The organism is Delftia deserti, from assembly GCF_042653485.1.
GTDB classification, from domain to species: domain Bacteria; phylum Pseudomonadota; class Gammaproteobacteria; order Burkholderiales; family Burkholderiaceae_C; genus Comamonas; species Comamonas acidovorans.
The window spans coordinates 3388449-3442371 of sequence record NZ_JBHSIH010000001.1 but is presented as its reverse complement, the minus strand read 5'-3'; the positions used below and the strand labels follow the sequence as shown (position 1 = coordinate 3442371).

55 protein-coding genes (2 of these 55 only partly in view) are annotated in these 53923 nt (G+C 67.8%); 26 read left to right on the top strand and 29 right to left on the bottom strand.

Features of this window, described 5'->3' with window-relative positions; genetic code table 11:
- A protein-coding gene (locus tag ACFPFG_RS16675) for a ferritin-like domain-containing protein (protein WP_034389809.1) crosses the window boundary here: on the bottom strand, positions 1–552 show its 5' portion. 18 nt of this gene lie to the left of the window's left edge; the window shows 552 of its 570 coding nt (coding positions 1–552); its start codon is at positions 550–552; its stop codon lies beyond the left edge, outside the window.
- Between the two features lie 241 nt (positions 553–793).
- On the opposite strand from ACFPFG_RS16675, the gene ACFPFG_RS16670 reads away from it, so the two are divergent.
- From ACFPFG_RS16670 to ACFPFG_RS16660, 3 genes are all read left to right on the top strand, one after another.
- Positions 794–1300, top strand: coding sequence for a glutathione peroxidase (locus ACFPFG_RS16670; protein WP_183020601.1), 507 nt, complete (start codon positions 794–796; stop codon positions 1298–1300).
- 129 nt (positions 1301–1429) lie between these two features.
- Complete coding sequence (locus ACFPFG_RS16665) at positions 1430–2494, top strand: asparaginase (RefSeq protein ID WP_380107470.1); 1065 nt, start codon at positions 1430–1432, stop codon at positions 2492–2494.
- A gap of 113 nt (positions 2495–2607) precedes the next feature.
- A complete protein-coding gene (locus tag ACFPFG_RS16660) occupies positions 2608–3066 on the top strand; it encodes an RDD family protein (RefSeq protein ID WP_012202823.1) in 459 nt (152 codons plus the stop codon).
- 37 nt (positions 3067–3103) lie between these two features.
- On the opposite strand, the gene ACFPFG_RS16655 is transcribed toward ACFPFG_RS16660, so the two are convergent.
- From ACFPFG_RS16655 to sbcD, 5 genes are all read right to left on the bottom strand, one after another.
- Positions 3104–3547 carry a lysozyme inhibitor LprI family protein gene (locus ACFPFG_RS16655; RefSeq protein ID WP_380107467.1) on the bottom strand — a complete coding sequence of 148 codons (444 nt, stop codon included), beginning with the start codon at positions 3545–3547 and terminating at the stop codon, positions 3104–3106.
- A gap of 192 nt (positions 3548–3739) precedes the next feature.
- Entirely contained in the window at positions 3740–4348 is a 609-nt protein-coding gene (locus tag ACFPFG_RS16650; protein ID WP_197953946.1) for a hypothetical protein, read from the bottom strand.
- A 206-nt stretch (positions 4349–4554) separates the two neighbouring features.
- Complete coding sequence (locus ACFPFG_RS16645) at positions 4555–5493, bottom strand: GSU2403 family nucleotidyltransferase fold protein (RefSeq protein ID WP_380107465.1); 939 nt, start codon at positions 5491–5493, stop codon at positions 4555–4557.
- 82 nt (positions 5494–5575) lie between these two features.
- A complete protein-coding gene (locus tag ACFPFG_RS16640) occupies positions 5576–9073 on the bottom strand; it encodes an AAA family ATPase (RefSeq protein ID WP_380107463.1) in 3498 nt (1165 codons plus the stop codon).
- The gene (sbcD, locus tag ACFPFG_RS16635; RefSeq protein ID WP_380107461.1) at positions 9070–10347 is read right to left on the bottom strand and encodes an exonuclease subunit SbcD; all 1278 of its coding nucleotides are present in this window, start codon (positions 10345–10347) and stop codon (positions 9070–9072) included. Before sbcD ends, ACFPFG_RS16640 begins: the two co-directional genes overlap by 4 nt.
- A gap of 139 nt (positions 10348–10486) precedes the next feature.
- On the opposite strand from sbcD, the gene ACFPFG_RS16630 reads away from it, so the two are divergent.
- Complete coding sequence (locus ACFPFG_RS16630; protein ID WP_012202828.1) at positions 10487–10873, top strand: VOC family protein; 387 nt, start codon at positions 10487–10489, stop codon at positions 10871–10873.
- Positions 10874–11012: 139 nt separating this feature from the next.
- Here the strand turns inward: ACFPFG_RS16630 and ACFPFG_RS16625 are convergent, their stop codons facing one another.
- Together ACFPFG_RS16625 and ACFPFG_RS16620 are read right to left on the bottom strand one after the other, a co-directional pair.
- Complete coding sequence (locus tag ACFPFG_RS16625; RefSeq protein WP_380107459.1) at positions 11013–11414, bottom strand: hypothetical protein; 402 nt, start codon at positions 11412–11414, stop codon at positions 11013–11015.
- 32 nt (positions 11415–11446) lie between these two features.
- Positions 11447–12088 carry a peptidoglycan recognition protein family protein gene (locus tag ACFPFG_RS16620; RefSeq protein WP_380107457.1) on the bottom strand — a complete coding sequence of 214 codons (642 nt, stop codon included), beginning with the start codon at positions 12086–12088 and terminating at the stop codon, positions 11447–11449.
- A gap of 367 nt (positions 12089–12455) precedes the next feature.
- Here ACFPFG_RS16620 and ACFPFG_RS16615 point away from each other — a divergent pair, with 367 nt between their 5' ends.
- The 3 genes from ACFPFG_RS16615 to ACFPFG_RS16605 all read left to right on the top strand — a co-directional run bounded on the left by ACFPFG_RS16615 (position 12456) and on the right by ACFPFG_RS16605 (position 15567).
- A complete protein-coding gene (locus tag ACFPFG_RS16615) occupies positions 12456–13067 on the top strand; it encodes a class I SAM-dependent DNA methyltransferase (RefSeq protein WP_183020608.1) in 612 nt (203 codons plus the stop codon).
- Between the two features lie 8 nt (positions 13068–13075).
- The gene (locus ACFPFG_RS16610) at positions 13076–13921 is read left to right on the top strand and encodes a tRNA-uridine aminocarboxypropyltransferase (protein WP_380107455.1); all 846 of its coding nucleotides are present in this window, start codon (positions 13076–13078) and stop codon (positions 13919–13921) included.
- Positions 13922–14418: 497 nt separating this feature from the next.
- Positions 14419–15567, top strand: a complete 1149-nt coding sequence (locus ACFPFG_RS16605) for an acyltransferase family protein (RefSeq protein ID WP_353178887.1) — start codon at positions 14419–14421, stop codon at positions 15565–15567.
- 81 nt (positions 15568–15648) lie between these two features.
- Here the strand turns inward: ACFPFG_RS16605 and ACFPFG_RS16600 are convergent, their stop codons facing one another.
- The 3 genes from ACFPFG_RS16600 to ACFPFG_RS16590 form a co-directional block, all read right to left on the bottom strand.
- Complete coding sequence (locus tag ACFPFG_RS16600) at positions 15649–16296, bottom strand: DUF924 family protein (protein WP_380107453.1); 648 nt, start codon at positions 16294–16296, stop codon at positions 15649–15651.
- A gap of 200 nt (positions 16297–16496) precedes the next feature.
- Positions 16497–17882 carry a type II toxin-antitoxin system HipA family toxin YjjJ gene (gene yjjJ, locus ACFPFG_RS16595; protein WP_183020611.1) on the bottom strand — a complete coding sequence of 462 codons (1386 nt, stop codon included), beginning with the start codon at positions 17880–17882 and terminating at the stop codon, positions 16497–16499.
- A 280-nt stretch (positions 17883–18162) separates the two neighbouring features.
- Complete coding sequence (locus ACFPFG_RS16590) at positions 18163–19236, bottom strand: porin (protein WP_380107450.1); 1074 nt, start codon at positions 19234–19236, stop codon at positions 18163–18165.
- 273 nt (positions 19237–19509) lie between these two features.
- Between ACFPFG_RS16590 and ACFPFG_RS16585 the strand changes: the two genes are divergently transcribed.
- Positions 19510–20079 (top strand): DUF1439 domain-containing protein, encoded by a 570-nt coding sequence (locus ACFPFG_RS16585; RefSeq protein ID WP_232245671.1) that lies wholly within the window; start codon positions 19510–19512, stop codon positions 20077–20079.
- A 27-nt stretch (positions 20080–20106) separates the two neighbouring features.
- Here the strand turns inward: ACFPFG_RS16585 and ACFPFG_RS16580 are convergent, their stop codons facing one another.
- Positions 20107–21093, bottom strand: a complete 987-nt coding sequence (locus ACFPFG_RS16580; RefSeq protein ID WP_197953930.1) for a Bug family tripartite tricarboxylate transporter substrate binding protein — start codon at positions 21091–21093, stop codon at positions 20107–20109.
- A 143-nt stretch (positions 21094–21236) separates the two neighbouring features.
- On the opposite strand from ACFPFG_RS16580, the gene ACFPFG_RS16575 reads away from it, so the two are divergent.
- Entirely contained in the window at positions 21237–21959 is a 723-nt protein-coding gene (locus tag ACFPFG_RS16575; RefSeq protein ID WP_183020614.1) for a glutathione binding-like protein, read from the top strand.
- A gap of 132 nt (positions 21960–22091) precedes the next feature.
- Positions 22092–23138 (top strand): pirin family protein, encoded by a 1047-nt coding sequence (locus tag ACFPFG_RS16570; protein WP_197953928.1) that lies wholly within the window; start codon positions 22092–22094, stop codon positions 23136–23138.
- 16 nt (positions 23139–23154) lie between these two features.
- On the opposite strand, the gene ACFPFG_RS16565 is transcribed toward ACFPFG_RS16570, so the two are convergent.
- The 3 genes from ACFPFG_RS16565 to ACFPFG_RS16555 are packed head-to-tail and all read right to left on the bottom strand — an operon-like array spanning position 23155 to position 26009.
- The gene (locus tag ACFPFG_RS16565) at positions 23155–23607 is read right to left on the bottom strand and encodes a carboxymuconolactone decarboxylase family protein (protein WP_183020616.1); all 453 of its coding nucleotides are present in this window, start codon (positions 23605–23607) and stop codon (positions 23155–23157) included.
- A gap of 16 nt (positions 23608–23623) precedes the next feature.
- The gene (locus ACFPFG_RS16560) at positions 23624–24982 is read right to left on the bottom strand and encodes a lyase family protein (RefSeq protein WP_380107447.1); all 1359 of its coding nucleotides are present in this window, start codon (positions 24980–24982) and stop codon (positions 23624–23626) included.
- A 16-nt stretch (positions 24983–24998) separates the two neighbouring features.
- Entirely contained in the window at positions 24999–26009 is a 1011-nt protein-coding gene (locus tag ACFPFG_RS16555; protein WP_380107445.1) for a Bug family tripartite tricarboxylate transporter substrate binding protein, read from the bottom strand.
- A gap of 99 nt (positions 26010–26108) precedes the next feature.
- Between ACFPFG_RS16555 and ACFPFG_RS16550 the strand changes: the two genes are divergently transcribed.
- Positions 26109–27011 carry a LysR family transcriptional regulator gene (locus tag ACFPFG_RS16550; RefSeq protein WP_380107443.1) on the top strand — a complete coding sequence of 301 codons (903 nt, stop codon included), beginning with the start codon at positions 26109–26111 and terminating at the stop codon, positions 27009–27011.
- Positions 27012–27016: 5 nt separating this feature from the next.
- Here ACFPFG_RS16550 and ACFPFG_RS16545 read toward each other — a convergent pair whose 3' ends face one another.
- Positions 27017–27904 (bottom strand): LysR family transcriptional regulator, encoded by an 888-nt coding sequence (locus ACFPFG_RS16545; protein WP_183020620.1) that lies wholly within the window; start codon positions 27902–27904, stop codon positions 27017–27019.
- A gap of 116 nt (positions 27905–28020) precedes the next feature.
- Here ACFPFG_RS16545 and ACFPFG_RS16540 point away from each other — a divergent pair, with 116 nt between their 5' ends.
- From ACFPFG_RS16540 to ACFPFG_RS16525, 4 genes are all read left to right on the top strand, one after another.
- On the top strand, positions 28021–29382 hold the full coding sequence (locus ACFPFG_RS16540) for an acyclic terpene utilization AtuA family protein (RefSeq protein WP_183020621.1): 1362 nt from the start codon (positions 28021–28023) through the stop codon (positions 29380–29382).
- 13 nt (positions 29383–29395) lie between these two features.
- A complete protein-coding gene (locus ACFPFG_RS16535) occupies positions 29396–29755 on the top strand; it encodes an AtuA-related protein (protein ID WP_183020622.1) in 360 nt (119 codons plus the stop codon).
- Between the two features lie 47 nt (positions 29756–29802).
- The gene (locus ACFPFG_RS16530) at positions 29803–30786 is read left to right on the top strand and encodes a Bug family tripartite tricarboxylate transporter substrate binding protein (protein ID WP_197953920.1); all 984 of its coding nucleotides are present in this window, start codon (positions 29803–29805) and stop codon (positions 30784–30786) included.
- Between the two features lie 69 nt (positions 30787–30855).
- Positions 30856–31326, top strand: a complete 471-nt coding sequence (locus tag ACFPFG_RS16525) for an FKBP-type peptidyl-prolyl cis-trans isomerase (protein WP_183020624.1) — start codon at positions 30856–30858, stop codon at positions 31324–31326.
- Between the two features lie 87 nt (positions 31327–31413).
- On the opposite strand, the gene ACFPFG_RS16520 is transcribed toward ACFPFG_RS16525, so the two are convergent.
- Positions 31414–32259 (bottom strand): class III extradiol dioxygenase family protein, encoded by an 846-nt coding sequence (locus tag ACFPFG_RS16520; protein ID WP_197953918.1) that lies wholly within the window; start codon positions 32257–32259, stop codon positions 31414–31416.
- Between the two features lie 45 nt (positions 32260–32304).
- Positions 32305–32646 carry a protocatechuate 4,5-dioxygenase subunit alpha gene (locus ACFPFG_RS16515; protein ID WP_012202847.1) on the bottom strand — a complete coding sequence of 114 codons (342 nt, stop codon included), beginning with the start codon at positions 32644–32646 and terminating at the stop codon, positions 32305–32307.
- A gap of 76 nt (positions 32647–32722) precedes the next feature.
- Between ACFPFG_RS16515 and ACFPFG_RS16510 the strand changes: the two genes are divergently transcribed.
- Positions 32723–33742, top strand: coding sequence for a LysR family transcriptional regulator (locus ACFPFG_RS16510; RefSeq protein WP_197953910.1), 1020 nt, complete (start codon positions 32723–32725; stop codon positions 33740–33742).
- Here the strand turns inward: ACFPFG_RS16510 and ACFPFG_RS16505 are convergent.
- Positions 33644–34525, bottom strand: a complete 882-nt coding sequence (locus ACFPFG_RS16505) for a gamma-glutamyl-gamma-aminobutyrate hydrolase family protein (protein WP_012202849.1) — start codon at positions 34523–34525, stop codon at positions 33644–33646. The two genes, ACFPFG_RS16510 and ACFPFG_RS16505, sit on opposite strands and share 99 nt — an antisense overlap.
- A gap of 373 nt (positions 34526–34898) precedes the next feature.
- On the opposite strand from ACFPFG_RS16505, the gene ACFPFG_RS16500 reads away from it, so the two are divergent.
- Positions 34899–35279 (top strand): HPF/RaiA family ribosome-associated protein, encoded by a 381-nt coding sequence (locus ACFPFG_RS16500; RefSeq protein ID WP_197953908.1) that lies wholly within the window; start codon positions 34899–34901, stop codon positions 35277–35279.
- Positions 35280–35380: 101 nt separating this feature from the next.
- Here ACFPFG_RS16500 and ACFPFG_RS16495 read toward each other — a convergent pair whose 3' ends face one another.
- Positions 35381–36340, bottom strand: a complete 960-nt coding sequence (locus tag ACFPFG_RS16495) for a pirin family protein (RefSeq protein WP_183020627.1) — start codon at positions 36338–36340, stop codon at positions 35381–35383.
- Positions 36341–36531: 191 nt separating this feature from the next.
- Here ACFPFG_RS16495 and ACFPFG_RS16490 point away from each other — a divergent pair, with 191 nt between their 5' ends.
- On the top strand, positions 36532–36828 hold the full coding sequence (locus ACFPFG_RS16490; RefSeq protein ID WP_012202852.1) for a hypothetical protein: 297 nt from the start codon (positions 36532–36534) through the stop codon (positions 36826–36828).
- A gap of 82 nt (positions 36829–36910) precedes the next feature.
- On the opposite strand, the gene ACFPFG_RS16485 is transcribed toward ACFPFG_RS16490, so the two are convergent.
- Both ACFPFG_RS16485 and ACFPFG_RS16480 read right to left on the bottom strand, forming a co-directional pair.
- Positions 36911–37321 carry an OsmC family protein gene (locus ACFPFG_RS16485; RefSeq protein WP_197953906.1) on the bottom strand — a complete coding sequence of 137 codons (411 nt, stop codon included), beginning with the start codon at positions 37319–37321 and terminating at the stop codon, positions 36911–36913.
- 60 nt (positions 37322–37381) lie between these two features.
- Positions 37382–38278, bottom strand: a complete 897-nt coding sequence (locus ACFPFG_RS16480) for an MBL fold metallo-hydrolase (protein WP_183020629.1) — start codon at positions 38276–38278, stop codon at positions 37382–37384.
- 85 nt (positions 38279–38363) lie between these two features.
- Here ACFPFG_RS16480 and ACFPFG_RS16475 point away from each other — a divergent pair, with 85 nt between their 5' ends.
- The 4 genes from ACFPFG_RS16475 (at position 38364) to ACFPFG_RS16460 (ending at position 41533) form a co-directional block, all read left to right on the top strand.
- Complete coding sequence (locus ACFPFG_RS16475) at positions 38364–38681, top strand: ArsR/SmtB family transcription factor (protein ID WP_183020630.1); 318 nt, start codon at positions 38364–38366, stop codon at positions 38679–38681.
- A 27-nt stretch (positions 38682–38708) separates the two neighbouring features.
- Entirely contained in the window at positions 38709–39239 is a 531-nt protein-coding gene (locus ACFPFG_RS16470; protein ID WP_043825412.1) for a rhodanese family protein, read from the top strand.
- 100 nt (positions 39240–39339) lie between these two features.
- On the top strand, positions 39340–40722 hold the full coding sequence (locus tag ACFPFG_RS16465) for an aminopeptidase P N-terminal domain-containing protein (RefSeq protein ID WP_380107435.1): 1383 nt from the start codon (positions 39340–39342) through the stop codon (positions 40720–40722).
- Positions 40715–41533 (top strand): abortive infection protein, encoded by an 819-nt coding sequence (locus tag ACFPFG_RS16460; RefSeq protein WP_183020631.1) that lies wholly within the window; start codon positions 40715–40717, stop codon positions 41531–41533. Before ACFPFG_RS16465 ends, ACFPFG_RS16460 begins: the two co-directional genes overlap by 8 nt.
- A 2-nt stretch (positions 41534–41535) precedes the next feature.
- Here the strand turns inward: ACFPFG_RS16460 and ACFPFG_RS16455 are convergent, their stop codons facing one another.
- The 3 genes from ACFPFG_RS16455 to ACFPFG_RS16445 all read right to left on the bottom strand — a co-directional run bounded on the left by ACFPFG_RS16455 (position 41536) and on the right by ACFPFG_RS16445 (position 45636).
- Positions 41536–42804, bottom strand: coding sequence for a TIGR03118 family protein (locus tag ACFPFG_RS16455; RefSeq protein ID WP_183020632.1), 1269 nt, complete (start codon positions 42802–42804; stop codon positions 41536–41538).
- A gap of 190 nt (positions 42805–42994) precedes the next feature.
- A complete protein-coding gene (locus ACFPFG_RS16450; RefSeq protein WP_374619142.1) occupies positions 42995–44656 on the bottom strand; it encodes an AMP-binding protein in 1662 nt (553 codons plus the stop codon).
- On the bottom strand, positions 44653–45636 hold the full coding sequence (locus ACFPFG_RS16445; RefSeq protein ID WP_183020634.1) for a cyclase family protein: 984 nt from the start codon (positions 45634–45636) through the stop codon (positions 44653–44655). Before ACFPFG_RS16445 ends, ACFPFG_RS16450 begins: the two co-directional genes overlap by 4 nt.
- Before the next feature lie 373 nt (positions 45637–46009).
- Here ACFPFG_RS16445 and pyk point away from each other — a divergent pair, with 373 nt between their 5' ends.
- A complete protein-coding gene (gene pyk, locus ACFPFG_RS16440; protein ID WP_183020635.1) occupies positions 46010–47446 on the top strand; it encodes a pyruvate kinase in 1437 nt (478 codons plus the stop codon).
- 139 nt (positions 47447–47585) lie between these two features.
- Here the strand turns inward: pyk and ACFPFG_RS16435 are convergent, their stop codons facing one another.
- Both ACFPFG_RS16435 and ACFPFG_RS16430 read right to left on the bottom strand, forming a co-directional pair.
- Positions 47586–48170, bottom strand: coding sequence for a phosphatase PAP2 family protein (locus ACFPFG_RS16435; RefSeq protein WP_380107432.1), 585 nt, complete (start codon positions 48168–48170; stop codon positions 47586–47588).
- A 12-nt stretch (positions 48171–48182) separates the two neighbouring features.
- Positions 48183–48959, bottom strand: coding sequence for a phosphatase PAP2 family protein (locus tag ACFPFG_RS16430; protein WP_380107430.1), 777 nt, complete (start codon positions 48957–48959; stop codon positions 48183–48185).
- A gap of 93 nt (positions 48960–49052) precedes the next feature.
- Here ACFPFG_RS16430 and ACFPFG_RS16425 point away from each other — a divergent pair, with 93 nt between their 5' ends.
- The 3 genes from ACFPFG_RS16425 (at position 49053) to fba (ending at position 52312) form a co-directional block, all read left to right on the top strand.
- Positions 49053–49751, top strand: a complete 699-nt coding sequence (locus ACFPFG_RS16425; protein ID WP_183020638.1) for a response regulator transcription factor — start codon at positions 49053–49055, stop codon at positions 49749–49751.
- A complete protein-coding gene (locus ACFPFG_RS16420; protein WP_380107428.1) occupies positions 49748–51118 on the top strand; it encodes a sensor histidine kinase in 1371 nt (456 codons plus the stop codon). The genes ACFPFG_RS16425 and ACFPFG_RS16420 overlap by 4 nt, the downstream gene beginning before the upstream one ends.
- A 129-nt stretch (positions 51119–51247) precedes the next feature.
- Positions 51248–52312 (top strand): class II fructose-bisphosphate aldolase, encoded by a 1065-nt coding sequence (gene fba, locus ACFPFG_RS16415; protein ID WP_183020640.1) that lies wholly within the window; start codon positions 51248–51250, stop codon positions 52310–52312.
- Positions 52313–52368: 56 nt separating this feature from the next.
- Here the strand turns inward: fba and ACFPFG_RS16410 are convergent, their stop codons facing one another.
- Both ACFPFG_RS16410 and ACFPFG_RS16405 read right to left on the bottom strand, forming a co-directional pair.
- Entirely contained in the window at positions 52369–53205 is an 837-nt protein-coding gene (locus tag ACFPFG_RS16410; protein ID WP_043825425.1) for a sulfite exporter TauE/SafE family protein, read from the bottom strand.
- Positions 53206–53337: 132 nt separating this feature from the next.
- Positions 53338–53923, bottom strand: the 3' portion of a protein-coding gene (locus tag ACFPFG_RS16405; protein ID WP_183020642.1) for a nucleotidyltransferase family protein. It continues 200 nt past the right edge of the window; 586 of the gene's 786 nt are visible here — the last part of the coding sequence; the start codon falls outside the window, past its right edge; it ends in the stop codon at positions 53338–53340.

Here is a 53923-nt window from a genome sequence, read left to right as displayed (position 1 = left end):
GGACAGCTCGTCCGCATGTTCCTGCTCCTGCTCGAGGATGGATTCGATCAGCCGGCGCGTGGTCGGGTCCTTGTCGCCGATCAGGTCGATCATCTGGCTGTAGGCCTCGATGGCCACGCGCTCGGCGATCAGATTGGTGCGGATCATGGCCTTCAGGTCCGTCTCGCCGTTGTAGTCGGCGTGGCTGCGCTGGGTCAGCGTCTGGGGGTTGAAGTCAGGCTCGCCGCCCAACTGCACGATGCGCTGGGCCAGCTTGTCGGCGTGGGCCATTTCCTCGTTGGCATGGACGAGGAACTCGTCGGCAATGGCGGGCGAAGCCAGGCCCACGGCCGTGAAGTGGTGGCGCTTGTAGCGCATCACGCACACCAGCTCGGTGGCCAGCGAGTCATTGAGCAGCTTGATGATGTCCTCGCGCCAGGGCCCGAAGTGCGGGGTCACGGCGCCATCGTCCAGGCTGTGCTTGGCGGCCTCCAGGGCCTTGGGGTCCAGCGCCAGGTGGCCGTTGCCGGCGTTGGATTTGGCTTGCTTCGTGGGGGTGCTGTTGGGGTTCATACGTGGTCTCTTCATCGTGGGACGGAAACTACGGCAGGCATGCGCCTATGCGGCTTGTAAACACCTGCCAGCGAAACGGGACCAGGCGGGCCGATGTGCCCGCCTGTTGCCTTCCAAGGTAAGTTTTTGGCCGCCTGCTGTCTGTGAGACAAGTCCGCATCCCCATGCCCGGCCAGCGCGCCCCTGGGTGTCCCTGGCTATCCCGGCGCTACCATGGACGCTCCACTCCAGGAGCACCCGCATGAATGACATCGCCGCCGCGCCCCGCTCGGCCTACGACTTCGAGGCTACCTCCATCACGGGCCAGGCCGTCCCCCTGTCGGACTACCGCGGCAAGGTGCTGCTCATCGTCAACACCGCCAGCGCCTGCGGCTTCACGCCGCAGTACGCGGGCCTGCAGGCGCTGCATGAGCAGTACGGCGAGCGCGGCCTGGTGGTGCTGGGCTTTCCCTGCAACCAGTTCGGTTCCCAGGAAAAGGGCAGCGAATCGGAAATCGCCAGCTTCTGCGACCTGAACTTTGGCGTGCGCTTTCCGCTCATGGGCAAGATCGACGTCAACGGCGCCAACGCCCACCCGCTGTACCGCTGGCTCACGGCCGAGGCGCCGGGCGTGCTCGGCACCAAGGCCATCAAGTGGAACTTCACCAAATTCCTCGTTGGCCGCGACGGCCAGGTCATCCGCCGCTATGCGCCCCAGGATGCGCCGGCCAAGCTGTCCACGGACATCGAGGCCGCGCTGGCGCCTTGACGCGTTGATGCGCGTTGAGGCGCGCTGATCGCGCCTGTCCATCAGGGTTTCACGCAGGGCCGGCAGCGTGGGCCGGCCGCACGCCATGGTTAGCATGCTCCTTGACATCGCAACAAGGAGACAACACCCGTGAAAGCCTTCCGCCGCACCGCCCTCGCCCTGCTCACCGCCTGCACCCTGCCCATGATTGCTACCAGCGCCGCCGCCCAGGACAAGCCCGTGGTCCAGTTCATTGCCACGGGCGGCACCATCGCCATGAAGATCGACCCGGTCAAGAACGCGCCCGTGCCCGCGATCTCGGGCGACGACCTGCTGGCCACCGTGCCCGATGTGGGCAAGTACGCGCGCATCCAGGTCAACAACCTGTCCAACGTGCCCTCCGACTACATGGACCCGGCCCGCTGGGTGCAGCTCACCCAGGCTGTGCAGGCCGCGCTGGCCCGTCCCGAAGTGGCCGGCGCCATCGTCTCGCACGGCACGGACACGCTGGAGGAAACCGCCTTCTGGCTGGACCTGACCGTGCAGTCGTCCAAGCCCGTCGTGCTCATAGGCGCGCAGCGCAATGCCTCGGTATCCGACTTCGACGGGCCGCGCAACCTGCTCAACGCCGTGCGCATCGCCGTGGACCCCAAGGCGCGCGACAAGGGCGCCATGCTGGCCATGAACAACCAGATCAATGCCGCGCGCTACGTCACCAAGACACACACGGCCAACGTGGAGACCTTCCGCTCGGGTGAATTCGGCTTTCTGGGCGAGGTCTACCCGGACCGCGTGAACTTCGCCTCCGCCCCCGCGCGCCGCCAGCACCTGCCCATCCAGGTGCAGACCATGCCCGAGGTGGAGATCTTCCCCATGTACGGCGGCGCCAACGGCCAGGCCGTGCGCCAGGCGGTGGACCGTGGCGTCAAGGGCATCGTCATCGACGCCCTGGGCATGGGCAACATGAACGTCGCCATGCTCGATGCCGCCAAGTACGCCATCGGCAAGAACGTGCCCGTGGTCGTCAGCACGCGCGTGCACAACGGCCGCGTCATGCCCAGCTACGGCTTCGAGGGCGGCGGCAAGACCTCGTTCGAGGCCGGCGCCGTCATGGCCGACGACCTGCGCGCACCCAAGGCGCGGATCCTGCTGATGCTGGCGCTGCAGTCCGGCGTGACGGGGCAGAAGGACCTGCAGGCAGTATTCGATCGATAGTTCGACCGACAGGCCGCCGCAGCCCTGCCGCGCAGGCCCTGGCCTTGCGCGGCATTTCTGGCGGGGCACCGAGGTGGCACACTGGCAGCCTCATATGCCAACCAGGGCGCACCATGCAGGATGACGATCTCGAATACGTGGGCTTCTGGGCCCGCACCGGCGCCGCGCTGATCGACACCGTGATCCTGCTCGTGCTCATGCTTCCGGCCCTGATCTCCATCTATGGCTGGGAATACCTGGAGTCCGAAAAACTGCTGCACGGCCCGGCCGATTTCGTCATCTCCTGGGTGCTGCCTGCCATTGCCGTCGTCATCTTCTGGATCAAGAAACAGGCCACGCCGGGCAAGATGCTCATCGCCGCCAGGATCGTGGACGCGCAGACCGGCGCGGACATGAGCACACGGCAGGCCATCATTCGCTACCTGGCCTATTTCGTGTCCATCATCCCGCTGTGCCTGGGGCTGATCTGGGTGGCCTTTGACCCGCGCAAGCAAGGCTGGCACGACAAGATTGCGGGCACCGTGGTGGTCAGGCCCAAGCACCGGGGGGTGCAGCCGGTGAAGTTCCGCTGACACGCACCTCAGGCGCGCCCGCATCGGGCGCTCCGTGCTATTTCAACGGCAGCTCGGATGTGACATCGCGCAGCTGCGCGGCCCGCCCGAAGTTCAGTGCTGCAGCACAGGACAGGCGCCTGATCTCCGTCGCGTTGCCGGCTGCGCCGCCAGCCAGAGAAGCAAGCCAGCTGCATTGGGCATCGCGGTACTGCGTGAATTCCTTGCCGGAGGCGGACAGCCTGGCCTTGGCCTGGGCGGCATATTTGGCATCCTCATCCCATTGCCCCAGTGCGCTGGCTGCCTGTTCCTCGGCCTGCTTCAAGGCCTTGTGGCTGTCTGCGAGCCTGCGCGCCAGGCAGTCTCGCATTCCGGCCTGGGAGTGGGCACTGCATTCCTCGCGCAAGGCGCGTTCATCGGGTTGAGGAATGATTTCCGTGGCGAGGCTCCACAGAGGAATGCAGGCTGCCAGTGCCAGGGTTGTCAGTTTTATTGCTCGCATGTAGTGGTCCTGAATTCGAAGGGGCCGGACTCCCTGATCCCGATGCAATGGCGATGGCCGCAAAGGCGCCGGGCATTCTGGCATGCCTGATGGGCCGGTTGCGGGCAACTGCACGCGAACGCCAAGCCAGCGGTCATGCCAATGCGCAGTGGTTTCCCTTGCGCACGAGCACCGGCCTCCCTGCCCCGTGGCTCAATCCTCTTGCAGCCCCGGCTCGTCCACCACGAAGCCCGAGCCGTCCTCGTCGCAGAACACGCATTGCTGCACGAAGCTGTCCATGCTGCTGGCGTGGAACCAGATCAGGCCCTGGTCTTCGTCGCAAAGCATGTCGGTCTGCTCGTCCACGCTGGCGGCGGCAAAGCTGCTCAGTTCCATTTCTTCGAGAAACTGCTCCAGGTCCTCGCAGCCTGCAAACAGCTCATGGTCCAGGCTGCCGATGCGGCCCTTGAAGGCGCCGTGCAGCACTTCCACGAAGGGGTTGCCGCCAGGGTCATGGCCAATGACCATGAAGTGCGCGGCAAACAGGTTCTCGCGCTGGTGGTCCTCCACGTCGCAGTGCTCCGAGCCTGCGCGGAAGTGGTGCAGGGTGCGCAGCCAGGCGTGGTTGTCGCCGGTCTCGTCGTCGGCCTGCAGGTAGTCCTCGCGGTCGGGCGCCGCTTCGAGCCGGTCGAAGTCCAGGCCGTTCTGCGTGATCAGGAACTGCGCGTAGGCGTCGGAGAAGCCTTGCGCGGCCTGGTACTCGCGCACTGCCTGGGCGTCGGGCAGGGCCAGGCCGAAGGGATTGGGAAAGCGCACTTGCATGGAGCGGTCCTTGAAAAGGAGTGAACGGCGGCCACGCAGGCCGTCCCCGCAGGATGGTGCAGGCGTTGGGCGGCAGTTTGGTGACAGTTCCGTATTGAGCTGCAGAGCAGAGCAAAGCAGTGGCACGCAATGACTTCCCATATGTGCGTTGAGCCCAGGCCTGCCCGCTCACACATTGCACAGGTCTCAGACGTATCCGAAAGCACTCATGGAGGCAAGTACCCGTCCACCAGCGCTTGCACCACGTCCGCTTGCAGTACATCCCGCCTGCGCTTGATGGCCTCTCGCTCGCGCAGGCCGGCCATCCATCGCTTGAACGCGACGAAGGTTGCCGGGTGGACGGTATGCATGCGCGCCATGGCTCCATTGCTGGCGACGATGACGGCTGAAAACGGTGGCGCATCCAGCAGCACGTTGGCACGCCTGGCCTGGGCCACCCAGAAGTCTTCCTCGGAGTCGCTGAGTTTGATGGGGTGGGGATCGTCTGCCACACGTTCGCGACGGATGATGTCCACTTCAAAACCGTCTTTGTTGACGGCCGTGTAGAGCTGGCTTTTGCGCAGGCGGAACGTGCTGTCCACCTTCTTCAGTACGCCGAGCATGGAGCTGTCTACGCGGGCGAGTTGCGTGGCAAATTGCAGCCGCTTGCGGGTATCCCACAACAGGTCCATGTCGCGCGTGGCCAGGGCATCTGCCTGTAGCCGCAAGCCGGCTGCTGCCTCGTACGCGTAAAGCGCATGCGTTCCTACCACGCGAAAGTGCGGACTCAGCCCGGTGATCGACAGACGGTTGAGCAGCTCCACCACCAGCGGGTCCACCCTGCCTACGCGCAGCGCACGATTCAGTCGCTGGTGCTGGGCCAATGCGGCCTTGAGCCCGGCCAAACGTTCGGCGCTTTCCTGTTTGCGCTGCATGAAGCGTTCATAGATGGCTTCGGTTTCCGGCGTGCGAAGACCGAGGCTGGTTTCGGCGCCCGCAGGCGTGGTGCGGATCAGGTAGCTGGATTGAGGAGACGACGCCGGACCCGCATGCCAATACATGCCACCGCGTACTTGAGCCCCTTCATCCCGGGCTTCTTCCAGGGCTTCGAAGGTGGATACGGCGTCTATGTACTGGCGGGCCGCTGATGGCTGGAGGTCTTGCATTTCGGTATTTTTTTGAGAATTTCTCTTTTATACCGAAATTCTTTTAAAAACAACAGCCTAAGAGATTTTGAAACGCTTCGGATCACGAAGAAACCACCAGCCTCGAATGCCCCACGCCACCGCCTTTCTCCACCCGCACCTGCACGGCGATGCGCTCCTTGAGCGCCTCCACGTGGCTGATGATGCCGATCATCTTGCCGCTGTCGTTGAGCCGGTCGAGTGCGTCGAGCGCGATCTCCAGCGTGTCGGCATCGAGCGTGCCGAAGCCTTCGTCGAGGAACAGGGAATCGATGGAGGTCTTGTGGCTGACCAGGTCCGACAGGGCCAGTGCCAGGGCCAGGCTGACGAGGAAGGCCTCGCCGCCCGATAGCGTGCGCGTGTCGCGCGGGGTGTCGCCCTGCCAGCTGTCGACGATGTCCAGTTCCAGCTCGCCCTCGGGCTTGCGGCGCAGCAGGTAGCGGCCGTGCAGGCGCGCCAGGTGGAGGTTGGCCAGGTGCAGCAGGTGGTCCAGGGTGAGGCCCTGGGCAAAGCGCCGGTATTTGTCCCCCTTGGCCGAGCCGATGAGGCCATCCAGGTGCTGCCACAGGTCGCTGTCGCTCGCCTGGGCGGCGATGTGCTCGAACAGGGCCTGCTGGCCCTGGCGGCGGCGCTGGTCGTCGGCCAGTTGCGTGCGTGCGCCGCCCAGTTGTTCGCTGAGTGCGTTGCGGCGATCCTCCAGCGTTTGCAGGCGGGCCTGGATTTCTTCGGGCGCAACCTCGGTCAGGGCCTGGGCTTGCAGTTGGGTGTGCTCGCGCTGTGCGGCTTCCAGCAGGGTGGCCGCGCGCTGTTGTGCCGCCTGCAGTTGCTGGCGCAGCGCAACCAGGCGCTGGCGTTCGGGGGCGGGCAGCAAGGCCTGCAGGTAGGCGTGCTCCCCGGCAAAGGGGCTGGCGGCCAGGGCGGCCTGCCATGCGGATTCGGCCTGGGCCGCCTCCTCGTGCTGGCGGGCCAGCGTGGCCTGGGCCTGCTGCTGCTGGCCTTGCAGGGCGTCGCGCTGCCGCGTGAGGGCGGCGATGTCGCTGGCGCATTCGGCCAGGGCCTGCGGCAGCTGTTCCACGGGCGGCAAGGGCAGGGAAGGCGGCTCTGCCACAGCCGTATCGGCGGGATGGCGCTGCGCCGTTCTCTGCGCCTGCCACCGTGTTTCCCACTGTGTTTCCGACTGTTTTTTCCAGCGCTGCGCATCGGCCTCGGCAGCCTCGCATTCCTTGCGCTGCAAGGCCAGGGATTGCGCCAGCTGCTGCAGGTCGTACCGGGCCTGTTGCCAGTGCTGCCATTCGGCTTCGCGCGCCTCAAGCCAGGGCTGGGCGTCGTCGGGCAGGGTGTGGCCGGCCTCGCCGAGTGAGGCCTGCAACTGCGCGTTCAGCGCCTGGGCTTCGGCCTGCAGGCCGGCGATGGATTGCTGCAGTTCTTCGCGGCGTGCGCTGTGGTCGGCCAGGGCCTGCTGCTGCAGCGCAAGCTGGCCTTGCGCGGTCTGCAGTGACTGGCGGCTGTGCTGGGCGGCATCCTTGGCCTGTTGCACGGCCTGCTCGCCTTGCTCGGCGGCCTGCACGGCGCGCTTGAGCGTGTCCAGCTGGCGGGCGCAGGCCTGGGCCGATGCGGCGAGGGTGTCGGCCTGTTGCCAACTGTCTGGCGCGAGTTGCAGGGGTTGCGTGAGGCCCTGCCATGTGTCGTTCCATGTGCCGTGCCAGCGTGCGATGTCCTGTACCAGCTCGTCGGCCTGGCGCTGGCGGGCAGCCTGCGCGGCCGTGGTGGCGGCCAGCGTGGCGCGGGCGGTTTCGCCCTGGGTTTGCAGGGCGTCGAGTTCATCCTGCTTGCGGCGCAGCGCGGCTTCGGTGGCTGAGGCGTCCAGCGCTTCGTAGGCGGCCACGGCCGGGTGCTCGTGCGCGCCGCACAGCGGGCAGGGCTGGCCGGGCTGCAGGGCGTGGCGGTGCTCGGACAGGCTTTGGATGCGCTGCTCCTGGAGGAGCAGGGTCTGCTTGTCCGCGACCTGTTCCTTGACGCTCTTGTACTGCTGCCGCAGGGCTTGCAGCGATGTGTCCTGCGCCCGCGCCTGTGCCTCTCCATCGCGCAATTCCTGCTCCAGCGCAGCTTGCTGGCGCGCAAGTTCGCGGCGCTGCGCGGCCTGGGTTTCTGCCTGGCGCCACAGGTGCAGGCGGTCCTGCTCTGCCTGCTCGCGGGCGCGCAGCTCGGCCATGCCGCCGCTGCCTTGAAGGCGCTGCGCCTGTTCGTCCTGCGCGTGCTGGAGTGCGGCGCTGGCGCGGGCCTGGGCGTCGGTGGCGGCCTGGACCTGGGCCGTGCCGGCTTCGGCGCTTTGCGCCATGCGGGCCTGTTCGGCATCCAGCTTGCGCAGGGCCTGCTGCTGGCTGGCCGCGTGCTGTTGCTGGCTGGCGCGCAGCTTGAACTGCTGGCGCCAGCTGCCCAGGCGCTCGCCCAGCAGGGCATGTGCGGCATGGTGGTTGCAGAACTGTTCCAGCGTTTGGTGCTCGGCCTGCTGTCGGGCCAGGGTGTCTTGCGCGGCCTGGGCCAGGCGGGCGGACAGGGCCTGGGCATGGCGGTGCTGCAGCAGCAGGCGGGCCTGGGTCTGCTGTTCGTGCTCGCGCAGTTGCTGCAGTTGCCGGCGGCTGTCATCGCAGGCGGCGGTGCTGCGCTGCCAGGTCTGGTGCAGCGGCTGCAGCACCTGCGCGGGCTCGTCGTGGGCCAGTTTTTCCAGTTCGGGCGCGGCCTGCTCCAGTGCCTGGGCGGCGTCTGCGCAGCCGGTGCTGGCGGCCTGCAGTGTCTGGTTGGCCTGGGCCAGTTGCTGCTGCCATTGGTGCTGGGCCTGGGTGCGCAGGTAGTCGGCCTGCAGCGTGGCCTGCTCCGTCACCAGGCTGTCGGCCTGGGCCTGCAGGGCATCGCGCGCCTCGGGCGTCAGCAACTCCACGCCATCGGCCTGGGCCTTGAGCTGGTCCAGGCGCTGGCGTGCGTCGCGGGCGCGTTCGAAGACTTTCTGCGAGATGAGGCCGTAGATCTCGGTGCCTGTCAGCTCTTCCAGCAGGCCGGCGCGCTCATTGGCATTGGCTTGCAGAAAAGCCGCAAAGCCGCCCTGGGCCAGCAGCATGGACTTGGTGAAGCGCTCGAAGTCCAGCCCCGTGATGGCGGCGGTCTGTTCCAGCTTGTCGCGCGTCTGGCTGCTGAGGATGCTGCCGTCGCCCCGGGCCAGTTCCACCTTGGGCGCCTGCAGCGCGCCATCGAGCCTGTCGCGTGCGCGGCGCTGGCTCCAGAAGGCGCGGTAGACCTGCCCCTTGACCTCGAACTCGACCTCGGCCAGGCAGTCTGCCGTGTGGCGCGTCATGAGGTCGTTGGCCGATGCCGAGATGTTGTTCAGCCTGGGAGTCTGGTGGTACAGCGCCAGGCAGATGGCATCGAGCAGGGTGGACTTGCCCGCGCCCGTGGCCCCGGTGATGGCGAACAGGCTGTTGCCCGCGAACGGTGCCTGCGTGAAGTCGATGCGCCATTCGCCCTTGAGCGAGTTGAGGTTCTTGAGCCGCAGCGTAAGGATCTTCATGCGCGGGCCTCCTCGCCGTGTTCGCCGGCGCCTGGCTGGGGCGCATCGAGCCCGGCCACCACCTCCTGGTAGCGCCGGGTGAGGGCCTGGGCCAGGCCGGGCTCCAGTGTTTCCAGCGCCAGGCGGCGCTCGAAGACGTCGGCGGGGCTGATCTCGTGCAGCGACTCGCCAGCGGCGGCGGCCATGCCGGCTACCGCCCGGCCGCGCTGGCGCCGCACGCGCAGCAGTTCCACGGGCAGCTCGTCGGCCAGGGTCTGCACGCGGTCGGTGAGCTGGGGCAGGTAGTCGTCCTGCTCCACCACCACTTCCAGCCACACGGGCTGTGCAGGGCGGCCGGCCTGGGCGGCGGCGCGCATCAGATCCGGCAAGGCGGTCAGGCTGCCTGCCACCGAGGCCATGGGCTGAAAGCAGGGAACGGGCAGCAGCGTGACTGCCTGCAGCCCTTCGGGGCCCAGGTCCACCAGCAGCATCTGCTTGGACTGGCGGGCCTCGTCAAAGCTCAGCGCAATGGGCGAGCCGCTGTAGCGGATGTGTTCCAGGCCGCCCACTTTCTGCGGCTGGTGGATGTGGCCCAGGGCCACGTAGTCGGCGGGCGGAAAGGCCGAGGTGGGGAAGGCATCCAGCGATCCCACGTAGATCTCGCGCACGGACTCGCTGCTGCTGGCGCCCACGGTGGTGAGATGGCCCGTGGCGATGATGGGCAGGCGCTGGCCGGATGCGGCAGCCAGCGCGTCACGGCGTGCCATGGCGGCGTCGTGCACGCTGCGGTAGCACGACTCGATGGCGGCTTGCAGCGCCTGCTGCTTTTGCTCGGCGCTTTGGCCGGGCTGGCTCAGCACCAGGTCGCGCGGGCGCATGAAGGGCAGGGCGCAGACGATGCAGCCGGGCGCGGCCGGCTGCCCCGGCCGGCGCCGCAGCGGCAGCTCGACCACGTGGCTGGCCGTCTCGCCCACGGCGGCAACCACGGTGGTGTCCAGGCAGGCCAGCAGTTCGCGGCTCTCTCCCAGCGTGGCCACGGAGTCGTGGTTGCCGCCCAGCAGCAACAGGGCCACGCCGGCCGCATGCAGGCGCACCACCAGCTGGCTGTACAGCTCGCGCGCATAGCTGGGCGGCGCGCCGGTGTCGAAGATATCGCCCGCGATGAGCACGGCGTCCACCGCCTGGGCATCGACCTGCTCCAGCAGCCAGTCGATGAGCGCAGCGTGCTCGGCCTGGCGGCTCTTGCCCATGAAGTGCTGGCCCAGGTGCCAGTCGGAAGTGTGAAGAAGGCGCATGGTTTCGGTATCGCGGTATCGGAGCAATGTCCGCCGGCTGTGGCGGGGGCGACAGTATGGTCGCTGGCGCGCATGGGTGACAGCAGGACGGCGTGCCGCAGCTAACATCCCGGTTCGCATCAACCAAGGAGACACAGGCATGTTCAGCCACGTCATGGTCGGGGTCAACGACCTCGAAAAATCCAAGCAGTTCTACGACGCATTCCTGGGCGCGCTGGGCATTGCGCCGGGCATGGCCAACAAGAACCGCTATTTCTACCGCAGCGCGGGCGGCACGTTTGCCATTTCCACACCGATCAACGGCGAGGCTGCCTGCCACGGCAATGGCGCGACCATCGGCTTTGCGACGCAGTCGCCCGAGCAGGCCGACGCGGCCCATGCCGCCGCCGTGGCAGCCGGGGGCGTGACCTGCGAGGATCCGCCCGGCTGGCGCGAGGCTTCGCCCGGTGGCCGGCTGTACCTGGCCTATGTGCGGGATCTGGATGGCAACAAGCTGTGCCTGTTGCATCGGCCGCCGAAGGCCTGAGTTTCTGACCGTGCCGGACGGTGTTTTTTCGGCGCTGGAGCCCTGACGTCGAAACGCCAAAATGCAAACAGCCGATGTGCCATCGCTGCACTCGGCTGTTTTTATTGCGGTTGGCCAAGGTGGTGCCACGCCAGAATAATCACCATTGAAATGGCTTGAACTTGCATTTTGGGCAGTGCAATACCGTCTTGTCCCGGCCCTCCAGGAACAGCGCACCGCCCCGGAACTGGTTGATGCTCCAACTTCCACGGCTGCCATCGCTGAATGCAATTTCGCCGCTTGCATAGCAGGGCGACCAGTCTAGCGTGTAGTGCGCGTCGTTTTCGTTGGTGGTTTTTGCCTGTTGAAAATAACGGCGCACCTGGGAGATGGTCAGGACAAAGTTGGCGCAACTCACCGCTGGGTCTTTTTCGATGGGCGATTTGGCCGCGTTTTCCTGGATGGTGATCTGGCTGATCTTGGGAAGTATCAGTGGGCACAGTGGCAGCTCGAACTCTGAGCCTTTTGTGCATTGATTGGCGGCGGAGGCGGTGCTAGCCATAACAACTAGCAGGGGTAAGGTTAATAGTGATCTCACCATTTTGCTGAAATCGCTTCCGTAGGATTTTTTCTAGAGACTTCTGGGTGCCTGAAAACTTCGCTCATAGATATTCTTGGTGTCAGCGTTAATTCCGCGATCAGCCACTGTTGTGCATTATTCTGCTCGCTTGTAACGGCTTGGTAAGTTTTCTTTTCGTCTGGTACGTTCCCGCCACGAGGAAGTGCTTCACCTGCCAATTCAATGCCAATGCTGTCTTGGTTGGCCGGAAATCGTGCTGGAACCTTTTTCAGCATCTCGCGCTTGTTCTCTTGGGTCGGATTGAAACGTTGTAACGATTTTAATTCAACTGGTGTGCATCGCTTTTCCAGTAAACAACGCGCTTTTATTTTGCCAATGTGCCATGTTTGTTTGTAGAGGGAAGCGGTTTGATATATTGTTCCATCGTTCTCTATCAGGAAATGTGCTCCATTTGCTGATGGGTTTTTGTAACTATCAATTGAAGACTGTGCTGTCGATCCTCCAGTTTGATGAACAATGATTCCATGAATTTCTTTCATTTCACCACGTTCAATGGTGGGTGCGATGGCTGGCTTTATGAGTGAGTGGATTGCTATTCCATTTCTTTCGATTATTAGCATTTGAGTACCAAAGGTGTGGGCCTGATGATGGCCCATAAGTTGTTAATCATTGATTTGCGAGATATCGTAATTGCCGTTGATATGTTAGCCATGATGGGTATTGAGTGGTTGGGTTGAATTTGTAAAATCATGCAATCCTGATCTTTTTGTCATATCTCGCAGTTTTTTAGATGTTTGGGCGGCTGTTGTTGTGATCTGATATGCGAATCAGTCTGCCTGGCGGAGTAGCAACTGTCTTGGCTTATGCGGGTGATCAAGAAATTGGTCGACAACTGGACAGGCTTGGCCTCGGAAAAAGCACCACCCGGCAGGGTCAAAAAATACGCAGGCCCATGCCCACTGCCCTGTACGCCATACTCCCGCCCCGATGCGCCTGCGGGCGCCCCACCCCCAAGGAGAATGCGTGCAATCAGCAAGTGACCAGTGGTTCGACGAGGCGTACTACCAGCGCTACTACTTCGACAAGAAGACCAGCGTGGTCGATACCGAGCATGTGAACCGGCTGGGCGCTTTCGTCTGTTCCTACCTGAGTTATGTGCGCGTGCCCGTGCGCCGCGTGCTGGATGTAGGCTGCGGCATCGGTCTTTGGCGCGATGCGGTGCAGCGCCACTTCCCCGGTGCCAGCTACCACGGCGTGGAGTTCAGCGAGTACCTGTGCGGGCGCTTCGGTTGGGAGCGCGGCTCGGTGGTGGACTATGCGGCGCATGATCCTGCAGAGCCCTTCGATCTGGTGATCTGCCAGGGCGTGCTGCCCTATCTGAGCCCGCCGGATCTCAAGCGCGCGCTGGCCAATCTGGGGCGGTTGAGCCGAGGCGGTCTGTATGTGGAGGCGGTTGCGCGCGAGGATTACGAACGCGGCGTGATCGATGAGGATCTGACCGATCCGCGCCTGTTCCGCCACCGGGCCGATCTGTACCGGCGCGGGCTGGCCGAGCATTTCAAGGAACTGGGAGGCGGCGTGTGGCTGAGCCGCCGCGCCGAGCTGCCGCTGTTCGAGCTGGAAAGCGTGGGATGAGCCTGGAAATGTCAGCTGTGCCTGCTGCGGCGCAGGATGCCTGCGTGCCTCTGTCCTATCTGCGCGGCGTGGACTCCGGCGTGGCGCCGCATGCGGTCTCGCGGCTGCGCACGCAGCGGCTGGCGCGCAGCACGCGGCCGTTTCTGTCACGCGGCGGGCCGCGCGGTGAGCGTTGCGAGGGATGCCGGCTGCGGCCTTCGCACTGCCTTTGCGCGCTGCGTCCCATGCTGCCGACGCGGGCGGGCTTTTGCCTGTTGATGCACGATGCCGAGCCGCTCAAGCCCAGCAACACGGGCTGGCTGATCGCCGATGTGGTGGAGCAGACGCATGCCTTCGGCTGGGCGCGCACCGAGGCCGATGCGGGCCTGCTGGCCTTGCTCGATGATCCGCAGTGGCAGCCCTATGTGGTGTTTCCCGGCGAGTTCGTGGAGCCGCCGCAGCGCGTGGTGCATGCGCTGTCGGCGCCCCGAGCCGGGGTCGAACCGAACCATGGCCGGCGTCCGCTGTTCATCCTGCTGGACGCGACCTGGCCCGAGGCGCGCAAGATGTTCCGCAAGAGCCCTTACCTGGACCGCTTTCCGGTGCTGAGCCTGCACCCGGACCAGGTGTCGCAGTACCGTCTGCGTCGCTCCCAGCGCGAAGACCATTTCTGCACCAGCGAGGTGGCGGCCCTGTGCCTGGAGCTGACGGGCGACGGAGGCGACCGGCGCGCAGGCCGCGCGCTGGAGAGCTACCTGGCGCTGTTCACCGAGCACTATCTGCGCGCCAAGAACCAGCAGCCGGTGCAGGCAGACAGTGACGCGCGCCGTGGTCTGCAGGACGCAGTCTCATCCCGCTGTACGCCTGAAGAATAAAAACGATAGCGGTGAACGCTTGTGTTCATTGGGATTGGCGTCGTTTTGTTCCAAATTGTTGACAGCGCATCCATCGCTCAGGCCCGGTGTGCGCCGGTGGCTTCACGGGGTGGAATGGGCCAGGGCGCAGCGGTGCCAGCACAAACCTCCTGTTACGTTCCGGCTGCAGGGCGCTGCCCATACTCGCGGCGTGCGAAGAAAGGCGGATGGACATCCGGACGGGGGCATCGGACCCCGGGCTGAATGCCCATCGAACCTCGTCCCCGGGCGGTGATGGCTAGAATCGGATTTCGCTGAAATTCATCGGCCTGGCCCCGCTCAAGCGGGGCTTGTTCGTGCACGCAGGGCCGCCCGTAGAGGCGGCCCGCATCCTCCAGGTGCGCCGCAGCCGCGGCTCGCGGATTGCTGGTCACAGCATCCGCCGGGAACCTTGGGGCGTGCCGTCTCTCTTATCGCGCTGGACCATGCGTTGCGACCCTCCCGGGGACGGCTGCGCCATGTCCGCGTGCTCCATTTTTCATGGGGTTTGTTCATGGCCCGGGGCGTATGCCCCGGCGTTGGAAAGGTGTCCGGTTTTGGTGGTCAAGGATTTCAAACTGCACTACAACCCCGCCCTTGACGGGCTGCGGGGCGTGGCGATCCTGTTGGTGATCTTGTCGCACTCCCATGCGCCTTTGTTCGATGGCGCATTCTTCGGGGTGGACCTGTTCTTCGTGCTCAGCGGCTATCTGATCACCTCGCTGCTGCTGATGGAGAACGAATCCGAGGGCCGCATCGGCTTCTGGCGCTTTTACCGCCGCCGCTTCTATCGCCTGATGCCGGCGCTGGCCTTGTTCCTGGGCGCGTACTGCATCTTCGCTCCCTTGCTGTGGCCGGACCTGAACGACATCTACACCGATGCGCTGGTCTCCATCCTCTATCTGGCCGACTACGGCATCGCCTTCTTCGACAGCCCGGACACGCTGCTGCACATGTGGTCGCTGTCGGTGGAGGAGCATTTCTACCTGATCTGGCCGCCGCTGCTGGTGCTGCTGCTGCGCTTTTCCAAGCCGGGCCGCCTGTGGCGCCCGATTGCCCTGCTGTGGGCGCTGAGCTGGCTGTGGCGCGTGTACTGGGTGGACCAGGGCCAGCATTTCTATGAGATCTTCTTTCGCTTCGACACCCGTGCCTCGGGCCTGTTCGCCGGTGCGCTGCTGGCGGCGGTGATGATCGAACGGCCCGACTTCATCGCTGCACTGAAGGCGCGTATGCACCACGCCATGTGGGTGCCGCTGGCCGTGCCGCTGTTGATGGCGCTGCAATGGGACAACCAGGACGCCATGGTCTGGGGCATCACCGTGGTGGAATGCGCCGCCGTGGTGCTGCTGGTGGCGGCAAGCCAGGGCTCGGGCCTGGTCTTCGACATGCTGTCGTCGCCCTCGCTGGTGAAGCTGGGCCGTCTGTCCTATGGCGTCTACCTCTGGCACTACCCGGTGGTGCGCTATCTGCGCGCCGACTTCTCGTGGCCCGTGGTGGTGGCGCTGGGCCTGGCGATCTCGGTGGCGCTGTCGGCGCTGTCGTTCTACACGATCGAGCGCTGGGCGCTGCGCATGCGCGATGGCGAGCGCAAGGGCGGCGAGCGCCAGCCGCAGGCGCAGCCGGCCTGAATGCCGGCGGCGCGCCGAAAGCAAAAAAGGGAACGTTGGCACGTTCCCTTTTTTTGTGGGTGAAGGAGATCCGCTTCGCTCTCAGAACCCTGAGCCGGGCTGGGACAGATACTGCAGTTCCTCGGGCGTGCTGGTGCGGCCCAGGATGGCATTGCGGTGCGGAAAGCGGCCGTAGCGCATGATGACGTCGCGGTGCCGGTGGGCGTAGTCCAGCGTGCCGGCGAGGAACTCGCGCACGCCCTCGCCGCCAGCGTCACCGGCCTGGTCGGCCAGGGCCTGGAAGGCAGCCACGCTGCGGTCCTGCAGGGCCATGTCCTCGGCATGCTCCAGCGGCAGGTAGCAGAAGATGCGCGCCACGGCTGGCAGGTCGGCATGGCGGTCATGGCCCAGGGCGATGCCGTCCAGCGCCAGTTGCAGCGCCTGCGGGTCGCCTGCAAAGCTGCGTGCCGTGCCCCGGAACAGGTTGCGCGTGAACTGGTCCAGCAACACGATCAGCGCCAGCCGCCCCAGCGCCGTGCCGGCCCAGCCGTCCAGTTGGCCGGCCAGCGCCTCTTCGACCAGGGCGCCGAAGCGCTCGCGGATCTGGTCATCAGTGGCATCGGACTTGATGAACCACAGGCTCTTGCAGGCCAGGGCGCCCGCGTTGTCGGGATGCGCGGAGCCCAGCCAGTAGCTGAGCACGTCGGCGATGCGCGGGTCTGCGGCGTGAGAAGGGGCAATGCTTGTCATCGGTGGCCAGGCTCTTGTCGGATGAGGAAGCCTTCGATTGTGCAGGCGCTGGCGTACTGCCCTTGTGGATGGCAGGTTTTGCGCAGTCAAAGAACAGCTTGTGCAGATGTTTTTCAAGAGAATATGCACAGGATTTTCAAGGGAAATTACCGGTGTTATCCACAAATCGGTATTCGGATTTCATTGCTGGTGCCTGTCAATCAGGCACTCATGAATTCAAGATTTTTCGTGGCAATGTTGCGAAAGTCCCCGGAGATGCGTGCATCCTGCGCCACGGTCTGCCAGAAGCGGCGTGCCAGCGCCTGGGCATGCGGCCATTCGGCCAGCGTGGCGGCCGTGGGTCGCTGGGGCTGGGCGCCGAAGTCGCGCTCCACGATCTCGCCGTTGATGGGCATGTAGAGCATGGGCAGCATGTCGTAGGTGGGCGACAGCGCCCAGTCGCCATGGGGCTGCGGCAGCACGAAGGAGATGTTGCCGTAGTGCCGGTCGGTGTTGGCGATGAGCTGGCCGTAGGCTTCGAGCAGCCGCAGGCTGCGCGCGTCGGCCTCGGTGATGAGGCCGCGTGCGGCCAGGCGGTTGGCCGTGGCTGCCCAGTTGTCCACCTCGCCCACGTACTGGGCATTGAGCACCTGCAGGGACACCATGCCGATGCGTCCAGGGTTGCTGCCCGGGTGGTCCTGTGAGACTGGCACATCGGGTACATCGCCTGGCACATCGCCCGGCGCCGGCTGGCTGCGGTCGAAGCGCTCCGATTCGAGGAAGGCGCGGCCGCCATCGAGGAACAGCCGCGTGCGCGCTGCGGGCAGGCCGTCTTCGGCCAGGGTCTGCAGTGCCAGGTGCTCGCAGACCAGCAGGTCGCGGATGCGCTGCTCGGCCGGCGCGTTGCCTGCCGGTGAGAACTTGACGATGACGCTGCGCCCGGCCGTGATGCAGCAGAACTTGGGCTGCTCGCCGCCCGCCGACGAGCCCGGATGCGTGCCCTGCATGGCCTGCATGGCCAGGCGCGGATAGTCGGCCGCAGAGGCGGCGCGCAGCGTGCGCGCGGGCAGGGAGTGGAAGCGCTCGAAGGCGGCTTCGCCCACGATGAGGTTGCCCGGCAGGTCTTCGCCAAAGCGGGCCAGGGCGCGCAGCACATCGTCCTCGCCCCACTGGCGCGGGTCGCCGCCCAGCTGCAGTTCGGGGTGGCTGTGCGCAAAGCTGCGGCCGATGAAGCCCTGGGGCCGCATGTCGTCCAGGAACCAGGGCAGGCCGTCGTGCTGCTCGCTGAGGCCGTCGGCCTCATCCACCCAGAAGCCGCCGCCGTGCAGGGCGATCATGCGGCCGAAGGGCGACGCATGGCCTTCGGTGTCCACGCGCATGATGGCCACCTCGGCGCCCACGCCCGCCACCTGGCGCGGCAGCACATAGCGCTGCGTGCGTGCCGCCCCCACCTTGCGCACCTGGCCGGACTGGATCAGGGGTGCCAGCGCGCGCGATACGGTGGGCTGGCTCACGCCCAGCATCTGCTGGAGCTCGCGCGCCGCCAGCGCACCGCCCTGGCGGCGCAGTGCTGCCAGCACCTGCAGGGAAAGGTCTTCAGTGGCCATGGGGAATCAATTCATGAATGGATGAAAAAAGGGGTTAATTTATTGAAAATCAAGGATTTATGCAAATACATGAATAGATATATGAATAGATAAAAAAACCGCGCCCAAGGGCGCGGCAAAGCTGGATTTCGCGGCGGCTTGCAGGTCTGCGAATCACGATCACAGCCTGTGAAACTGGCGTGCTCCAAGTCAGAGACGCCGAGCAAGAGCCGCCTCGCGGCGGGGGCGCCTAGCCGAGGGCATCGTCCCCTGGGGGAAGCGGCGCCAGCCGCTCAGGGGGTCAGAAACTGTGCGTGATACCCAGGCTGATGCCGTTGGCGCGTGTCTTGTTGCCTGCGCCCTGGTAACCGTTCTTCCACCTGGTCGTGTCCAGCTCCAGGAACAGGCTGGTGCGCTTGGACAGCTGGTAGTCCACGAAGCCGATCAGGCGCTGGAAGCCGTCGTCGCCCTGGCCCGTGCGCTCGCGGTCCACCTTGTAGTAGCCGCCGTTCAGGCCGATGACGGGCGTGACGGCGTAGCGCGCGCCCACGGCCAGGATCTTGTTCGTGGTTTTCGCGGTGTCGCTGGTCTCGGCCTTGTTGCGGCCGTAGTTGAGCATCAGGCGCAGGTCGCCACGGCTCCAGGCGCCACCGATGTTGGCGGCGTCCAGCGTGCGGCCGCTGGCGTCGTGGAACTGTGTGTAGGCGCTGGTCAGCACCAGGTCGTCCTGGCGCCAGTCCAGGCCCAGGCCGCGCGTGTCCAGGCGCGAGGCCGACACGCCGGTCTCCCCGAAGCTGTACATGGCGCGCGCCGTGAGGCCGCCAAAGCTGCCCGAGTACTTGATGGAGTTGTTGACGCGGTTGGAGCCCACCTTGGTGTTGGTGGCGCCCCATTCGTTGTTCAGGCCGTGGCCCGTGAGGCTGGTGACCTGGATGTTGGGGTTCAGGCCCGCAAAGCGCAGGGCGATCGGATCGACCAGGCCCACGGAGTCGGAGATCAGCGTGTTCTGCCGGCCAGCCGTGACCGCGCCCCAGTGGCCGGCCAGGCCCACGATGGCCGCCCGGTCGAAGGTGCCGGCCACGCCGCCGATGCCGCCCACGTCGGCGCCCAGCGTGGATTCGAGGTTGAAGATGGCGCGCAGGCCGCCGCCCAGGTCCTCGCTGCCGCGTATGCCCCAGCGGCTGGTGGGGCCCACGCCGCTGTTGACCGAGCCCATGCTGCCCGCAGCCGGCGCATTGGCGCCCGACAGGCCGCTTTGCGCGCGCACCGACACGTCGATGATGCCGTACAGGCTCACGCTGCTGGTGGACTGCGCCAGGGCGGGGCCGGCCGCGCAGCCTGTGGCCAGCAGGGCGAGGGCGATGTTCTTCTTCATGGTGTCTCCTTGATTTCTTCTGGAAGGCGGGAACTTTGCGAGCGGCCGAGTTTCCGTATGGGAGCCGGTACTGCCTATGTCCGGCGGGCACTAGCTGCTATGTCGTTTCGTTCTCGAAGTGGCTGCGCGCAGGTGCCGGGCAACACCCACTGCAGGGACAGGGAATAGCCCCTGGCGGGACAATGTCGCTCTCAAAAAACATAGCGCCATGCGTATGGCATGCATGGCGCTTCAGGGTTTCGTGTCGGGCTTTCTGAGGCTTGTGCTGTCGTGATGAATCGCCGCTTTTTGTTGATGGTCGTGGCAGCGGGCTGGAGCCTGGCTGCGACCGGGTGTTCGGGTAAGTCCGGGCCTGGGAATGTCTCGGTTTCGCGGCAAAGGCTGCAGGAGGTGGTGGCCCAGCGCTTTCCCCGGCAGTTCCCCGTGGCCGGCATGCTGCAGCTCAAGCTGCATTCGCCGGTGCTGGGACTGCTGCCCGAGCGCAACGCGCTCAATGCGGTGCTGCAGGCCGATCTGTCGGGGCCCGTGCTCAAGCAGGGCTATGGCGGCCACCTGAACCTGGACTTCGCGCTGCGCTACGAGCCCACGGACCGCACGCTGCGCGCCCACCAGATCAAGGTCAACAGCCTGGTCATCAACGACTTGGCGCCCGCCATGAGCGACATGCTCACCACCTATGCCAGCGCGCTGGCCGAGCAGGCGCTGGGCCAGCTCGTGCTCTACCAGCTGCAGGACAAGGAACTGGCCCTGATGGACTCGCTGAACATGGAGCCCGGCGCCATCACGGTGACGCCGGACGGCCTGAGCGTGGCCCTGGTCCAGAAGCCCGTCGCGTCGCGCTGAGCGCAGCGGCGCACCTTCGCCCGCGCCTCAGTCTGCGCGGATATTCGCAGCGCGAATCACCTCGCCCAGCTCGGCGCTCTCGGCCTGAATGAAGGCGCCGAACTCGGCCGGCGTGCCGCCCATGGGCGATGCGCCGATGTCGGCCAGCTTCTGCAGCACGGCCGGCTGCGCCAGGCTCTTGTTCAGCGCCTGGTTCAGCGCCTGCACCACGGCCGGCGGCGTGCCGGCCGGTGCCACCAGGCCCCACCACACGGTGGCCTGCACGTTCACGCCCATCGAGCGCGCCGTGGGCACGCCCGGCAACAGGCGCGAACCATTGTGGTTGAGCACCGCCAGGGCGCGCAGCGCGCCGCTGCCCACATGGCCTGCCACCTCCAGCGGGTTGATGGCCATGAAGTCCAGCCGCCCGCCCAGCAGGTCGGTCACGGCGGCCGAGCCGCCCTTGTAGGGGATGTGCACGGCCTGGAAGCCGCCTGCGCGCTCCAGCAGGGCGCTGGCCATGTGGCCCGAGCTGCCCACGCCAGCCGTGCCATAGGACAGCGCGCCGGCCTTGGCCTTGCCGGCGGCGATCAGTTCGGCCAGGTTCTTGTGGGGCGACTTGGCGTTGACCACCACGACCAGCGGCGCCTCGCCGATGCGGCCCACCGGGATGAGGTCCTTGAGCGGATCGAAATTGAGCTTGGCGTACAGCGCCTTGTTGGTGGTCAGCGTGTTGGATGCCGTCAGCAGCAGATAGCCGTCGGCCGCGCCGCGTGCCACCGCGCCCATGCCGATGTTGGTGCCGCCGCCGGGCTTGTTGTCCACCACCAGGGACTGGCCCAGCAGCTCGGCCATGGGCGGCGTGACCAGGCGCGTGATGATGTCCACGCCGCCGCCGGGCGAGTAGGGCACGACCACGGTCACGGGGCGCTCGGGGTAGCCGGCCGCTGTGGCGACCAGGGGCAGGGCCGCCCAGGCGGCGGCGGTGGTGCCGAGCAGGGCCAGTGCGTGGCGGCGGGTGGAATGTCTTGTCATGCATGTCTCCGTTGGTTTTTATGGCCAGGCGACAGGAGCCTGGTCCGCCATTATTTAGCGTGCCAGGCATGGCTGGGCGTCGAACGTTACGATGCAGCGGCCATCGATTTCTTGGCGAACCCGTCCAGCCTTCAAGGTGCCCCATGACTCCACAGAATCCGCTTTCCGCCTTTTCCGTCACGCGCAAGTGGCCGGCCACGCAGCCGGACCGCATCCAGCTGTATTCCCTGCCCACGCCCAACGGCGTCAAGGTGTCGATCGCTCTGGAGGAGATGGGCCTGCCGTATGAGGCGCACCGCGTGGGCTTCGAGAGCAATGACCAGCTCTCGCCCGAGTTCGTGGACACCTTTCCCAACAACAAGATCCCGGCCATCCTGGACCCGCAAGGCCCGGGCGGGAAGCCGCTGGCGCTGTTCGAGTCGGGCGCCATCCTGGTCTACCTGGCCGAGAAGTCCGGCAGCCCGCTGCTGCCCGCCGACCCGGCCGCGCGCTATGAAACGCTGCAGTGGCTGATGTTCCAGATGGGTGGCGTCGGCCCCATGTTCGGCCAGCTGGGGTTCTTCCACAAATTCGCGGGCAAGGACTTCGAGGACAAGCGCCCGCGCGACCGCTACGTGAACGAGTCCGTGCGCCTGCTGGGCGTGCTGGAGCGCCGCCTCACAGGCCGCGCCTGGGTGATGGGCGAGCAGTTCACCATTGCCGACATCGCCCTGTGGCCCTGGGTGCGCAACATGGTGGTGGAGCAGGGCTACAACGCGGCCGCGCTGCTGGGCTGGGAGCGCTTTCCCGAGCTGCAGCGCGTGCTGGCCGCCTTCGTGGCGCGCCCGGCCGTGCAAAAGGGCCTGGTGACGCCGCCGCGCAACTGACCCGGCGGGCGTTGCATTCCTGGGCCGCACTGTCCCAGCCATGGTGGCTTTCAAAACGGGCGCGGGGGCCGCATCTGTCCGAGAATGCAGCGCCCCCCTTTTTCTTGCGGGCGCAGCCTCACAGGAGCCACGATGACCGCAGCCACCACCCCCGTCCTCCAGAGCCAGCCGCTGGGCCCGCTGTGGCCCACCATGGACCCCTTCCTGTTCTGTGCCCACCATGACGATGCCTATCCGCCCAGCGATGGCCGCCTGGGCGTGCAGGCCGTGGACCTGGAAGGCCGCCAGATGGGCAGCGACTTCAGCCGCAAGGACGGCTTTTCCATGTACCACGGCGATGGCGTGCCGGGCTTTCCCGGCCATCCGCACCGCGGCTTCGAGACCGTGACCCTGGTGCGCAAGGGCCTGATCGACCATTCCGATTCGCTGGGTGCGGCCGCGCGCTTTGGCGGCGGCGACGTGCAGTGGCTCACGGCCGGCAAGGGAATCCAGCATTCGGAGATGTTCCCGCTGCTCAACAGCGACGCGCCCAATCCGCTGGAGCTGTTCCAGATCTGGCTGAACCTGCCTGCGCGCTCCAAGATGGTGGAGCCGCACTTCACCATGTTCTGGAACGAGCGCATCCCGCGCCTGGAGCACGCAGACGCCGCAGGCCGCAGGACCGTGGTCACCGTGGTCGCAGGCAGCCTGCCCGGCGCGGCGCCGGCCCTGCCGCCGCCGCCCGAATCCTGGGCCTCGCAACCCGAGGGCGACGTGGCCATCTGGACGCTGCGCCTGGAGCCCGGCGCACGCTGGACGCTGCCGCGCGCAGCCGGCGCGGACACGCAGCGCATGCTGTATTTCTTTGCTGGCCAGGCACTGCAGGTCGGGCCCACGGCGCTGGCCCAGCATGCGGCCCTGCATGTGGATGCCACGCAGGACTGGGAGCTGCACAACGGCGGCGCCGACGCCGTGGAATGCCTGGTGCTGCAAGGCCGCCCCATTGGCGAGAGCGTGGCGCAGTACGGCCCCTTCGTGATGAACACGCAGCAGGAAATCATGCAGGCCATGCAGGACTACCGGCGCACCCAGTTCGGCGGGTGGCCCTGGGCCGAGCAGGACCCGGTGCATGGCGCAGAGAACCGGCGCTTTGCGCGCTACCCGGGCGCTGCGGCCGAGGAGCAGCCTCCGGCTGCCTGAGTCCGGTCAGGCCGCGTCAGGCCGCGTTTGCGGGTGGATGAAAGCTGGCCGGCGCGGGCGTGCGCCCCAGCTCCTTGAGGATCTTCAGCGTGATGGCCATGCCGGTGTTGCCTGCGGGCACGCCGGCATAGACGGCGGTCTGCAGCAGCACTTCGCGGATGGTCTCCAGGTCCAGCGGCGCGGCCTCGGCATCGGCCGGGTCGGCCAGCAGGCCCGTGCGGATGTGCAGCTCGAACTCTTCCCAGCGGCCCATGGAAGCCGTGATGGCCAGCACCATGATGCGGCGCGTGCGGCGCTCCAGGCCGGGGCGGCTCCAGATGCCGTCCCAGGCATAGGCCGTGATCATGCGCTGGAACTCCACATTCAGTTCGTTGGCGCGCGCCACGGATTGGTCCACCCATTCATCGCCCAGCACGCGGCGGCGGTTGGCAAGGCCGCGCTGCAGGGCGTCGGCGGAAGATTCGGTCATGGCGGGGTTTCCTGTGTCAAGCAATGGCATGGATCTGCGGCGCTGCCAGCAGCGCCAGGCATGCATCATGCGATGCCTGCACGGCGCGTGCCGGGTCGCAGGCCCGCGCCAGCGCATCTTGCAGCGCCTGCAGGGCCGCTGCGTCCAGCCGGGGCGCGGCCCATTCGGCCAGCAGCAGGCGCAGCTCGCGCCCCTGCTCCAGCGCCTGCGGGGCCAGCAGCTCCACGGCGGCCAGGGCCCCGGGCTTGCCTGTCCAGGGCGCCAGCGCATGCACGCAGGCCTCTGAAAACACCAGTCCGTGCAGGCCCTGCACATGGCCCAGCATGCGCTGGGGATGCACCTGCAGCGACTGCGCGGCCTGGCGCAATGCGGCGGCGGCGCCATGCACATGGCGCCACAGGTCGGGCCAGTGCGCGACCTCGGCCTGCCACTCGCCCAGCGCGCGCTCATGGGCCTGGGCCATGCAGCCCAGCAGCAGGGCCGCGAGCTGGGGGATGGCCTGGGCCTGTGCCACCGCCTGCATCAGGTGCACGGGATTGCGCTTGTGCGGCATGGCGCTGGAGGTGCTGCCGCGCGGTGCCTCGCTGACCTCGCCCACCTCGTACTGCGACATCAGCGACCAGTCCTTGGCCAGCTTGGCCAGGCTGCCGCCGCATACGGCGGCCTCCATGGCCAGGCGCATCCAGTCGTCGCGCTGGGTATGCCAGCTGCGGCCGCAGGCCGACAGGCCCAGGCGCCGGGCCAGTGCCTGCTCCACCTCGGCACGGTGGCTTCCCAGCACGGCGCCATTGCCCACGGCGCCGCCCAATTGCACGCACAGCGCAGCGGTGGCAAGCTTTTCGAGCTGTTCGATGCTGCGCCCCACGGCGGCAGCCGACTGCGCGCACTTGAAGCCGAAGCTGGTGATCTGCGCGGGCTGCAGCAGGCTGCGCGCCAGCATGGGCGTGGCCGCATGCGTGCGGGCCAGGGCCTGCAGTGCGCACTGCAGCGCGTCCAGCTCGGCCAGCAGCGCCTGCAGGGCCTGCTGCGTGAGCAGGGCCTGCGCCGTGTCCACCGCGTCCTGCGTGGTCGCGCCCCAGTGCAGCCAGGGCAGGCCTTCGGGGGCATGGGCCTGCAGCCACTGCTGCAGCGGCCGCACCACGGCCAGGCCCAGCGCGCCGCTGGCACGCGCCTGCTCCACCACGCCTTCGCAGGTGAGCGGCGCCTGCGCGCAGGCGCGCGCAATGGCCTCGGCCGCCGGGCGCGGCACCAGGCAGCAGTCGGCCTGGGCTGCGGCCAGCGCGGATTCGAAGCGCAGCAGCGCCTGCAGCCAGCGCGCATCCGCAAACCAGTGGCCGCTGTCGGCCGGGCCCAGATAGTCCTTCACCAATGACATGCTGTCCTTGCCGGTCTCAGGCCGTGGCGCCCGAGGCCTTGATCACGGTCGCCCACTTGGCGCTCTCCACCTGGATGCGGGCCGCGTACTGCGCGCCATCGCCCAGCAGCGGCACGGCGCCCTCGATGCCCAGGCGCGACTGGAAGGACTCGGCAGACGCCACCTTGAGGATGTCGCGCCCCAGCGTGCGCACCGTCTCGGCAGGCGTGCCCCTGGGCGCGAGGATGCCGTAGGTCAGCGAGCTCTCGAAGTCGGCCAGCGCACGCACGCCGGACTCGGCCACCGTGGGCACGTCGGGCAGCTGGGGCTGGCGTTTGGCTCCGGTCACGGCCAGGGCGCGCAGCTTGCCGGCCTTCACCAGGGCCATGGCCGCGGGAATCACGCCAAAGCTGAAGTCCACATTGCCGCCCACCAGGTCGGTCAGCGACGGGGCCGTGCCCTTGTACGGCACGTGGATGGCCTTGGCGCCCAGCGCGTGGGCGAACATCTCGCCCGTCAGGTGGCCGCCCGTGCCCGAGCCGCTGGAGGCGTAGTTCATCTCGCCGCTGCGCCTGCGCATCTGCTCGGCCAGATCGGCCACGCTGCGCGCGGGCGAGGAAGCCGGCACCACCAGCAGCAGGGCCGACGAGGCGAACATGGCCACCGGCTGCAGGTCGGCGGCCGCATTGAACTTGAGGCCCGGATACAGCGAGGGATTGATGGATACCGTGCCCGTATGGCCCAGCAGCCAGGTGCTGCCGTCGCCGGCCGAGCGCACCACGGCTTCCGTGCCCAGGTTGCCGCCCGCGCCAGCCTTGTTCTCCACGATCATCCCGTAGCCGAAGGACTCGTTGAGGCCATGCGCCATCTGCCGCGCAAACACATCGTTGCCGCCGCCCGGCGCAAACGGCACCACCAGGCGGCTGCCGCGCCGCTGGGCCAGGGTCGGCAGGGCGGTGGCCGCCATGGCCGCGGCCGCCGCGGACAGCCAGAGGCGGCGCGACAACGGGGCGTGAGCCTGGGTGTGAGAGGGGTGCAGGCAATCCATGCGTGTCTCCTGAAAATAGTCGTTGTCACGCAGTGTGGTGCAGCGGCGCCGGGGAAAACAGCAGTTGCATCTGCGTTGTGATCCAAGAGAATGTGTGAAATGGACGTGAGATATATACACAATTTCTTGAGAGTGGTGGACACCGGCTCCATGTCCGAGGCCGCTCGCCAGCTGGACCTGAGCCCCTCGGCCATAGCCCAGCAGATGCGCGTGCTGGAGGGCGAGCTGGGCGCGCCGCTGCTGGTGCGCCATGGCCGCAGCGTGCGCGCCACCGAGGCGGGCGAGCGGCTGTTCGAGCGCGGCCGCCAGCTGCTGCAGGACTTCGAGGGCCTGCGCGAATGGGTGGCCTCGGATGCGGACGGCGGCGAGCTGCGGCTGGGTACGGTGAACACGGCGCTGCACGGCTTTGTGCCCGCCGTGATGCGGGCCTTCGTGGCGCGCCACGCCGAGGTGCGCATCAGCGTGCGCGCCGGCCTCACGCCCGAGTTGTACACGGCCCTGGTCCAGTCCGAGCTGGACGTGCTGATCTGCCTGCAACCCTCGTTCGACCTGCCCAAGACCGTGTGCTGGGCCGAGCTGCGCCAGGAGCCTTTGGTCGTGCTGTGCCGCACCCGGGATGCGCAGCAGGACCCGCTGGCCCTGCTGCGCACCCGGCCCCTGGTGCGCTACGACCGCTCCCTGGCCGGTGGCCGGCTGGCCGACCGCTACCTGCGTGCCCAGGGCATTGCGCCGCTGGAGCGCATGGAACTGAACTCGGTGCTGGCCGTGGCCATGATGGTGGACCAGGGCCTGGGCGTGGGCCTGGTGCCCGACATCGGCCCCGTGCTCTCCCAGGGCCGCGACGTGCGCGTGCTGGCCCTGCCCGAGCAGGGCGTCGCTGCGGACGGCGCCGGCTCGCGCCCTGCCGATGCGCGCAAGGTCGGCCTGCTGTGGCTGAACACCTCGGCCCGCGCGCGCTGGGCGCGCAGCCTGCTGGAATGCGCGCGCGAGTGCCTGGGCTGAGGGCTCTAGCTGAACTGCGCCGCCAGGAAGTCCACCACGGCGCGCACGCGCGGCGCCAGCGACCGGCCGCGCGGGTACAGCAGGTAGAAACGGTCGTCCTCGCTGCGCTCCTGGTAGGACTGCAGCAGGGGGACGAGGGCGCCGCGCTCCAGGTCGGCGGCGATGTGGAAATGCGCCAGCCGCACCACGCCCAGCCCCAGCAGCGCAAAGCTGTGCAGCAACTCGCCCTGGTTGGCGCCGATATGGCTGGGGATGTCGATGGTCCTCAGGCCTGCCTCGTCATGGAAGGTCCAGCGATTCCACTGCGTGCGGATGGTGAAATTCAGGCAGCGGTGGCGCAGCAGATCCTCGGGCCGCTCGGGGCGGCCGAATCGTTCCAGGTACTGCGGCGATGCCGCGATCACCCAGGGCCTGTGCATCAGCGGGCGGCCGATCAGCGTCTGCTCCGTGGGTCGGCCGCTGTGGATGGCCACATCCAGCCCCTGGCGGATGAAGTCCCCGCGTTCCGTGCCCAGCACGAAGTCCAGGTGCAGGCGCGGGTGCCTGTCCAGCAGCAGCGGCAGGCGTGGCGCCACCAGGTACTTGGCCGTGGTCAGCGCCGTGTGGATGCGCACCGTGCCCGAGATCTCGGCGTCGGCCACGCGGACCGAGGCCTCGGCGTCTTCCATGGCCTGCACCACCTGCTGGCTGGCCTCGCGAAAGCGCTCGCCCTCCTGCGTGAGGCGGATGGCGCCAGCGATGCGCTCGAACAGTCGCACGCCCAGGCGCATCTCCATGCGCGCGATGAGCTTGCTGACCGTGGAGGGCGCCAGTTGCAGGCGCCGTCCGGCGCCCGAGAAGCTGCCCTCCTCGACCACGCGCAGGAACACCGTCATCTGTCCGAACTGGTCCATGAGCGCCTCCGGTCTCCCTGTGAATTGCGTTCACATGCGCTATGGCCGCGCATGCGTTGTCTCGTGCAGGGCCACTGTACAGAATGGTTTCGACGACCAGAACGGAGACAACACCGATGAGCCAGAACCCGATCCTGCGCATAGGCGCGGGCGCCGCATGGTGGGGCGACCGCATCGAGCCCGCAGCCCTCAATGCAGAGCACGGCGCGCTCGACTACCTTTGCTTCGAAACCATGGCCGAGGCCACGGTTTCCGCCGCCCAGGTACGTGCGCGGCGCGACCCGTCCTTTCCCGGCTACGACACCTACCTGGACGAGCGCATGCGCGCCGTGCTGCCGGCCTGCATGCGGCAGGGCACGCGCATCATCTCCAACCAGGGCTGGATCAACCCGCAGGGCGCGGCACGGCGCATCGTCGAGTTGCTGGGCGAGATGGGCATCCACGGCGTCAAGGTGGCGGCCGTGGGCGGCAGCCTGATCACCGACCGGGTGCTTTCGCTGGCGCCCACCATCCTGGAAACCGGCGCATCCACGCAGACGCTGGCCGGCACGCTGATCTCGGCCGAGGCCTACCTGGGCGCCGAGCCCATCGTGCAGGCACTGAAGGCGGGTGCGCAGATCGTGGTGACGGGGCGCGTGGCCGATCCCTCGTTGTTCCTTGCCCCCATGGCGTACGAGTTCGGCTGGGACCCGCTGGACCACGAGCGCATGGGCGCGGGCAGCGGCATCGGCCATCTGCTGGAATGCGGCGCCCAGGTCACGGGTGGATATTTCGCCGATCCGGGCCTCAAGGATGTGCCCGAGCCCTGGAACCTGGCCTTTCCCATCGCCGAAGTCGATGCCGATGGCGGTGTCACCCTCACCAAGGTCAAAGGCACGGGCGGCATGGTCACGGTGCAGACCGTCAAGGAGCAGATGCTCTACGAGGTGCATGACCCCGCCCACTACATCACGCCGGACGTGGTGGTCGATTTCACCCAGGCGCGCATTGTCCAGGCGGGCCCGGACCGCGTGCGCGTGACGGGCCTCACCGGCAAGCCGCGCACGACCACGCTCAAGGTTTCCATGGGATGCACCGAGGGCTTCATCGGCGAGGACATGTTCTTCTACGCAGGCCCCGGCGCGCTGCGCCGCGCGCAGCTGGCGCGCCGCATTCTGCAGGAGCGCTTCGACATCGTGAAGCTGGAGGCCGAGGAGGTCCGCATCGACTTCCTGGGCCTGAACGCCGTGCACGGCGCGGCCACGCCGCAGCAGGCGCCCGAGCCCTACGAAGTGGCGGTGCGCGTGGCAGCGCGCACCCGCACGCGCGAGCAGGCGGCCAAGGTGGGCCGCGAGGTGGATGGCATGGCCGTCTCGGGCATTGCCCATACGGGCAAGCGCGTGCCCCACCAGGAGCGCACGCGCGAGGTGATCGGCGTGTGGTCGGCACTGGTTGCGCGCGAGCAGGTGCCCGCGCACATCGACTATTTCACGAGCTGAACGGGAGGCAGGCATGACCGCCAAGGTACGACTGGAACAGGTGGCGCATACGCGCTCGGGCGACAAGGGCAATACCTCGAACATCGCCGTGTTCGCCTACGAGCCCGCGCTGTATCCGCTGCTGTGCGAGCAGCTGACGGCCGAGCGCTTCAAGGCCTTCCATGGCACTGCCATCACGGGCGAGGTGCTGCGCTACGAGGCGCAGAACCTGCACGCACTGAACTTCGTCGCCCATGGCGCGCTGGGCGGCGGCGTATCGCGCAGCCTGTCGGTGGACAACTACGGCAAGGCGCTGTCGGCGGCCATCCTCGGCTTCGAGCTGGAAGTCCCTGTCGAACTGCAGCCACTGCTTCGCCAGCGGGCGCCGGGCTGAGCTTCGCCGCCTTGCATCACAGGCAAAGAAACAGAGGAGACAAAGACATGGCATTGCAACCCTTCCGAGCGCTTGCCGCGCTGGCACTGGCCGCGTGGACGGTGCTGGCCCCCGTGCAGGCCGGCGCCCAGGCCTACCCCTCCAAACCCGTGCGCATCGTCGTCCCCTATCCGGCGGGTGGTACGACGGACATCATTGCGCGGCTGGCGGCGGCCCAGCTGACGCAGCGGCTCCGGCAGCCCTTCGTGGTGGAGAACCGCGCGGGCGCCAGCGGCGCCATCGGCTCGGCGGCCGTGGCCCAGGCCGCGCCCGATGGCTACACCCTGGTCATGGGCACGGCCAGCTCGCACGGCATCAACTCGGCGCTGCAGAAAACCCTGCCCTATGACGCCGTGCGGGACTTCGCGCCCGTCACCGTGGTGGCCAGCACGCCCAACATCATCGTGGTCCATCCCGACGTTCCCGCGAAGACGCTGGCCGAACTGCTGGCCATGGCCAGGGCACGGCCCGGGCAGGTGAACTTCGGCTCCACCAGCCCCGGCGGCTCGCCGCACATGAGTGCCGAGCTGCTCAAGATGATGGCCGGCGTGGACATGGTCCATGTGCCCTACAAGGGTGCCTCGCCCATGCTCACCGACCTCATGGGCGGACAGATCCAGGTGGGGTTCGACAACCTGCCCTCGACCATCGCCTTCGTGCGAAGCGGAAAGCTGCGCGCGTTGGCCGTGACCACGGCGCAGCGCTGGCCTGGCGCGCCAGACATTCCCACGGTGGCCGAAAGCGGCGTGCCGGGCTACGAGGTCTCGGGCTGGTTCGGCCTGCTGGCGCCGGCGGGCACGCCGCGCGCCGTGCTCGATGCGCTGCAGTCGGCCGTCGCCCAGGCCGTGCGCGCCCCCGAGGTGGCCAGCCAACTGCGTGGCCTGGGCGCCGAGCCTGTGGCCAACAGGCCCGAGGCCTTTGCCCAGCAGATCCGTGCCGACGTGGAGAAGTGGCGCGGCGTGGCCAAGGCCACGGGCGTGACGCTGGAATAGCGCGCGTCGCCGACAATGGAGGTTTTGCGCGGCGCGCCTTCTGCGCTGCGGTTTTCCAAGGCCTTTGCCATGAACATCACCAAAGACACCGCCGTCACCATCAACTACAAGATCACCGACAAGCTGGGCAAGCTGCTCGACAAGGGCGACGTGGCCTATCTGCACGGCGGCTACGACAACATCTTCTCCAAGGTGGAAGCCGCCCTGGACGGCAAGGCCGTGGGCGACACGCTGACCGTGGACCTGGCCGTGGAAGACGCCTTCGGCGCGCGCGACGAGAGCCTGACCCGCACCATCCCCAAGGGCGAGTTCCCGCCCGGCGTGAAGGTCGGCGGCCAGCTGCGCGGCACGGATGACCAGGGCCAGCCCCAGATCTACCACGTGGTCAAGATCAAGGGCCCCGTGGTGCTGCTGGACGGCAACCACCCGCTGGCCGGCATGGCGCTGCACTTTGCCTGCAAGGTCACCGAAGTGCGCGCGGCCAAGCCCGAGGAAATCGAGCACCGCCACGTGCACGGCGGCCACGGCCACCACCATTGAGAGGCAGGGCCGGGATACACCCGGTCCGCACGGCCCCGCAAAGCACAAAGGCCGCCTGGCATGCCCGGCGGCCTTTGTGTTTTCCGACTAGACCGACTCCAGCGCCAGCACGGCCGTGGCGGTGTTGGAGATCGGTATGTGGTAGTTGCCGTGCACGCGCCGCACGCCGGGCGCAGCCGCGGACAGGGCACCGCGCATGGCCAGCCACATCAGCAGTTCCACGCCCTGGGTGCCGGTCTTTTCCACCAGTTCATGCACGCTGAACTGCGTGGCCCATTCGGGATTGGTGGCCATGCTTTCAAGGAACTGCAGGTCGAAGGCCTTGTTGATGAAGCCGGCGCGCTCGCCATCGAGCTGGTGCGACAGGCCTCCTGAGGCGATGACGGCCACGCGCTGGTCGCTGTCCCAGCGCGCGATGGCCCGGCCCACGGCCTGGCCCAGCGCATAGCAGCGGCGCGCCGAGGGCAGCGGGAACTGCACGGTGTTGATGCACACCGGCACGACGGCCACCGGGCAGTCGCCCTCGGGCCAGAACAGCTTGAGCGGCAGCGTGCAGGCGTGGTCCACCAGCATCTCCTGGCAGCTGACCACGTCGAAATCCTCGCCCACCAGGGACTCGATCAGGTGCCATGACAGCTCCGTTTGGCCGCGCAGCGGTGCCAGCGTGGGAATGCCCCAGCCTTCGTCGGCGTTGCAGTAGCGCTCGGCCGCGCCCACGGCGAAGGTGGGCATCTTGTCGAGGAAGAAGTTCAGGCCGTGGTCGTTGTAGAACATCACCACCACGTCGGGGCGCTGCGCGGCCAGCCATTCGCGGATGGGCGGGAAGCCGTCGAAGAAGGGCTTCCAGTAGGGCTCGTTGTGCAGGCCCTTGTGGATGGCGTTGCCGATGGCGGGAATGTGCGAGGTGCCGAGGCCGCCGATGAGATGTGCCATGGGGTGTCTCCTGGGTTGCGTCTTGTGTGTTGTTTATGGCGAGGCTCAGGCGTGCGAGCGCAGCAGGGCCTGGAATTCGGCCTTGGTCATGCCGGTCTGCTGGGCGCCTATGTCCTGCATGTCCAGGTGAAAGATGCCGGCCAGCTTGGCCAGGTAGTAGGCGTTGCCACCGGCCGCGATCATCTGCAGCACGTTGCGCGCGCGCACGGCATCGGCCTGCTCCTGGTTCAGGCCGTAGCTGCGCATATAGGCCTCCTCATCGGCCAGGAATGCCTGGCGGTTGGCCAGTTCGTTGAAGGAAAAGCACATGCTGTTGAGCGCGTAGCCCTTGCGGGCCTGCCTGCCATCGAACAGGGTGGTGCCGGGAATCTGCGGCTGATCGGCCATGTTTTGTCTCCGGTATTTGCGTTGGATCAGCGGCAGTGTCCGGCCCGCGTTGCCAAAGATAAAGCGGCGGCCAATCATGGAACGCATGAGAGAAATCGATGGATCGCAGCTGGACGGCCGGCTGCTGCAATTGCTGCTGGCCGTGCTGGAGACCGGCAGTGTCACGGCGGCGGCGCAGCGCCTGGGCGTGACGCAGTCGGCCGTCAGCCATCTGCTGGACAAGCTGCGCGCCATCACGGGGGACCGGCTATTCGTGCGGCAGGGGCGCGGCATTGCGCCCACGGCCCATGCGCTGGCGCTGCAGGCCCCGGCGCGCGAGCTGCTGCGGCAGATGCAGCAGTTCGGCCGGGGGCCCAGCTTTGACCCCGCGCACTGGCGCGCCGAGATCACCATTGCCGCCAATGACCTGCAACGCGAACTGCTGCTGCCCTCGCTGGCCCGGCGCCTGCGCACGCTAGCGCCCGCAACCATGCTGCGCGTGATCGACAGCGGCGCGCCGGATGCCGAACTGCTGCGCTCGGACGCCTGCCTGCTGGCCATCAGCCCGCGCCCGCCCGATGCCACGGACATCGTGCAAAAGCGCCTGTTCAGCGATGAGTACGCGGTCTTCTATGACAGCGCCGTGCGGCAGCCGCCAGCCAGCCTGGCCGACTATCTGCAGGCCGACCACGCCACCGTGGCCTATGCCGACCGCCAGGCGCTGGACCTGGACCTGCAACTGCAGGCGCGCGGGCTGGAGCGTCGCTTTGCCGTGCGCGTGCCGGGCTTTGCGGCGCTGGCCGCCTTCGTGCGCGGCACGCCGCTGCTGGCGACGGCACCGTCGCTGCTGGGCCGCACGGCCCTGTCATCGCTGGCCAGCTCTCCCGTGCCCGTGGACTGCCCGCCGCTGCCCATGTTCATGATCTGGCACACGCGCCACCAGGCCGATCCCGCCCACGCGTGGCTGCGCAGGCAGTTGCAGCAGGTGGTGGCGCAGGCGCTTGGCGGCGCCGGGCCGTCAATGCCTGCGAAGCAAGGCACGGCGCAGCAGGCGCGCGGCGCGGTTGCGGATCTGGAAGGGGCTGTGGCTCACGGCCGGGCTCACGCGGGCGCGTGAGCACGCGGCCAGGAAGTCGCGCAGCAGCACGCTGTCATCCAGCGTGCTGGTGTCCGGGTTGCGGAACTGGAATTCAGGGTGCCACTGCGTGGCCGCGATGTAGCTCTTGAGCGTGCCGGGCTTGCGGAAGATGGCCTCGGGAATGCGGTCGGGCAGGCTCCAGGCCTCCACATCGAACTCGGGCGCCACGTCCTTGATGCCCTGGTGGTGGATGCTGTTCACGCGTGCGCGGTCCAGCGTGGGGTACAGCGCCTCCAGCCGGCTGCCGGGAACGATGGCGATGTCGTGGTAGTGGCGGTCGTACTCCGTGGGATTGCGGTGCAGCTGCGAGCCGGGAACCTGGGTCTCGATGTCCTGGTAGAGCGTTCCTCCGAAGGCCACGTTGATCAGCTGCAGCCCGCGGCAGACGCCGAAGATGGGCTTGCCGGCCTGGGAAAACGCCTCGACCACGGCCAGGTCGTAGAGGTCGCGCACGCGGTCGCCCAGCCATTCGGGGCGCATGGGTTCCTCACCATAGCTGCCGGGCCAGACATCGGCGCCGCCGTGCATGACCACGCCGTCCAGCCACTCGGCATAGTGCTCCAGCGTCACGTCGCCGCGCGCGGTCTCGCCCGTGGGGCAGGGCACCATCACCACCATGGCGCCGGCCGACATGATCCAGTGCGCTATCGATTGCTCCACGTACTGCAGCGTCTTGCCCGTGAACAGCGGACGCTGCGGGTCCGCATGGGAGAAACAGGCCGAAAGGCCGATCTTGAGGCGACGGGAAGCGAGTGGGCTCATGGAGGGGCGGGCCGTTTGGGGAGTCCTGATACCCAAGTTGTAAGCCCAATCGAGCAGGGGCGATGTAGGAAGGGGTTGAACGCCCGCGACCGGCGCAGGGCCATCACTGCAAATAGGTGTAGATGAATGCAAGAGTTGTCTTGAGGCATCTCAAGCTTTTTCGGTCCATTCGTGCAGGCGCCCCGCCTGCGGGTGTAGCCTGTAGGCAGGGGTTGGGGCTGCGGATGCTGCAGCGCGAAAAACCTGACGACGCAGGGTGCGACTTGCTGTGCAGGCGGCCCGCATGGCGTTACGATGGATTCGCCAGTTCATCCATGGCCCCGACAACCCCGCCGCGCCGGTGGTGCGGCTTTTGGCGACTAGGAGGATATGCATGCAAGTTCAGGTTCATGCCGACGATTCGATCCAGGGTGGCGAGTCCTTGGCGCAATGGGCGCAGGAAGAGATCAACGCCAAGCTGGCGCGATTCAAGGACTACGTGGTACGCGTGGAGGTTTTCCTCACCGGCGTCGATGCGCTCAAGACCTCCGGCGCTCCCGGCAAGCGCTGCGTTCTGGAGACCCGGGCCAATGGCCGCCCGCCGATCGCCGTGAACGCCGAGGCCGAAAAGGTCAAGGACGCCTTCAACGCGGCCATTGAAAAGCTGAAGCGGGCCGTGGAGACCGACCTGGGCAAGCTCAAGGACAAGAACGGCCGCGAGAGCGTTCGCGGCGTGGAAGACGGCACCGAGGTGGATGCGACCAGCCCGGCCTGACCCTCGAAATTCCCGCAACACAAACGGCAAGGCGCCCCATTCGGGGCGCCTTTTGGTTGGGCAGGACTCTGGCGGCAGGTCGATAGCCGCAGCAGGCGCGTTCAGCGCGAGGCGCGCAGCACCACGCCGTCCAGCGAAGGCGCATGCAGCGGCTTCAGGGGCGATGCCAGCGGCGGCCCGAAGCGGCGTGCCGCACCTGCGGGCAGGGCCTGCGCATCCTGACCGGCCTCCGCTTCCCATTGCGCGCGGGCCTCGGCGATCTCTTCGCTGGTGCGGGCCACGAAGTTCCACCACAGCAAGATGGCTTCATCCATGGGCTCGCCGCCAATGACCAGCAGGCGGCTGCCGGGCGTGGTCTCGATGTCGACCGAGGCCGTGCCCATGGGCAGGTAGAGCAGTTCCTCCACCGGCAGGGGCTGGCCATTCACGCTTACGCTGCCTTCCAGGCTGAGCACGGCATGCTCGAAATCGGCGCGCAGCGGCAGCGTGGCGACGGCATTGCCATTGCCTGCGCTGTCCGCGTGCAGGTCCACGCTCATCAGGGGCGTGTGCACCTCGGCCGGCGACGTCAGGCCCAGCGCCTCGCCGGCCAGCACCGTGGCCGTGAAGTCGCCCACCGTGGTCCTGGGCAGCTCGGGGTAGTGCTGGAAGCGAGGCGGACCGTTGCGGTGCGACTCGGGCAGCGCAATCCACAGCTGCGCGGCGTGGATGTGAGAAGGGGTCTGGCTTTCCTCGGAGTGGGCGATGCCGTGGCCGGCCGTCATCAGGTTGACCTGGCCGGGGCGGATGATCTGGGTGTGGCCCAGGCTGTCGCGGTGCAGCACTTCGCCGCGGATCATCCAGGTGAAGGTCTGCAGGCCGATGTGCGGATGCGGGCCGACCTGCATGCCCGGTGGCGCGGGGTCGGCAGGACCGGCGTGGTCGAGAAAGCACCAGGCGCCGACCTTGCGCAGGGCGCGCTGGGGAATGGCGCGCTGGATGGGAATGCCGCCCACATCGGCGGTGCGGGTGGGCAGGTGCTGGGGTTGGGTCTGGGGCTGGGGCTGGGACGTGTCGGACATGGTCGGATCGGCCTGTTTCGTGGGGGAAGCCACCAGTGTCGTGCAGCGCGGCGCAGCAGGCAAACGCGGCTCGCATCGATTGGGCCTGTTCGCTGACAGCGCATTCTCAGGAACATTGTTTACATTCGAGGAACGGACCGGCGCCCGCCATTTTGGCGGGCGCCGGCCTCACTCTTACAGGAGAAAACGCCATGAATACATCCGTACAGACGCAAGCCGAAGCCGCTGAAGAGGCGGTCCAGAGCGCCGTGGAAGTGCAGCGATTCCCCGAGAAGTTCGAAGCCACGGTCACCGGCAATGTGCAGCACCGGGTAGGCGACGGCCCCCTGGAAGACATTCCGCGCGGCACCCGTGTGCAGGTGGCCACGGCCATCGGGAGCTATGTGCTGTCCTGGACCCAGGACGAGCAGCCGATCACCGTGTCGCTGGCCAAGCGCGAGTTCGAGCTCTATGTCGATACCGGGGAGATCGAGGTCAGCCAAGCCTGACGCCGGCCATGTCCCCATCCACTCCCAAAAGCCCTGCGGCCTGACAGCTGCAGGGCTTTTTGCATGGTGGCCCGGCCCCCGCTCAGGCCGGCAGCTGCAGCGCGGTCTGGATGTGTACCTCGCCGGCCAGCAGCTTGTGCACGGGGCAGGCCTCGGCCACCTGCAGCAGGCGCTGGCGCTGCTCGTCGTCCAGCGCGCCTTGCAGCGTGATCTGGCGTTCGATCAGGTTGCCGCTGGCCGGCGTGCCTTCGGGGTTCAGGCGCAGTTGCACGTCCACCTGCTCCAGCTTCCACTGCTTGCGCGCCGCGTACATCTGCAGCGTGACCGTGGTGCAGGCGCCCAGGGCCGACAGCAGCAGCTGCAGCGGGTCGGGCGCCGTGTCGCCGCCGCCCTTGTCCGCAGGCTCGTCCACATGCCAGCGGTGGCCTTGGGGGTCGCCAAGCGTGACGCGATAGGGGGTGTCCGTGCTGGTGGCGTGGGCGCTGTGGATCATGGAAAGTCCTTTGTCCTGGAAGTTGCCGCAAGAGGCGCGGGGGAGGCGGAGCGAATGACTCTACGCCTGCTTCGCTTCCGCCGCCCGGGGCCGGTGCTTCATGCGCAGCGGGATTTTGAGGTAGTGCACGCCATTGGCCTCGGCCGCGGGCCAATGGCCTGCGTGCATGTTGACCTGGATGGCGGGCAGCAGCAGGGCGGGCGCGGACAGCGTGGCGTCTCGCCGGTTGCGCATGGCCACGAAGCTGGCCTCGTCCACGCCCGTGTGCACATGCACATTGCCGGCGCGTTGCGCGTCCACCGTGGTTTCCCAGGCATGGCGGTCGCGGCCCGGCGCCTTGTAGTCATGGCACATGAACAATCGCGTTGCGGGCGGCAGGGCCAGCAGGCGCTGGATGGAGCGGAACAGCGTGCCCGCGTCGCCGCCGGGGAAGTCGGCGCGCGCCGTGCCGTAGTCGGGCATGAACAGCGTATCGCCCACGAAGACCGCATCCGCGATGCGGTAGGACACGCAGGCCGGCGTATGGCCGGGCGTGTGCAGCACCTCGATGCGCAACCCGCCCAGCGGCAGGCTGTCGCCGTCGGCCAGCAGCCGGTCGAAGGGCTGGTCGCCGCCGGGCGCGGGCAGGTTGAAGACGGGGCGGAAGATGCGCTGCACCTCGCGGATGTGCTCGCCCACGGCAATCGGGGCGCCCGTGCGCTCGCGCAGGTAAGGGGCTGCGCTGAGGTGATCGGCATGGGCATGGGTTTCGAGGATCCAGCGCACTCGCAGGCCCTGGGCCTGCGCGGCGTCCAGCACGGCATCGGCCGAGCCGGTGTGGGCCTGGCCGCTGGCGTGGTCGTAGTCGAGCACGGGGTCGATGACGGCGGCCTCGGCCGTGTCCGCATCCCAGGCCAGGTAGGTCACGGTGTGGGTGTTGGCGTCGAAGAACGGTGCAATGCGCAGCGGTGATGTCATGAAGGCACTCCTGGTTCGATGGCTCATGTGCAGCCTGCCGGCAATTATATTAGAATTTGCTAAATTAGATTGTTCTTGATCAACCATGACCGGACCGACGCTCTCTCCCGAACAGGCCTTTTTGCAGCAGGGCGCTGCACGTGCCGCCGCGCTGCTGCGCGCCGTGGGCAACGAAAACCGCCTGCTGGTGCTGTGCCTGCTGATCGAGCATGGCGAGCTGTCCGTGGGCGAATTGCTGCAGCAGATCCCGCTGAGCCAGTCGGCCCTGTCCCAGCACCTGGCCCGCATGCGCGAAGAGGGTCTGGTCGCCTACCGCCGCGAGTCGCAGACGCTGTACTACCGCATCGCCAATCCCGATGTGCAAAAGCTGGTGGCCACGCTCAAGAGCATCTTCTGCGCCTGAAATCCTCTGTTCCCAAGGAGCTGATCCATGTCCCTTTCCTCCGTTTCCTCCCAAGCCGCCCGCCAGATGCAGGAGCAGGGTGCCTGGCTCATCGACATCCGCGCGCCGGACGAACATGCACGCGAACGCATAGGCGGCGCCCGCAGCATGCCCATGGACCGCCTGGCGGCGGGAGCCCTGGCCGGCGCGCCCGCCGCCGTGGTCTTTCACTGCCGCTCCGGCCACCGCACGCGCCTCAACGCCCAGGCCCTGGCGGCGGCCTTGCCGCCCGGCTGTGCCGGCCATGTGCTCGACGGCGGCCTGGACGCCTGGAAGGCACAAGGCCTGCCCGTGCTGCGCGACAGCCGCCAGCCGCTGGAGCTGCAGCGCCAGGTGCAACTGGGCGCGGGCGGGCTGGCGCTGCTGGGCGCCGTGCTCGGCGCCACGGTGTCCCCGTGGTGGCACCTGCTGTCGGCCTTCGTGGGCTGCGGCCTGATCGTGGCCGGGGCCACGGGCTTTTGCGGATTGGCGCGCGTTCTGATGAAGGCGCCCTGGAACCGGCGGGCCCTGGGGCAGTGACGGCGCCTGCACTGAATCCAGCCTGACACCTGCTGCCTGACCCCCAAGTTCCCCTGTTCAGGGGACTGTGGAGAACCCCGGACGGCAGTACGATAGCTGTATGACATCTGTTTACGCCCAACGCCGCGCACGCTTGGCCGCCCAGTTGGGCGCTGGCGGCATCGCCATCATTCCCACCGCTCCCGAGCGCCAGCGCAACCGGGACACCGGCTACCTGTACCGCCACGACAGCTACTTCTACTACCTGACCGGCTTTGCCGAGCCCAATGCCTGCCTGGTGCTGGCCGCCGATGGCACCAGCGTGCTGTTCTGCCAGCCCAAGGACCTGGAGCGTGAAATCTGGGACGGCATCCGCCTGGGCCCCGAGGCCGCCGTGGCCACGCTGGGCGTGAGCCAGGGGTTCTCCAGTGCCGAGATCGATACGCGCCTGCCCCGCCTGCTGGAGAACCGGGGCCGCCTCTGGTATCCGTTCGCCACGCATGAAGGCCTGGCCGTGCGCGTGGAAGGCTGGCTGGGCCAGGTGCGAGCGCGCGTGCGCTTCGGCGCGCTGTGCCCGGCCGAGCAGGGCGACCTGTGCACGCTGCTCGACGAGATGCGCCTGGTCAAGGACGCGCATGAGCAGGACATCATGCGCCGCGCCGCCGCCATCAGCGCCCAGGCCCATATCCGCGCCATGCAGCGCTCGGCACGGATGCTGCGCGCAGGCCAGGAGGTGCGCGAGTATCACCTCGACGCCGAACTGCTGCATGAATTCCGCCAGCAGGGCTCGCAGTACGTGGCCTACGGCTCCATCGTGGCGGCCGGCGCCAATGCCTGCGTGCTGCACTACCAGGCCGACAAGGCGCCCGTGCATGCGGGCGAGCTGGTGCTGATCGACGCGGGCTGCGAGCTCGACGGCTACGCCAGCGACATCACGCGCACCTTCCCCGCCGATGGCCGCTTCACCGGCCCGCAGCGCGCGCTCTACGAGCTGGTGCTGGACAGCCAGAAGGCCGCCGTGGCGGCCACGCGGGCCGGCGCGCGCTTCAACGATCCGCACGACGCCACCGTGGCCGTGCTGGCGCAGGGCATGCTGGACCTGGGCCTGCTGGACAGAAAGGTCTATGGCAATGCCCAGGACGTGATCGAGCAGCGCGCCTTCTTCCAGTTCTACATGCACCGCACGGGCCACTGGCTTGGCATGGACGTGCACGACTGCGGCAGCTATGTGGAGCCCTCGGAGCTGGGCCAGTCGCACGAGCGCAAGGACCCGCTGTCGGGCGAGACTATCACCAACCGCCCCAGCCGCATCCTGCGCCCGGGAATGTGCACCACCATCGAGCCGGGCATCTACGTGCGTCCTGCGGCCGGTGTGCCCGAGCAGTTCCACAACATCGGCATCCGCATCGAGGACGATGCCATCGTCACCGAGACGGGCTGCGAGCTGATCACGCGCGGCGTGCCCGTGGAACCCGACGAGATAGAAGCCTTGATGCGTGACTGACAACGCCAGCCTGCCCACCACCGGCCCCGTGTCCACCCTCATGCCAGCCCCACCGGCCTATGCCCCGCCCGCGCTGCCACGGCTGAGCTGGCGCATCTTCACGGTGCTCTGGCTGCTGGGCCTGCCCGGCGTGGCGGCCATGGCCTGGTTCGTGCTGCCCGACTGGATGCGCCTGCTGGGCCTGCCTGTGCAGCCGCTGGCCACGCCGCTCGCCGGCATTGGCGTGATGGCCGCGCTGCTGGCCCTGCCCGTGGGCATTGGAGTGTGGCTGGGGCCGAGGCTGGGCCTGTCCGCACCGCTGCTGACCACCTGGGTGGCCGGGCGGTCGCCCCAGCGCGCCGTGCGCTACCTCACGCTGCCGGGGCTGGCCGGCGGCGTGGTCGGCGCGGCCTGGCTGGTGACCCTGGCCCTGGCCTGGCCCGACGACCTGACCCTGATAGATCCCGTCTACGCCATGCCGCTGGGCGCCAAGATCCTGTACGCGGGCATCACGGCCGAGCTGGTGATGCGCCTGGGCGGCATGACGCTGGTGATGTGGCTGCTGTGGCGGTTGAGCGGGCGCACCGACCGCCGCCCGGGCTGGATGCTGGGCTGGTGGTCGGTGGTGCTGTCGGCCCTGCTCTGGGGCTTGTTGCAGCTGGCGCTTGCCTGGGGTACCTGGGGCGGCCTGTCGGACGCACTGGTGCTGCAGCTGCTGCTGTTCGAGATCGTCCACGGCGCCGTGGGCGGCTTTCTGTTCTGGCGCTATGGCCTGGAGGCGGCCATGGTGGCCCATGCGATCACCTACCTGCTCTCGCACGGGCTGGTTTGACACTAGCCAAACCTCAGCGAGCCGAACAAGCCTTCGGTCTCATCCTCGGGGCCGGCCGCGAAGTACAGGGCGTTGCTGTCGCCCAGGGCCACGCCGTTGCCGAACTGCAGCGCCCAGAGGCCGGGTATGGCGACCGGGCGATCCTGGCCATCGCGCAGCTCGTCCACGTAGCTGCCGTTGTCCAGATCGAAGGCGCAGATGCGGCCTGCGCCGCCGAAGTTGCCCACCAGCAACCGGCCCGATAGCGGCCCGAAGTCGGGCGGTGCGATGGCCACGCCCCAGGGCGCGTTGAGCCTGCCATCGTCTGAATAGATCCGCTGCAGGCGGCCGTCCAGGTCGAACTCGGCCAGCTTGCCGCGCGCGGGGCGGTTGCCGGTGGCGGCCTCGCGCTCTGCATCCATGGCATCCTCCTCACCCGCGAAGAAGGCGCTGGCGTCCTCGGGGTCGGGCTGGCTCATGGCGTAGAGCACGAAGACGCGGTCTCTTGAGCCGTCGTTGACGACCTGGATATTGAACGGCACGGGGTCGCCAGGTCTGGCAGCGCCGGCAGGGCCGCTGGCGAAGGGGTTGGCGAAGCCCTGGGTGGAGGTGAGCTGCCACTGTGCGTCCAGTGTGCGGATCTGTGGCTGGTCGCCGAAATCAGCCAGCCACAGGCGATCCCAGCGGCCCGTATGCAGGGCCGCGCCGAAGAAGGCCATGCCCCGGTCCGTGCCATCGAAGACCTCGACGGCTGGGCCGTCCACGCGCACGATGGCGCCCGTCTCGGCGTCGCGCTCGGTCCAGGCACTGACGCTGCCGCTGTCGGTCACGAAGACAAAGCGCGCCGCGCCGTCGAGCAGGCGCCCGCCTGCGGGCTGGCCACGTACGCGGAACAGGTTGGATTCCAGGGGCGCGCCGTGGTAGACCACGCCAGTGACCTTGCCTGCGCTGCCGTCGTCGGTCCGGGAGTCCGACCGGGGCACGGCCACCTTGCGAAGGCCGTCCTGTTGCAGGGTGCGCAGGCTGGGATCGGACGAGCGGGAGACGTCACCCAGGTATTGCCAGGAAGTGCCACCGCCGCCAATCCAGAAATGGCCGCCTGCGCCGGCCGGGCGGATGGCAATGCCCCAGCCGTTGACGAAGCCCGGTTCCGTGAAGCGCGCGCCGTAGCCGGCATGGCTGGCGAGCAGTGGTGTCTGCAGGTAGCGGTTGGCGGGCGCACCGCCGCCGCTGCAGGCGGTCAGCGCCGAGGAGGCGAGGGCGCTCAGAACAAAATGTCTCCGGTCAAGCATGTTGGATTCTCTGGTCGCATGGCAAAGCGGTGGATGGGTTGGCTGAGCATGCGAAACCAAGGGGCACCGGATGTTCTGGCTGCTGCCTGCGGACCGGGCGGACCGCAGATATGAACAGGCGATGCTAGAGAGGGGCAGCCTGCCGGGTCAATGCGGCCCCGTCTGATTGTGCAGAGCGATGCAGGAGGACTCAGCGCAGCTGCCTGCGCAGAATCTTTCCGGTCACGGTCTTGGGAAGTTCCTCGCGCAGCTCGACGATGCGCGGCACCTTGTAGGCGGCCATGTGCGCCTTGCAATGGGCGATGAGTTCCTCGGGCGCGGCCTGCCGGCCCGCCTTCAGCGAGACCACGGCCTTGACGGTCTCGCCCCGGTAGTCGTCTGGCACGCCGATGACGGCGGCCTCGCGCACGGCGGGGTGGGTGTAGAGCACGTCCTCGACCTCGCGCGGCCAGACCTTGTAGCCGGCGGCGTTGATCATGTCCTTCTTGCGGTCCACCAGGTAGAACCAGCCGCGCTCGTCCATGAAGCCCACGTCGCCCGTGCGCAGCCCGCCCTCGAACATGGCGGCGGCCGTGGCCTCGGGCAGGTTCCAGTAGCCGGACATGATCTGCGGGCCGGCCGAGACGATCTCGCCGATCTCGCCCGGCGCGGCCTCGCGGTGCTGGTCGTCGATGATGCGCACCACCGTGCCATAGACCGGCACGCCTATGGACAGCGCACCCGATGCCGGGTCCACCGGCGCCCGCGCGCCCAGCGGCACGAAGTGCGTGGGCGAGCAGGTCTCGGTCATGCCGAAGGCGTTGTGTATGGCCAGGCCCGACAGCTGCTCGAAGGCCTGGATCACGGCCGGCGCAATGGGCGCGCCTCCCGAGTACATGGCCTTGAAACTGCGGAAATCCTCGCGCGAGACGCCCGGGTGGTTCATCAGCGCCACGAAGGCGGTGATGGCGCCGATGGTGAAGCTGGGCCTGTGCTCGCGCATGGATTCGAGCATGGTCTCGGGATGGAAGCGGTGGCTGAGCACCAGCGGGCAGGGCACCAGCAGGGCCAGGGCCACATGGCCGACCAGGCCGGTGATGTGGAACAGCGGCGCCAGGCCCAGCACGCTGTCGTCCGCGGTGATGCCGATCCAGTCGCGGTAGGTCTGGGCGTTGAAGGCCAGGTTGCCATGCGTGTTCATGGCGCCCTTGGGCTGGCCCGTGGTGCCCGATGTGTAGGTGATCACGGCCGTATCGCCCGCCGTGGGCCGGCGCGCCAGCGGCGCGGGCTGGCCGCCGGCCTGCACCAGCGCAAGCAAGTCCAGCGTGCCATCGGCCACGGGCAGGCGCGGACCGTCGCCGAGCACGCGCGCATCGTTGCGCGTCTGCCAGTCCAGCGCCGATGTGGTGACCACGGTGGCCAGCGGCAGGCCGCCGGCCGCATGCACTTCGCGGGCCACGTCCAGGTACAGCTGGTCCAGGCACAGCAGGGCCTGGGCGCCTGCGTTGTGCAGGATGTAGTGCAGCTCGCGCTGCCGGTTCATGGGATTGACGGGCACGGCGATACCGCCCAGCTTCCAGGCCGCCACCAGGCCGATGACGAAGGCCGGATTGTTCTGCGTATAGAGGGCCAGCCGGTCGCCGGCCGCAAAGCCCCGCGCCTGCAGCGCACGGGCCAGAGCGCTGGCGGCATGGTCGAGTTCGCGCAGGTTCAGCCCGCCGTCGAAATAGCGCACGATGGCGCAGCCGGGTGCCGCAGCCAGCGAGGCGTCGAACAGGTCGAGCATGCTGCTGAACTGCGGCCGCATCTCGGCCGGCTGGCCCGGCGCGTAAAGGCCCAGCCAGGGCCTGCCGTGCGATGGGGCCGCGCTCATTTGATCACCACGGGATTGACGGGCGAGCCCGTGGCGCGGTGGATCTTCAGCGGCGCGGCCACGTACAGAAAGGTGTAGCGGCCGTCGCGCGCGCAGCTGTCGGCCAGGGCCTCCAGGTCGCAGATCTCGGTCAGCGTCACGCCCAGGTTGCGCATCAGCGCGCAGTGCAGCGGCAGGGCCACGCCGTGCACGGGGTCCATGGTGACTTCGTTGGCGATGGTGTCGGTGACCAGGTTGGGGATCTCCATCGCGTGGAACCAGTCCACCAGTTCGGGCGAGTAGGTCAGGCCGGGCTCGCAGAAATCGGTGTAGAAGTTCTCCGGGTCTTCGTAGAAGCCCGACAGGAAATTGGTGCGCACGATCAGGATGTCGTGCTTTTCTATGGTGTGTCCCTGGGCCTTGGCGCAGGCCATCAGGTCTTCGTGCGTGAAGGTCTCGGCACGCTCCAGCGCCACTTTGCCGCGGTGGCGCGCCATGTCCAGCAGCACGCCGCGCCCCACGATGCCGCGCGCGCCCAGCGCCTGCACGCTGGCCTTGTCCAGCCCGCCGATGGTGGTGCGCGCGTCATAGCCATTCCAGATGCGCCCTCCGTACCAGACATGGCCCAGCGCGTCGTACTGGGTCGATCCCTGCAGGAATGCGTCCAGCTTGTCATCGGCATAGTGCAGGCCGCCTGGGAACCGGGGCGCATCGGGGCCGTCCCAGCTGGACTCGTCAAACACCATGGTGCGCTCGGCCGGTGTGCGGCCAGGCCAGACCGGATCGCCGCGCGGGTCGCCGATCAGGCGCTGCAGCGTGAAGGTCTCGCCCGAGCGGATGTGGGACACGCCGCGCAGCACCTCGGCGGGCGTGAGGAAGTTCAGCGCCCCGACCTCGTCGTCGGGCCCCCAGCGGCCCCAGTTGCTGGGGGCGTTCCTGAGCAGATCCTCCATCAGCGGGGCGTCGTCGTGCGTGTGTCCATGGTCGTGAGCATGTCCCATGTCTGTCTCCTGTCGTTGGTTTGTCGAACAAGGCGCGCAGGGCATTCAAACGCCAGGATGGGCGCGAGGCTGTCGCCGGTTCGACACGAGGGCGGCGGGCATTGCGATCGTCCTGGGCAAAACTGCTTTCACAGGCGACAGGCATGGCGATGCGCCTGCACCGGCGATGCTGCGTTGCAGCATCAAAACCGATAGCGGCAAAGGCCAGGCGCCACGGTGCTTTGCGATGGGCCGCATGCTGCGCCTGCACGATCTGCGGGGTGCCTGGGGCCTGGCTTTCAGCCCCTTGCCGCAGGCCGGAATGTTCCCTTCATGTAACCGCATTCGTGTGAGAATTGAAACCCGATTACAAACCCTGAGCGAGAGACATTCCATGCAAGTGAGCCGTGCCACCAAGATCGTCGCCACCCTGGGCCCCGCTTCCAGCGACCCGCATCTGCTGGAACAGATGGTGCGCGAAGGCGTCAACGTGGTGCGCCTGAATTTCAGCCACGGCAAGGCCCAGGATCACATCGACCGCGCCACCATGGTGCGCGAGGCGGCCCAGCGCGCAGGCCGCGAGGTGGCCATCATGGCCGACCTGCAGGGCCCCAAGATCCGCGTCGGCAAGTTCGCCGAAGGCAAGGTGATGCTGGAGCCCGGCGCACGCTTCGTGCTCGACGCATCGCGCACCGAGCCCGGCGACCTGGGCGGCGTGGGCCTGGACTACAAGGAACTGCCGCGCGACGTGAAGCCCGGCGACGTGCTGCTGCTCAACGACGGCCTGATCGTGCTCACCGTGGACCATGTGCGCGGCGACGAGGTGCACACCACCGTCAAGCTGGGTGGCGAGCTGTCCAACAACAAGGGCATCAACAAGCAGGGCGGCGGCCTGACGGCGCCTGCGCTGACGGCCAAGGACATGGAGGACATCAAGACCGCCATGAGCTTTCAGGCCGACTACGTGGCCGTGAGCTTTCCCAAGAACGCCACCGACATGGAAATGGCGCGCCAGCTGTGCAACGTGGCGGCGGCCCAGTACGGCCACAAGCCCGGCCTGATCGCCAAGATCGAGCGCGCCGAGGCCATTCCGCGCCTGGAGGAAATCCTGCATGTCTCCGACGGCATCATGGTCGCGCGTGGCGATCTGGCCGTGGAAGTGGGCAACGCGGCCGTGCCCGCGCTGCAAAAGAAGATGATCCGCATGGCGCGCGACATGGACAAGTTCGTGATCACCGCCACGCAGATGATGGAGAGCATGATCACCAACCCCGTGCCCACGCGCGCCGAGGTCAGCGACGTGGCCAACGCCGTGCTGGACGGCACGGACGCCGTCATGCTCAGCGCCGAGACCGCCGCCGGCAAGTACCCGCTGGAGACCGTGCAGGAAATGGCCAAGATCTGCGCCGCCGCAGAAGCCGCCGAGGACCCGGACAGCGATGCCGAGTTCACCGGCCGCCAGTTCTCGCGCATCGACCAGTCGATCGCCATCGGCGCGCTGTTCACCGCCCACCACCTGGGCGCCAAGGCCATCGTCGCCATGACGGACAGCGGCTCCACCGCGCTGTGGATGAGCCGCCACCGCATCCACATCCCCATCTATGCGCTCACGCCCAAGATCTCCACGCAGCGCAAGATGGCCATGTACCGCAACGTGCGCCCCCTGCTCATGGACACCAGCGCCGACCGCGACACCGCGCTGGACCAGGCCGAAGGCCATCTGCGCGCGCGCAACATCGTGCAAAGCGGCGATGTCTACGCCATCACCTGCGGCGAGCCCATGGGCCAGCCCGGTGGCACCAACATGCTCAAGATATGTCGTGTGAACTAACCCCCTGAGGCGCTTCGCGCCTTCCCCCTCTCGCTACGCGGGGGGGACGACACCCTCGCGGCGGGGCGGCCCTTGCTCGGTGTCCCTCGTTTTGGGGAGCGCCAGTTTTATGTGCGGTGCGCTATGCCTTCGCCATGGTCTATTGGGGCCTGCCTGAGTGGGTTCGTGCGTTGTAGGGCAGCAGGTTAGGCATGACGGCAATGCGGCGCCACAGCGCGGCATGCCAGACCAGGGTGGCGCTGCAGATGCCCACGATGGCGCCGCCCAGAACGTCGGACGGGAAGTGCACGCCCAGGTGCACGCGGCTCCAGGCCATGCCCAGGGCCAGCGACCAGGCTGACACCATGACCCAGCGGCGGTGGCGCGTGCAGCCCAGGGTCAGAGCCTGGGCCAGGGCAAAGGCGCCCGTGGCGTGCATGCTCGGAAAGCTGGACCGCAGCGCGTGATCCACCCATTGCACGCCCATGCCCAGCTGGGCAGGACGCGGTGCCGGGAAGCCCCAGCGGATCAGCCGCGCCACGGCCCAGGCCACCAGCATGGACAGCAGGGCCAGCACCAGGGTGCGGCGCAGGGCAGGCGAGCCGCGCAGCAGCCCGGCCATCACGGGAAGGGCGCACAGAGAGGGAAGCCAGGAGGATATGGCGCGCGCCGCCTCGATCGAGATGGCAGGCGTTTGCGCATTGGCGTTCAGCAGCGTGAACAGGGCGGGGTCCAGGGGCAGCATGGCAAAGCTCGATCAGGGAGTGGAAGGCGGCAGGCTGGCGGCGGGCCACAGGGAGTCAGGTGTGCCGTCCCTGGCCTGCAGCAGGCGCGTGACCGCCAGGTCGAGGAGCCAGCCCGCCGTCCAGCACAGCCAGCCGGTCCACAGCGTGTGGCTCATGAAATGGGCGCCGCGCACCTGCTGGGCCAGGCCCATCGACAGGCCTGCGGTCAGCGCAACGGCCAGCCAGATCCAGGCTGCGCGCGGTGCATGGCGGCGCAGCGCGAAATAGCCGGCCACAAAGGCAAAGCCCGCCGAGGCATGGCCTGCGGGAAAGCAGCGGCCCGGCCCGCCATCGGCCAGGCCCAGCGACCAGTGCGAGACATGGCGCGCCACGCCGCCGAACTCGGCCAGGTCCCAGGGGCAGCTGGTTGCGCTGGTGTACTTGAGCAGCGAGATCAGGGCCAGCGACAGCAGGATGCCCGCCACCAGTTGCACGCGCCGCCCGTGAGGCAGCAGGCGCAGCGGGCCCACGGGCCGCCAGACGCACAGCGTCAGGCCCAGCACCACCAGCCAGGCCAGGCGGCGTGCACCTTCGTGGGCGACGTTCACGAAGAACCAGTCCGAACGCAGCGCAAAGCCATCGGCGTCGCCGAACCAGCGGGCCATGGCCAGGTCCAGGGCGCTGGCATCCCAGGCCAGGACCACGGCCAGGGCCACCAGGGTCCACAGCAGGGTGCGTTTGAAGGACGGGCCCTGCGCGGGGGCTGCGGAGAAATCTCGGGGTTCAGGTGTCGGCATGGCCGGCAGCATGAGAAGCGCGGCTTAAACCCGTCTTAACGCATGCCCCGGGCTGCGGCCATCGTCTGGCGCCGCAGCCGGCAGCGGTCATTGCACAATGCGCGCATGCGAATACTGGTCGTCGAAGACAACGCGGGCATTGCCGCAGGCCTGCAGGCCAATCTGCAACAGCGCCGCTACGCGGTCGATGTCTGCACCACCGTGGCCGAGGCCTGGCATGCGCTGGAGATGGAGCGCTTCGATGCCGTGCTGCTGGACCTGGGCCTGCCCGATGGCGACGGCAGCGAAATCCTGCGCCGTCTGCGCGGCCCGCGCCGCCCGGGTGGCGACAGCCAGGCCCTGCCGGACCCCAACACGCCCGTGCTCATCCTGACCGCGCGCGACCAGGTGCGCGAGCGCATCGCCGGGCTGGACCTGGGTGCCGACGACTACCTGGTCAAGCCCTTCGACATCGACGAGCTGGAGGCGCGGCTGCGCGCCATGCTGCGCCGCGCAGGCGGGCAGGCGGCACCTGTGATCCGCCATGGCGAGCTGGAGGTCGATCCGGCCGCGCGCACCGTGCGCCGCGAAGGCCGGCTGGTGGAGATGTCGCCGCGCGAGTTCTCCGTGCTCTGGGTGCTGCTGCAGGCGCGCGGGCGCGTGCTCTCGCGCCTGCAGATCGAAGAGCATCTCTACAGCTGGGGCACGGCCGTGGAAAGCAATGCCGTCGAAGTCCACATCCACCACCTGCGCAAGAAGCTGGGCAATGCCAGCATCGTCACCATGCGCGGCGTGGGCTACTTCATGCCCGTGGAGAACACATGAGCACCGCGCCGGACCGCCGCCCCTCGCTGATCTGGCATCTGATGGCCTGGATGCTGGGCGCGCTGGTCGTCGTCTGGGCCAGCTTCGTGGCGCTGGGCTACCAGACCGGCGTGCATGAGGCCGACGAGCTCACCGACGGCCATCTGGCCGGCGTCGCTGCGCTGGTGCTCAACCTGCATGTGGAAGGTGCCGTGGACCACGGCGAGGCCACGCCCGTGCACGAGCCGCCGGGCCTCATGGCCCACGACTACCAGCAGTCGCTGGGCGTGGCCCTGTGGGATGGCACGGGCCGGCTGATCTCGCGCACCGGCGATGCGCCCGAGCCCTCCTTCGACACCGAGCAGGGCTTTGCCACCCTGCGCCTGGGCCCGGAGCGCCGCGCCTGGCGCAGCTTCACCCAGTGGAGCCGCGACCGTGCGCGCAAGGTCAGCGTGATGATCGAGCTGCAGGAGCGCGACGAACTGGCCGACGACATTGCGGGCCAGATGGTCGAGCCCGGCCTGTGGCTGCTGCCCGTGGTGGCGCTGGCGCTGGGGCTGGCGATTCGCCGGGGCATGCGGCCGCTCAACGAACTCTCGCGCGAGGTGGAGCGCCTGGACCTGGCCCAGGCCGAGCGCGTCTCGCACCGCCACGCGCTGCGGGAATTCATGCCCGTGGTCAATTCCATCAACACCTTGCTGGACCGCCAGCAGGAGGCGCTGGAGCGCGAGCGCAGCCTGGCCAACGAAGTGGCCCATGAACTGCGCACGCCGCTGGCCTCCATCGCCTTGCAGGCGCGGGCCCTGGGCGATGCGCCGGCCGGCGCCATGGACGCCCCGGCCCAACGCCAGGCGCTGGCGCAGATAGGCCGGGACGCGCTGCATGCCGGCCATGTGCTCAGCCAGCTGCTGGCACTGGCTCGCGCAGGCCGCGCCATGCTGGCCGAGCCGCCCGTGCCCGTGGACCTGGCCGCGCTGGCCCGGCAGGTGGTGGCCGCCCATGCGCAGGCGGCCTGGCAGCGCGACTGCAGCCTGTCCGTGCAGGCGCCTGAGGCACTGGGGGTGATGGGCAATGCCGTGCTGCTGGAGCTGGCGCTGCGCAATCTGGTGGAAAACGCCCTCAAGCACACGCCGCACGGCACGCAGATCGAAGTCCAGGCCGGGCAGGGGCCGGATGGCGAGGTCTGGCTGCAGGTCTGCGACGATGGCCGACGCGACGGCGCCGAGCGCGCTGCGGCGCCCGTGGACAGCCTGCACCTGGGCCACGAGATCGTGGCGCGCGTGCTGCGTGCCCACCAGGGAAGCTTTGGCGAGGCCGCGCCGCCCGAAGGCTTCACGACCTGCTACCGCATGGGAATGCCCGGGACAGGGTTGGCGGCAGCTGGTTAAAATCGCCAGTTACCAAGCGGTTACTGCCGCGATCCCCCGGCCGTGGCCCCGCAGCGCACCCATGACGCAGCGGCGGCTGCCATGCGGCAGGGGCATCCCCCTCTCAACAACTTGATACGGACCCTACACATGCCTCTCGTTTCGATGCGCGAACTGCTGGACCACGCTGCCGAAAACGGCTACGGTCTTCCCGCCTTCAACGTCAACAACCTGGAGCAGGTGCAAGCCGTGATGTCGGCCGCCGACGAAGTGGGCGCGCCCGTCATCCTGCAGGCCAGCGCAGGCGCCCGCAAGTACGCCGGCGAGCCCTTCATCAAGCACCTGATCCAGGCCGCTGCCGAGCAGTATCCCCACATCCCCCTGGTGATGCACCAGGACCACGGCACCTCGCCCGCCATCTGCCAGGGCGCGCTGAACCTGGGCTTCGGCTCGGTGATGATGGACGGCTCGCTGATGGAAGACGGCAAGACGCCTTCCTCCTTCGAGTACAACGTGGACGTGACCCGCAAGGTCGTGGAAATGGCCCACAGGCTGGGCGCCACCGTCGAAGGTGAACTCGGCTGCCTGGGCTCGCTGGAAACCGGCATGGCCGGCGAGGAAGACGGCGTGGGCGCCGAAGGCGTGCTCGACCACTCGGCCCTGCTGACCGATCCCGAGGAAGCGGCCCAGTTCGTCAAGGCCACGCAGCTGGACGCGCTGGCCATTGCCATCGGCACCAGCCACGGCGCCTACAAGTTCACGCGCAAGCCCACAGGCGACATCCTGTCCATCCAGCGCGTCAAGGAAATCCACGCCCGCCTGCCCAACACCCACCTGGTCATGCACGGCTCCTCCTCCGTGCCCCAGGAACTGCTGGAAATCATCCGCCAGTACGGCGGCGCCATGAAGGAAACCTACGGCGTGCCCGTCGAGGAAATCCAGGAAGCCATCAAGCACGGCGTGCGCAAGATCAACATCGACACCGACATCCGCCTGGCGATGACCGGCGCCGTGCGCAAGTTCCTGGCCGAGAACCCCGAGAAGTTCGATGCCCGCGAATGGCTCAAGCCCGCCCGCGAAGCCGCCAAGCAGATCTGCAAGGCCCGCTACATCGAGTTCGGCTGCGAAGGCCAGGGCGCCAAGATCAAGGGCTACACGCTGGAGCAGATGGCCGCCAGGTACGCTGCCGGTTCGCTGCAGCAGGTCGTGAACTGATCGGTTCCTTCCCCTTCAAAAAAGCCCGCCGGTCCGCCCGGCGGGCTTTTTTGCTTTCAGCGCGGCGCGGGGGCCGCAGCCGGTGACCGCTGGGGTACGGCCATGGCCATCTCGTCATCGGGCACCACGGGCTGGGGGTGGCTGGCGTTCCAGCCCGACACCAGCAGGCTGGTGCCCGACAGCACCAGCAGCAGGCAGACCATCCATTCCACCAGCCGCTTGGGCAGGGCGGGCGGATGGCGCATGTGCAGCCAGGTCACCACCGTCACCACGGGAAAGGCCAGGGCCGCCGCCAGCAGCACGCTGGCGGTGATCTCGCCCTCCCAGGCCACCATCACCAGGCGCAGCAGCGCGCAGGTGAGGAACATGGCAAACAGGCACTGGCGCACCACCAGGCGGTCCAGCGGCTGGCGATACAGGTGGTAGACCATGGGCGGGCCCGGCGTGGCAAACAGTCCGCCCAGCACTCCCGATGCCACACCGGCCACCCACAGCGACACCGGCCCAGACACCTGCGCGTTGACCTGCTTTTGCAGCAACAGCAACAGCGCGCATGCCACGATGGCCAGGCCCAGCAGCATGCGCAGCCCGCTCAGCGCATTGCCGCTGAGCCACTGCAGCAGCAGCACGCCGCCGATCACGCCGATGACGCTGCTGATCAGCATGGGCTTGAGCAGCGTCCACTGCGGCACCTGGCGGTGGGCGCGCAGGTAGGCCACGCCATTGACCACGGACAGCAGGCAGGCCACGTTGGCCGCATCGCCAATGCCCATCAGGTGCGTGGCACCGGCCACGCCCACGAAGATCAGCCCGAAGGCAAAGCCCGTCAGGTTCTGGCAAAACGTGGCCAGGCCCACCAGGGCCAGGAACATCACATACTGGATCACACTCATCGAAAGGCTTTCTGGCGCGCCGCTGCGCCGAACCGGCGACGCTATCACGAAGCGCCCGCCGCTGCCTGCAGGCTCAGGGGGCAGGGCGCCCAGCTGCCGATCGCCAGGCCGCACTCACCGACGCGCGGTGCATCAGCCCGGCGCGTTGAGGCGCTCCAGCCGCTCGGGCGTGCCCACGTCGGTCCAGCGGCCCGTGTACAGGCTGGCCCCCACCTGGCCGGCCGCCATGGCGCGGCGCAGCAGCAATACCAGCGGCACGCGCCATCCCTCGGGGTTGCCGGGCGGGATGTCGCACCAGGGCGCGGCAAACAGCTCGGCGCGCAGCAGCGCAATGGTGCCGTAGGTCTGGCGCGGGCGGGCATCGCCCTCGGGCCAGTCGCAGGCCAGTCCCAGTTCGTCCACGCCGAAGTCGCCACGCCGATGGTGCTCGGGGTTGGGCACCAGCCACAGATGGGCCAGGCGGCCGCTGGCCGCGAATTCCCGGGCGGCCTCGAACGGAAAATCGAAGTCCGGCGCATACACATCGCCAGCTGCCAGCCAGAACACCGTGTCCAGCAGCGGCAGCGCGCGCGCAATGCCGCCGGCGGTCTCCAGCGCCTGCTCGGGCTCGGGCGAATAGGCCAGTTGCAGCGGCTCGCCACCGTTGTCAGGCACGAATTGGGGGCCGAATCGCGCCGGAATCTGCGCGCCCAGCCAGCCCGTGTTGACCACCGCGCGG

Bases quoted from the DNA above. Each gene is read 5' to 3' on its own strand.
- ACFPFG_RS16670 (WP_183020601.1), top strand. From the start codon at position 794: ATGAATGACATCGCCGCCGCGCCCCGCTCGGCCTACGACTTCGAGGCT.
- ACFPFG_RS16660 (WP_012202823.1), top strand. From the start codon at position 2,608: ATGCAGGATGACGATCTCGAATACGTGGGCTTCTGGGCCCGCACCGGC.
- ACFPFG_RS16655 (WP_380107467.1), bottom strand. From the start codon at position 3,547: ATGCGAGCAATAAAACTGACAACCCTGGCACTGGCAGCCTGCATTCCT.
- ACFPFG_RS16650 (WP_197953946.1), bottom strand. From the start codon at position 4,348: ATGCAAGTGCGCTTTCCCAATCCCTTCGGCCTGGCCCTGCCCGACGCC.
- ACFPFG_RS16645 (WP_380107465.1), bottom strand. From the start codon at position 5,493: ATGCAAGACCTCCAGCCATCAGCGGCCCGCCAGTACATAGACGCCGTA.
- ACFPFG_RS16640 (WP_380107463.1), bottom strand. From the start codon at position 9,073: ATGAAGATCCTTACGCTGCGGCTCAAGAACCTCAACTCGCTCAAGGGC.
- sbcD (WP_380107461.1), bottom strand. From the start codon at position 10,347: ATGCGCCTTCTTCACACTTCCGACTGGCACCTGGGCCAGCACTTCATG.
- ACFPFG_RS16630 (WP_012202828.1), top strand. From the start codon at position 10,487: ATGTTCAGCCACGTCATGGTCGGGGTCAACGACCTCGAAAAATCCAAG.
- ACFPFG_RS16625 (WP_380107459.1), bottom strand. From the start codon at position 11,414: ATGGCTAGCACCGCCTCCGCCGCCAATCAATGCACAAAAGGCTCAGAG.
- ACFPFG_RS16620 (WP_380107457.1), bottom strand. From the start codon at position 12,088: ATGGGCCATCATCAGGCCCACACCTTTGGTACTCAAATGCTAATAATC.
- ACFPFG_RS16610 (WP_380107455.1), top strand. From the start codon at position 13,076: ATGTCAGCTGTGCCTGCTGCGGCGCAGGATGCCTGCGTGCCTCTGTCC.
- ACFPFG_RS16605 (WP_353178887.1), top strand. From the start codon at position 14,419: ATGTCCGCGTGCTCCATTTTTCATGGGGTTTGTTCATGGCCCGGGGCG.
- ACFPFG_RS16600 (WP_380107453.1), bottom strand. From the start codon at position 16,296: ATGACAAGCATTGCCCCTTCTCACGCCGCAGACCCGCGCATCGCCGAC.
- yjjJ (WP_183020611.1), bottom strand. From the start codon at position 17,882: ATGGCCACTGAAGACCTTTCCCTGCAGGTGCTGGCAGCACTGCGCCGC.
- ACFPFG_RS16590 (WP_380107450.1), bottom strand. From the start codon at position 19,236: ATGAAGAAGAACATCGCCCTCGCCCTGCTGGCCACAGGCTGCGCGGCC.
- ACFPFG_RS16585 (WP_232245671.1), top strand. From the start codon at position 19,510: ATGAATCGCCGCTTTTTGTTGATGGTCGTGGCAGCGGGCTGGAGCCTG.
- ACFPFG_RS16580 (WP_197953930.1), bottom strand. From the start codon at position 21,093: ATGACAAGACATTCCACCCGCCGCCACGCACTGGCCCTGCTCGGCACC.
- ACFPFG_RS16575 (WP_183020614.1), top strand. From the start codon at position 21,237: ATGACTCCACAGAATCCGCTTTCCGCCTTTTCCGTCACGCGCAAGTGG.
- ACFPFG_RS16570 (WP_197953928.1), top strand. From the start codon at position 22,092: ATGACCGCAGCCACCACCCCCGTCCTCCAGAGCCAGCCGCTGGGCCCG.
- ACFPFG_RS16565 (WP_183020616.1), bottom strand. From the start codon at position 23,607: ATGACCGAATCTTCCGCCGACGCCCTGCAGCGCGGCCTTGCCAACCGC.
- ACFPFG_RS16560 (WP_380107447.1), bottom strand. From the start codon at position 24,982: ATGTCATTGGTGAAGGACTATCTGGGCCCGGCCGACAGCGGCCACTGG.
- ACFPFG_RS16555 (WP_380107445.1), bottom strand. From the start codon at position 26,009: ATGGATTGCCTGCACCCCTCTCACACCCAGGCTCACGCCCCGTTGTCG.
- ACFPFG_RS16550 (WP_380107443.1), top strand. From the start codon at position 26,109: ATGGACGTGAGATATATACACAATTTCTTGAGAGTGGTGGACACCGGC.
- ACFPFG_RS16545 (WP_183020620.1), bottom strand. From the start codon at position 27,904: ATGGACCAGTTCGGACAGATGACGGTGTTCCTGCGCGTGGTCGAGGAG.
- ACFPFG_RS16540 (WP_183020621.1), top strand. From the start codon at position 28,021: ATGAGCCAGAACCCGATCCTGCGCATAGGCGCGGGCGCCGCATGGTGG.
- ACFPFG_RS16535 (WP_183020622.1), top strand. From the start codon at position 29,396: ATGACCGCCAAGGTACGACTGGAACAGGTGGCGCATACGCGCTCGGGC.
- ACFPFG_RS16530 (WP_197953920.1), top strand. From the start codon at position 29,803: ATGGCATTGCAACCCTTCCGAGCGCTTGCCGCGCTGGCACTGGCCGCG.
- ACFPFG_RS16525 (WP_183020624.1), top strand. From the start codon at position 30,856: ATGAACATCACCAAAGACACCGCCGTCACCATCAACTACAAGATCACC.
- ACFPFG_RS16520 (WP_197953918.1), bottom strand. From the start codon at position 32,259: ATGGCACATCTCATCGGCGGCCTCGGCACCTCGCACATTCCCGCCATC.
- ACFPFG_RS16515 (WP_012202847.1), bottom strand. From the start codon at position 32,646: ATGGCCGATCAGCCGCAGATTCCCGGCACCACCCTGTTCGATGGCAGG.
- ACFPFG_RS16510 (WP_197953910.1), top strand. From the start codon at position 32,723: ATGGAACGCATGAGAGAAATCGATGGATCGCAGCTGGACGGCCGGCTG.
- ACFPFG_RS16505 (WP_012202849.1), bottom strand. From the start codon at position 34,525: ATGAGCCCACTCGCTTCCCGTCGCCTCAAGATCGGCCTTTCGGCCTGT.
- ACFPFG_RS16500 (WP_197953908.1), top strand. From the start codon at position 34,899: ATGCAAGTTCAGGTTCATGCCGACGATTCGATCCAGGGTGGCGAGTCC.
- ACFPFG_RS16495 (WP_183020627.1), bottom strand. From the start codon at position 36,340: ATGTCCGACACGTCCCAGCCCCAGCCCCAGACCCAACCCCAGCACCTG.
- ACFPFG_RS16490 (WP_012202852.1), top strand. From the start codon at position 36,532: ATGAATACATCCGTACAGACGCAAGCCGAAGCCGCTGAAGAGGCGGTC.
- ACFPFG_RS16485 (WP_197953906.1), bottom strand. From the start codon at position 37,321: ATGATCCACAGCGCCCACGCCACCAGCACGGACACCCCCTATCGCGTC.
- ACFPFG_RS16480 (WP_183020629.1), bottom strand. From the start codon at position 38,278: ATGACATCACCGCTGCGCATTGCACCGTTCTTCGACGCCAACACCCAC.
- ACFPFG_RS16475 (WP_183020630.1), top strand. From the start codon at position 38,364: ATGACCGGACCGACGCTCTCTCCCGAACAGGCCTTTTTGCAGCAGGGC.
- ACFPFG_RS16470 (WP_043825412.1), top strand. From the start codon at position 38,709: ATGTCCCTTTCCTCCGTTTCCTCCCAAGCCGCCCGCCAGATGCAGGAG.
- ACFPFG_RS16465 (WP_380107435.1), top strand. From the start codon at position 39,340: ATGACATCTGTTTACGCCCAACGCCGCGCACGCTTGGCCGCCCAGTTG.
- ACFPFG_RS16455 (WP_183020632.1), bottom strand. From the start codon at position 42,804: ATGCTTGACCGGAGACATTTTGTTCTGAGCGCCCTCGCCTCCTCGGCG.
- ACFPFG_RS16450 (WP_374619142.1), bottom strand. From the start codon at position 44,656: ATGAGCGCGGCCCCATCGCACGGCAGGCCCTGGCTGGGCCTTTACGCG.
- ACFPFG_RS16445 (WP_183020634.1), bottom strand. From the start codon at position 45,636: ATGGGACATGCTCACGACCATGGACACACGCACGACGACGCCCCGCTG.
- pyk (WP_183020635.1), top strand. From the start codon at position 46,010: ATGCAAGTGAGCCGTGCCACCAAGATCGTCGCCACCCTGGGCCCCGCT.
- ACFPFG_RS16435 (WP_380107432.1), bottom strand. From the start codon at position 48,170: ATGCTGCCCCTGGACCCCGCCCTGTTCACGCTGCTGAACGCCAATGCG.
- ACFPFG_RS16430 (WP_380107430.1), bottom strand. From the start codon at position 48,959: ATGCTGCCGGCCATGCCGACACCTGAACCCCGAGATTTCTCCGCAGCC.
- ACFPFG_RS16425 (WP_183020638.1), top strand. From the start codon at position 49,053: ATGCGAATACTGGTCGTCGAAGACAACGCGGGCATTGCCGCAGGCCTG.
- ACFPFG_RS16420 (WP_380107428.1), top strand. From the start codon at position 49,748: ATGAGCACCGCGCCGGACCGCCGCCCCTCGCTGATCTGGCATCTGATG.
- fba (WP_183020640.1), top strand. From the start codon at position 51,248: ATGCCTCTCGTTTCGATGCGCGAACTGCTGGACCACGCTGCCGAAAAC.
- ACFPFG_RS16410 (WP_043825425.1), bottom strand. From the start codon at position 53,205: ATGAGTGTGATCCAGTATGTGATGTTCCTGGCCCTGGTGGGCCTGGCC.